The following is a 56,628-nucleotide window of genomic DNA, read 5'->3' on the forward strand; positions in this document are numbered from 1 at the left end:
CGCTGCTTTTTTCGGCGACGCTGCCTGCTCCGATTCAGGGGCTGATTAAGAAGTTCCAGAAGAATCCGGTCATGCTGAAGGCCGCCGGCGCCGGTTCGGCCAGCCTGCAGATCGACCAGAGCTTCTATGTCGTCGGCGAAGAAGAGCGCGATCTGGCCGCTCTGCGTCTTATCGAATCGATGAACCCCGAGAAGTGCATCGTTTTCTGCCGCACGCGCGAAGAAACCGACCGGCTAACCTCAACGCTACTCGGTCGCAGCTTTCCCGCCGCTCCGCTTCATGGCGATATCGATCAGTCCCGACGCGAGAAGACGATCCGTGATTTCCGTCAGGGACGCGTAAAGATTCTCGTCGCCACCGACGTCGCTGCACGCGGCCTTGATGTCGCCGACGTATCGCACGTATTCAACTACCATATTCCCGGTAACTCTGAAAGCTACATTCACCGTATCGGACGAACCGGCCGTGCCGGACGTTCAGGCGAGGCCATCACCTTCGTCGCACCGGGCGAGATGCGCCGTCTTCGCATGCTGAAGCAGGCCGTCGGCGATATCAAACCGGCATCGATTCCCACTCTGCGTGATCTGCGCCGCCGCGAGGTGGAGCGTATGACGGCTCTGGTTAACGAAGCCGAAGGCACCAAAGAGGCGGTGCGTCAGGTCGAGCGTCTGGTCGAGGCCGGATTAACGGCCGAAGAGATCGCCGTCAGAGCTCTCAGCCTTCTCATTCAGAAAGATGCGCCCACGGGCCCCGAGAAGATCGGCTGGGAAGTGGATCGCATCAACGAGTTCCTCTCTCGACCGGCGCCGCGCTCGTCTTCGGGCGGACGTGGGTTCCCGTCACGGGGCGGTTCGCGTGGACCGAGCAGAGGCAGCTATGATCGCGGATCCGGTAAGGGCCGCAAATTTGAATCCGGTGATTCCGGTCGGCGTCGCAGCTGATCCGGGTAACTGCTGAAGGCGATGCGGTTACGCTCGGCGTCAAAGGCGTAGAGCGTAAAACCCGATTCGCCGGCAAGCAACTCTCTCTCTTCTAAAAAGTCTCGCCACGCATCGGCGGCATCGGCGTCGATGGCGAAAGCGAGCAGATGAAAGCCCGCCTCTTTATCGTGAAAGGGGCGGGATTTTTTTTTGCCTGTGTGATCGGCCCGTTCGAGCATGAGTATGGTCGGATGGCAATCCAGCCATACGGAGCGAAGTCCGCTATCGTCATGATGCCTCGATAGTTCCTTAAAGCCAAGCGACGTATAGAACTGCGTTTGCCGCTCTACGTCGTCACAGGCAAGGGCGATATGATGGATCATGGCGCCCTTGCGCAAGCCGGGGCTCTCGTCTTTCATGCTTCTTTCCGTATCGTTAACATATCCAAAGGCCCGAGAGTCCGACTCAATTCAGTCCTTGCAGAAATTCCTGAAAGACGGCGTTATACTGCGCGAAGTTATCATCGATGGACCGGGCATGAACGGCATTCCAGTCGGTTAAAAGCAGGCGACATCGGATGCCGGCCTTGAGCATCGTCGAGGCGATCTCTTCGGAATGTCGCGGAACCGTATACGTATCGGAGAGCGAATGCACGACCATGACGGGCGCCCGGACCTGCGAGGCGTACCTGAGCGACGAAGATTCGTCGGGATCAAAGCCGGCTCGCAGACCGGCCAGGACAAAAGCGCCTCCGGTAAAGAGCAGGCTGCCCTGTGTATAACGCTGCACGGCCTGTTCGGTTACGATCGTGCGCATGGCCGTGTAGGGAGAATCGACAAGCAGAAACCAGAATCGGCGCTTGGAATGACCGGCGGCCTGAAGCGATGTGGCCGCTCCGTAGGATTCGCCGATCAGCGCCGTATGTGCGTCGTCGACGCCTGTCTTCTTCTGTAAGAAATCAACGGCGGCAAGAAGATCGTACTTCTCGTAAAATCCGAAGGTGCCATAATCGCCGTCGCTTTCGCCGTGGCGTCGGGCGTCATAGAGCAGAAGATGGCATCTTTGATCTTTAAGAAGCGGCGTATATTTCAGCATGCCGTAGCGGGTGCCGCTGAAGCCATGATGAAAGACGGCGGCGCAGGGGCGATCGCCGCGAAAGTACCATCCGCGAAGCGTCGTGCCGTCGTCGGGATTCTGGAAAGAAACGGCTTCAGGTTCGGCCAGGCCGAAGTCGGCCACCGAGCCGATCTTTAACCGAATTCGATCGGCTTCAAGGGTCCGGCTGTTAAAGGCGACGACCTGCGAGCTGAAATACCAGCTCACGCCGAAATAGATGCACAGAAGAGCGCCGACGGCCGCCGACCCTCGTTTTATGTTCGCTTTTCGCATATCCCCTCTCTACGTTTCGGATCAGTGTCTGATCCGATCTTTATCTCTTGTTGAAATCGCTTCCGTTGCCTGTTGATACTATCGACATTCGGCGTTAATCGAACCGACGTATTCAGGCGCCAGAGAAAAGGCCGACGGTGCGCCGGCAAACTTCAGATCGTCGCCTTTGATCTTCTTCTCTTTATGCAGTCGTTCCCAGTCCTTAACAAAAGGAGCTGATAGTGGTTTGAAAGACCAGTGCCACGGCTCGAATTCATAGCCTTTCTTGCGGCCTTCTGTATAAACAAGGCAGAAGCCGTACTTCGGAGCATGGACAAGCATCCACTGATAGAGCTTCTTGCCTTCGCCCGAGCGATAGTAGTCGACGGTCAGGCTGTTGATGTCGAAGTCCGTGCCCCAGTGATGTCGCGATGTGCCCGGCATAGAAGAATACGTAAGGATGCGCCGCGCTCGCTCCACCGGATCTTTTACCGTATTGAGGCGGATGCCGCCAACGGCCACGTTGCCGTTCCACTTGGATTCCCAGATGCTTTTCTGGCTGGCGAAGTTGCGTGTTCCGCTCTGCACCCAGAACGGAACGCCGGGAAGGTCTTTTTGAATCTGGGCATACATCTTCTGGATCGCCTCAAGAGCCTCGCGACGCAGATAGATGCCGCGGCCGCGATCGGGAATGCCGTAAGAAGCGGCCGTAGCGAAGGCAGGATGACGATCAGGAGCAAACTGGCCTGTAAGATAGGCCGTCGGATCAATATCACCATACAGATCTGGAGCGCCGGCAGGCTGCGAGCAGAGCGGCAGAATACAGAAGAAAAGCGGGAAAAGAAGAGAGAGACGGCGGGAGAAACGTTTCACGATGATGAACGTATCGCCCGCACGATGAAGTTGTCAATCAAATGTCAGGAGCCATTCCTGGAGAATGGCTGCGACGCTCTCAAGTTAAATCAGTCGTTTCATCTTTTCATCAAGGAAGTGTGCATGGTGTTCGAGATGCCATGTGCAGTAAGATAGTATCGTATGCACGGTCTGCTCGCCGCGCTGCGGATGCAATCCGACTCTGCTAAACTCTTCGCCGGCAAGCGACTTCAGCCAGGAGCCCGTCCAGTTGCGCAGAGAGCGAAGGGCCTGCATCGTTTCGTCAATGGAGGCGCTGCGATAGAGGCCTTTATCGATGAAGTCGTCCTCCTGCCATACGGTGAAGGCCGGACGTTCTTCGGCGACGGCACGACGCATACGGTGCACGAAGGCCATCTCGGCATCGAGCAGATGGCCGAGAAGCATGCGGCAGGACCAGGCCCCGGCAGCACCCTCGAAGGTGCGATCGGCCTTTTCTTCGGTAAGATCGGCGAGGCCAGGATGAATCTTGCTGATTCCGGACGTATAGGCGCCCGTCAGATCGCTGTGCGACAGGGCAAGGAAGGCGGAGATCTCGGGTTTTGCGCTCATAATCCAAAGGTAAATGAAAGACCCTTTTTGCACAGGAAAAAAAGCAGCATTGCAGGAATTGGGCAGTCGGCTGAGCGCACTTTGTGAAGGCAGAAGAATTTAACCGCGAAATACGCGAAAGGCGCGAAAAAGGAAATGGTGAACCACCGTTGAACCCGGAATCCAGGAGCAAGCATGAGAGCAGATAGGGGAAGAGCGAAGAAAGACGATCCCCGGATCAAACCTTTCGCGCTTTTCGCGGTCAATAAATTCTGAGCGCTTCATCCCATCAACGTGCCGGCCTCCGTCGCCGCGCCGTTATCGCAACAACTCTCTAAACACCTCCTCACCCCCCCCACTCTTCCCTCCGCGCCCTCAGCGTCCTCTGCGGTACACCCTTTCTGAATTGCTACCCTCCGCGCCCTCAGTGGTCCACCCTCTTCTGGCTTTCCGGTTAACGCTGCGATAACCGACGCTCGTTCAGTTATCGCTGTTTTCTACTGTTCTATTTTTAATCTATGTTTTTTATTATTTGCAAGGTCTTCTCATGGAAAACGTCTTGCAAATATCACACTGTCGTAATTATGTAACACATCACTGTTCGTGAGGTGCTGATGCATGGAAGTCCGACAGGTCAATCCGGGAACGGAACGCCCGATCGAAAAGCTCTCTTCGACCGATACTGATCTTCTGAAAAAGATGTATCGCGAGATGGTGCTGATCCGGCGCTTTGAAGAAGAGGCGGCGCGAGCCTACGCTATGGGCAAGTTCGGCGGCTTCTGTCACCTCTATATCGGACAGGAGGCCGTCGGCACGGGAGCGATCAACGCCCTCAACGAGCGCGATTACATACTTTCTACTTATAGAGACCACGGACACGCCCTTGCTCGCGGATGCGATCCCGGAGCGCTGATGGCCGAGCTTTTCGGTAAGCGCACCGGTATCGTCAAAGGGAAGGGCGGCTCGATGCACTTCTTTGATCGTCGCCGCAACTTCATGGGAGGCCACGGCATCGTCGGCGGTCACGTCGCCCTTGCAACGGGCATCGGCTGGGCCATTCAGTATCGCAACGAACAGGCCGTGTGCATCTGTTTCTTCGGCGAAGGCGCCGCCAATATCGGAGCCTTTCATGAAGGCCTGAATCTGGCCGCGCTCTGGAAGTTACCCGTCATCTTTATCTGCGAGAATAACCATTACAGCATGGGCACGCCCGAGTATAAGGCGCTGTCCGTTCCGGACGTGAGCATTCGCGCCGTCGCCTATAATATGGATCGCGATCTTTTCGACGGCGACGACGCCCTCTTCGTACAGAAGAAGGTTTCGGAGCATGTGGAGAAGGCGCGCAGAGGCGACGGCCCGTCGCTGCTTGAGATCAGTACGTATCGCTTTCGCGGTCATTCGATGTCTGATCCGGCGAAGTATCGTACAAAAGAAGAGGTGGAGATCTGGAAACAGCGCGACGCCATTCTGCGAGCGCGACGCATGCTTGAGTTCAATGGCGTCGCCGAGAAGGAATTCGCCCGCATCGAGGCCGAGATCAAAGATATCGTCACCGCCTCTTTGAAATTCGCCGAGGAGTCGCCCGAGCCTCCCGTGTCAGATCTGTATGCCGACGTCTATGCCGTTTAACCGAGGATCATCATGGCAGTAATCAGTTATAGAGAAGCCTTACGCCGCGCCCTGGACGAAGAGATGGAGCGCGATAACAACGTCTTTTTGATGGGCGAAGAGGTAGGCGCCTATCAGGGGGCCTATAAGGTCAGCCAGGGCCTGCTTGAAAAATACGGCGAGAAGCGCGTCGTCGATACTCCGATCTCCGAGCAGGGATTTGCCGGGTTAGGCGTCGGAGCGGCGATGTGCGGTCTGCGCCCCGTCATCGAGTTCATGACCTGGAACTTCTCGCTTGTGGCCATCGATCAGATCTACTCGAATGCGGCGAAGCTCTTTTATATGTCGGGCGGGCAGATACCGATTCCGATGGTCTTTCGAGCTCCGGCCGGGGCGGGCGGCATGCTGGCGGCCCAGCATTCGCAGGCCCTTGAGTCGATTTACGTGCATTGTCCGGGATTGATCGTCGTCGCGCCGGCGACGCCCGCCGACGCCTGCGGATTGCTGAAAAGCTCCATACGCGATAATAACCCCGTCATCTTCATCGAAGGAGAGGTGCTATACGGCATGACGGGCGAGGTGCCCGATCAGGAGTTTCTCGTTCCTATCGGCAAGGCTGAAGTGAAGAAAGAAGGTCGGGATTTTACGATCATCACCTGGTCACGCGGGTACTCCTTCGCTATCGAGGCGATGGACGCCATACAGAAGCTCGGCTATGATCCGATGATTCTTGATCTGCGCAGCCTGCGCCCGATGGACGAGCAGGCCGTGATCGAGGCGGCTACGGCGACGGGCCGCGTCTTGATCATCGAAGAGGGCTGGCCGCGCGCCTCGATGGGATCGCATGTGGCCGATTTCATTCAGCGGAACTGCTTCTATGACCTGCATGCTCCGATCCTTCGGGTAACGCAGGAGGACGTTCCGATGCCCTACGCCCGCAATCTTGAAAAGCTCAGCCTTCCCAATCCGGTGAAGATCGTTCAGGCCGTCGAAGAGCTGATGAAATACTGAGAACCTGCCCGAAAGGAGCGCGAACATGGCACGTATTCTTGAACTGATGCAACTCTCGCCGACGATGAAGATCGGCACCTTCGTTAAGTGGACGAAAAAGCCGGGCGATGCCGTCTCGCCCGACGACATCGTCGCCGAGATCGAAACCGATAAGGCGGTGATGGAGATGGCGGCCTTTGATACGGGCGTGCTTCTGGGCACGCTTGTAGAGCAGGGCGATCAGCTTCCGGTCGGAGCTCCGATTGCCATTATCGGCGAGGTGGGCGAAGACATCTCTGATCTGCTTCAGAAGGCGAAGGATCAGCTGCGTTCTCTGCGCGAGCAGGGGGCGGCGCCTGCACCGGCGCGATCCGAAGAGAAGCCGCCGGCGGGGCCGGTGTCGGCGGTCGCCGAGAATCTTATCCCTGATCCTGAGATGCAGCTCCAGGGCGGCGGCGAGCGGCCCGAGGCGAAATCCAGCGCTGCGCCGTCCGTTCGCGAAGATGCGTTAACAGGAGAGCCCTTACGCGCAGCGCATCCGCTGGAGCGCGTCTCGGTCGCCGTCTCGACGATCGATCGGCCGCTACTGGACGAGCCTTCGCTGAACGGCCTTATCGCCCTGCCCGCGCATATAACCCTGGCCCGCTCGTCGTATCGCACACGACATCCGATCAGTCCGCTTGCGCGCAAGATCGCCGAGGCGCACGGCGTCGATATCAGCGTTATCCAACCGGCCGATCGCAAGCGCATCAAGGCCTCCGACGTCGAACAGTTCATCAAGCAGCGCGGCTCATCGCCCGGTCGATCGATTGCCGCCGCCCCCGATCGGCGAATGGAGATCTCGGGCATGCGCCGCGTCATCGCAAGCCGGCTCTCGGATTCAAAGACGCATATTCCGCACTACTATCTGACGGCGGAGTTCGATGCCACCGCCCTGATCGCCCTTCGCGAAGAGATCAATCAGGGGCTTGCCGAAGGCGAGTCGAAGTTTTCGATTAACGACTTCATCGTGCGCGGATGCGCCCTTTCTCTGAAGAGACATCCGGTTGTGAACAGCTCCTGGCGCGGCGATCATATCGTGCAGTACGGTCGGGTCGATGTCGGCATCGCCGTCGCCCTTGATCAAGGCCTGATCACGCCCTACGTGAGAAACGCCGATCAGCTCAGCCTGCGCGAACTGGCGGCGCGCATCCGCGAGCTGGCGAAGCGAGCGAAGGATCGCAAGCTGAAGCCCGAAGAGTATTCCGACGGCACGTTTACCGTTTCAAATCTGGGTATGTTCGGCATCCGCGATTTTGCCGCCATCATCAACGAACCCGAAGCGGCCATTATGGCCGTCGGCGGTATCTTTGACAGAGCCACCGTGAAGGATGGGCAGGTCGTGGCGACGAAGACGGTGACCGTGACCTTGAGCTGCGATCATCGCGTCGTCGACGGAGCGGAAGGGGCGAGCTTCCTTGCGACCTTCAAGCACTTTATGGAGCATCCGCCGCTTCTGCTTGTATAAAGCGACATGACCTTTTTTCAAACGGCAGTGAGCCGCGTATGCGTTTACAGCCTGTTGTTCGGCATGTTCCTGTTAACCATGCCGCTTCAGGCAGAGAAGCGCATCATCGTCTTTGTCGCTCTTGCTGATAATGACTGGCAGGGAATTGTTCTCGTATCACCGCAACTCGGAGACGGAGATAATCCAGAATCTAATCTCTACTGGGGAAGCGCCGCCGATGCCTATGCGAAGAACCAGAGGATCAAGCAGAAAGCGGCTCTCGGAGTTTTTTCGCAATTGTAAGAACGGGACTTTGATAAAAAAAGATATTGCACGGCCGTTTCCCTGCGGCATAATGCACCGTGGATAATCGACGTCAGTTCCCTCGTATCATGGTCTTCAATCTGGGAATCGCATTTCAGTCCGAAGCTGGAGAGCGTTTCGATGTTGTGAATGCAGCCGATGGCGGTCTCTGCCTCAAGCGCCATGGGGCGCCGAAGGTCGCCCCCGGGCATCCTATTGCCGGGAGGCTGAGCTGGCCAGAAAAGAGCATCGAGAAGGACGTCAGAGGTGTGATTTGCTGGTCCCGTTCGGTCGATGATGGAGATATGTTCTATGGAGTTCATGCCGACGTCTCCTGGCTGATGGACACGCTTGGCGATGCGTCCAAGCTCGAAATCGGAGACGGAATACCTTGATCTATTCGGAATCCGCCCTTGCGCGGCGGATCTTTTCACGATTCTTACCCGCCTATGCTTCGAGAGCCGGTTACTTCGAAGGCGTTTCGCCCGAAGGGCTTTTTCCCGAAGGCATCTATCCTATTCCCGTGCATCTGGCGCCGGCGGCAAGCCTCGATGGGATCTGGGTTGATTCGGCGCACGCCCCTGAGAACAGCAGAGAGCTGGCGGCGCTGCTGCAAACTCTCGGCGCCGGTGGCATCGGCGTATTGTTTCTGCGTACAAAGCACTGGAATCGGCGGGCTATTCGCGATTTCTGTCGCGGTGCGGCTATGCAGCTGCTGTTCTTGAGCCCGATTCCCGCGAAAGGGCGCGTGAAGCTAACGCCTGCCGGATTGCCCGTTCCGAAGAGCATTCTGCGTCGTTTCGCTCTGCGTTTCGTCACGTCTTTTTTTCCGTCGTTAGCCGGTCTTTTCGGGCGCGAGCTTTTCGTCATCGTACAGAAAAGCCCCGCACGTCACCGCGAGACGGACGGCATGCGACTCAGCGTTATCATCCCCGCTATTACTCCCGATCGCCTTCATCAGTGGGAGAACTTTATCGCGAAGCATCGCGTGCACGAGATCGAGCTGATTTCGGTCGAAGAGAATGTGATGCCGACATCAAAATCGGGTTCGACGATTCATGTGCAGCATTACAGAGAGGCGGGAAGATCGGCGGCCATTCGCAGCGGGCTGCTGCACAGCCGCGGTAAATCCGTTCTGCTGGATAACGATCAGCGCTGTGCGCCCGCCTATCTATTCGATCTCATGCAGGCGCGCATGCAGGCGAAACAGAGGGTCGACGTCGTCGCCGGTCTCGATGCCGCCGAGCGCCCATGGTGGCCACGTCGATTTCTTAACCGGTGGCTGACGGGATTCGCTGATCCCGAGCCTCTGTATCTTCTTCTTTCAGATAAGGCGATTCGCGATCTCATCGACGTGCATCCCGATCAGTTAAGCGGCTATGCATACGCCACCGGATTGCGCCTGCGCTCCAGACTGCAAATCGAAGAGGTCGATCTTGTAATCGAGCCGCCGCTTCCGCCGCGTAAGATCAAAGCGCCGTCGATCATTTCGTATTTGATTCACAGATTGAGGCGGGGTGCGATCTATCTGCTTTTTCCACTATTATTGCCGGCGCTGCTGCCCGTTCCGGCCGCCTTTCCCGCTTCGCTGCCTGAATGGAGCCACTTGATGCCGGGTGAGGCGATTCGCAAGCAGGCGGCCCGGCCGATCGAGCTTGAGCACTGGACACAGATACCCGATACCGCTTTAACGCTTGGAGCAAACGCCGTTTTGCATGCGGAGAAAGGCCTGGCAATCGTCGTGCATCGGGGGCATGAGGTTGTCGATCGCATGATCCGACCCGAGCTTCAGAAAGAGTTAGCCGCCCGCTTTTTTTTTGTGCTGATTGTGGGGATGCTGATTCACGTCTGGAATGTCGTCTCGGTGTTCGGGCGTCCGTCGGGCTCGCTTCTTCCGTGGATCGTGGCGCAGGCCGAGGCGCTTTTCATTCTATTTCTACTTCTTCGGTTTGAGCCATCCGCTCTACAATGGTCGGCTACAATGCCCGCGGCTTTTATCCCCGTTGTATGCGGCTCACACCTGCTTTTCTTCGGCGTTTACCTCTGGCTTTTTCGCTACCGAACGTGAGCGCAGAAAGGCCGACGCCTCAGAGAGCATAACTCCGAAAAGAATGATGAAGCCGCCGATCCATTCATGGGCGCCGGGCCAGATGCCCGGATACACGATGGCGATAAGTGTGGCGAAAAGCGGTTCCATGGCATAGAGTATCGAGGCGCGCACAGGCGTCGTGGCGCGCTGGTACTTGAGCATGATAAAGACCGTGATCAGGCTGGCAGGAATGGCAAGATACAGAAGCAGGGCGATCGAAGTAGGCGTCCAGACAGGAGCGGGCGCACCATTAAGCAAGGCGAGGGCGAATCCCGCGGCAGAGCAGAGCAGGAACTGCGAAAACAGAATCGAGGCCATGCGCCCCTCGGAATGTGTGCGATCGACGGCGAGAATATAACCGGCAAAGGCGCCGGCCGAGATAAAGGTGATCCAGTCGCCTCGGTTGATCTCGCCGGCGGCAGGCTGTACGAGCACATAGGCCCCCGTCAGAAGAACGGCGGTGCTGATATAGTTCCAGAGAGTCGGAGCACGGCGATCCCATACGGCCTGAAAGACGAGTACATAGATAACGAGCAGATAGGTGATAAAGGCGGACTTCGCCGGCGTCGTATAGGCAAGGCCGAGCGTTTGCAGATAGAAGCCCGAGAAGGTGAGGGCGCCGAGCACGATGCCGTCGCGAAAGCCTGCCTTGAGCTGCGTGAGAAATCCGCCGCTGAAAAGAAAGGGCAGAAGAACGAGCGAGGCGACGGCAAAGCGCAGGGCGACGATATAGCCGGCGTCGGCATAGTGCAAAAAGACGCTGATGGCAGGGAAGGTGCCGCCCCAGATCATCGTAGCGAGGATTAAAAAAAGCTCGGCCCGGAATCGGCGGATCATAAACGTATCCCGATGTTCTCTTTAACGGCTCTGGATTTATCTGTCATCGTCCTCTATTTCGTCCTGGTCATCGGAATCGGCTTCACCATGCGAAAGCGGGCGGCGTCCGGAGTCGACTCCTATTTCCTTGCCGGGCGTTCGCTCGCGTGGTGGTGGCTGGGAACGTCCATCGTCGCCACGACCTTCTCGGCCGATACGCCGCTTGCCGTCGCCGGCATCACAGCGAAGCAGGGGATCTCGGGAAACTGGTTCTGGTGGAGCTGGGTTCTGAGCTACATGGCCGTCACCGTATTTTTCGCGAAACGCTGGCGACGCACCGGAGCGCTGACCGACGTCGAGTTCACCGAGCTGCGCTATGGCGGACGTCCGGCGGCGACGCTTCGGATAACGAAGGCCTTCTATCTCAGCGTCATCATGAACAGCATCATCCTCGGATGGATCTTTCGTTCGCTGAGCAAGATCTTTCTTCCCTATATTCGCTGGAGCGAACTCATCGGGCCGGGCGCCTACGACGCCTTCGTTTCTGTCTGGCCGTCTATGCTGCATCTCGATTCGCCGAACAGCACGCTGACGTTGCTTGTGAGTCTGTCGGTGATCCTGATCTATTCGAGCATGGGCGGCATTCGAAGCGGCGTCATCAACGATCTCATTCAGTTCACGATGGCTATGGGAGGCTCGATCCTTTTCGCCTATCTTGCCGTGCAATCGGCAGGAGGTATGGATCAGGTCGTGCATCGCGTCGAGGCCATCGATCCGGGGCTGCTATCGTTCTTTCCCGACTTCAATCAGATCCCCTGGACGGTCTTCGGCGTGTATTTCGTCGTGCAGTGGTGGGCGCAGTATTTCTCGGACGGAACGGGTTATATCGCACAGCGCATCAACACGGCGCGAAGCGAGCGGGACGCCCAGCTGGGCTCGCTCTGGTTTAACGTGGCTAACTATGCACTGCGTACCTGGCCCTGGGTTATGATCGGCCTTGTCGGCCTTGCTCTGTTTCCGCCCGCTTCCGATGCCTGTGCAAGCCGGGCCGGCGCGATGATCTGCGCCGATCGCGAGATGGCGTATCCGGTTTTAATCCATCACGTGCTCTCGCCGCATCCCGGTCTCGTCGGCTTCCTGCTTGCCGGATTGCTGGCCGCCTTTATGAGCACCGTTGATACGCATATTAACTGGGGGGCGTCGTATCTGGTGAACGATATCTACCTGCGTTTCATGCGTCGCAAAGCGGGACGCCTGGAGCAGATGATCGTCAGCCGACTCTGCGTCATCGGCATCGCCATCGTCGGATTGGTCATCGCCACCTACACGACGTCGATTGAGGCCGCCTGGAAGTTCCTGCTTGCGATGGCGGCCGGGCTCGGTCTGCCGCAGATCCTTCGCTGGATCTGGTGGCGTGCTAACGCCTGGACAGAGGTGTCGGGTATGATCTCGTCCCTTGCTCTCAGCCTGATTCTGTATCCGGCCTTTCCCGACGCGCCTGCCGAGCATCTGCTTTTTGCCGTCGCCGTCGGATCAGCGTCGATCAGTATCGTCGTCACGCTGCTGACTCCGCCCGTTGATGCCGATCATCTGCGCCGTTTCGTCGAGCGAGTCGATCCGCTGGGCGCCTGGTCGGAGTTCCGACCTGCCGGCGCCGAGGGTGCGGGCCGCCGCTTTTTTGCCCATGTCGGATTGTGGCTGCTCTCATGCACGGCCGTTCTCGCCATGATGTTCACGATCGGCTACGCTCTGTTCTCGAACTGGACGGCAGCCCTGATAGCGGCGGTCGTCATGCTGCTTGCCGGCTATCCGGCCGTACAGGGCTTTCGCGGTCACCGGCTGCTCTCCTGATTCAGGGGCGGCCGGTCGATCGGGCAGTCCGACCTCCGCTTTGCCGGATGGCCTGTACAGGATTTTTCTGGTCGCCTGTAAATTCGCGTGCAGGGCATCGGGCGCATGGAATTCAGGTTGAGCCGACACAGTCCGGTAATCCGAAAGCCTCTACTAATAAACGAGGCGGAGAATGTCATGAAGCGTGAGAAAAAGAAATCCATCAGCGAAATATTCGGCAGTCGTGTTTTTAACGACGCTGCCATGAAAGAGCATCTTCCTAAAGAAACCTATAAGGCCATTCGCAAGGTTATCGATAAGGGCGATTCGCTTACCCCCGAGCAGGCGAACATCGTCGCCACAGCCATGAAAGAATGGGCCATCTCGCATGGCGCCACCCACTTTACCCACTGGTTCCAGCCGATGACCGGCTTCACCGCCGAGAAGCATGAGGCCTTCCTGTGGCCGGCTGAAAACGGCAAGGCTCTGATGACCTTCAGCGGAAAAGAGCTGATCAAAGGCGAACCCGACGCCTCTTCGTTCCCTTCGGGCGGTCTGCGCGCCACGTTCGAAGCCCGCGGTTATACAGCATGGGATATCTCTTCGCCGGCCTTCCTGAAAGAGGATGAAGGCGGCCTGACGCTCTGCATTCCGACGGCGTTCTGCTCGTATACGGGTGAGGCTCTTGATAAAAAGACTCCGCTTCTCCTTTCGATGGATGCCCTGTCAAAGCAGGCCGTGCGCGTTCTGCGACTTCTGGGTAACCGCAAGGTGCAGAAGGTCGTCGCCACGCTTGGCGCAGAGCAGGAATACTTCCTCATCGATCGCCGATACTATGAGCAACGTCCCGACCTCATCTATACCGGACGCACGCTGTATGGTGCGAAGCCGGCCAAAGGTCAGGAGATGGAAGACCATTACTTCGGCTCGATCAAGGAGCGCATCTCGGCCTTCATGAGCGAGATCGACGAAGAGCTGTGGAAGCTCGGCGTTTCGGCTCGCACGCGGCATAACGAAGTCGCTCCGGCGCAGCATGAGCTTGCTCCGGTATTCGCGACGGCGAACATCGCCTCGGATCATAACCAGATTATGATGGAGGTTATGAAGAAGGTGGCCATCCGTCACGGTCTCGTCTGCCTGCTGCACGAAAAGCCCTTCGCCGGCGTGAACGGTTCGGGCAAGCATAACAACTGGTCGATGCAGACCGACGACGGGCAGAACCTGCTTGATCCGGGCAATACGCCGCACGACAACGCTCAGTTCCTGCTCATGCTCGCCGCCGTCATCAAGGCCGTCGACGAATACGCCGACCTGCTGCGCGTTTCGGCCGCCAATCCCGGTAACGACCACCGTCTGGGAGCGAACGAGGCTCCTCCGGCGATCATCTCGGTCTATCTTGGCGACCAGTTAACCGACATCCTCGAGCAGATCGAAGCGGGCGAGTCGCGCGGATCGCGCACCGGCGGGTTCATCGACGTCGGAACGTCCGTGCTTCCTCCGCTGCCGCGTGACGCTTCTGACCGTAACCGTACCTCTCCTTTTGCCTTCACCGGCAATAAGTTTGAATTCCGTATGGTTCCTTCTTCTTCGTCCGTTTCGGCTCCGGTGTTCACGCTGAACACGATCGTCGCCGAATCTCTCTCTCAGATCGCCGATCGCCTCGAAAAGGCGACGAACGTTCAGGAAGAGGTGAAGGCCATCATCAAAGACATCATCCACCAGCACAAGCGCATCGTCTTCAACGGCAACGGCTATGCGGCGGATTGGATTGAAGAAGCGGCCCGTCGCGGATTGCCGAACCTGGCGAACACCGTCGATGCGGCGAAGGCCATCGTCGCCGAGAAGAACAAGAAGCTGTATGAGAAGCACAAGGTCTTCAAGGCCGGCGAGCTTGAGGCGCGCTACGAGATTACGCTTGAAACCTACATCAAGACCATCCGCATCGAAGCCGGTGCGATGATTGAGATGGCGGAACGTATGATCATTCCGTCGGTCATCACTTACACGAAGATGCTTGCCGATTCGATCAACGCCGTCGCTGCCACAGGAACGGGTGCCGATACGTCGATCGCTCAGGATCGACTGAAGCAGGTAAGCTCTCTGTTGAAAGACTTCGGATCCGGTATCGCCGCTCTGCGTGCTGCCTTTGACGAAGCCGAAAACGCTCACCATGGCGATACGTATGCAGTGGCTTCACTCTGGAGAGATCGTGTTTTCACGGCGATGGGAACGGCCCGCCAGAGCGCCGATCTTCTCGAAGGTCTGGTCGATCAGGACTTCTGGCCGATGCCGACCTATCAGGATCTGCTGTTCAAGGTTTAACTGTGACGTGCGAGGCGGCTAACGCAAGCTGCCTCGCGTTCCATCTTTTATCCACGAAATACACGAAAAGCACGAAAGTAATCCTTCGCTGTTAAGTGATGTATCTGCTCATTCACTTTGTTGATTTAGAACTTATTGATTGGCCTTTCGGTGTCGGCCTATAAAATCTCTGTGATCGAGTTTCGCGTATTTCGTGATTTTCGTGGACAAGAGGTTCTTATCCTTAGCTGGAAACTCCGCTGGCATATCGTAATATTGATTCGCCGATGAGTGAAATCCTGACAGAAGATCCTCGATTTCTTATTGACTGAACTGCGTTTCTGTATCAAGCCTGTCTTACTATGAAGAGGTCAGGAATCCTCGTTCTGTTTCTGTTAACATGGGGTGAGATTTATTCAGAAACGTGTATACCTGTAGCCGGTCGTCATGTGAACGTTCGTAGTGGACCTGGAATCCAGCATCGTGCCGTTGCATCCATGCCGTATGGTGAATCCACCTGCACGACCAACTACCAGGTTTTCCAGTACAGGGAAGTTTACAGGGTTGATGATATGCACTTTGTAAACCTTTATTCCAATCCTCCCTGTGTTTTTGGTATGAATTTGGGCTGTCTCTGTATTAACCGTGAATAGACGTTGAGAGCGCATCGCTCCGTAGCGAAATGGATTGCTGTCACCATGCCGGGTTGTTATTATTATGGAACAATCAGCGATCATACAGAGGTCCTGAGGTTCTTGTTCGAGCGCGATGAATGCGAGATCTATGAGAGTTATTCTGAATACGAAAGACCGCTCCGTCGATTCAGATCGGTCGAAGCGATTCTGCTGAAATTCGAAGAGCAAGAGAAGCACGGTAAAAAGAATCAGGCAGTTTCGTTGCGGCTCTATGTGAAAAATGCAGGACCAGGGTTTGCGCCGATGCGAGTATCATTGGATCCGGAAAAGTGCGGTGGAGCATCCTATAGATATGCTGCAAGTGGATGGGGTTTAGTCCAGTTCCATCTGTCAGATTCAAAGACTGACCTGGAATCATCGCACACAAACCATAATTCGCTGAACCGAGCAAACAAGTGGAGTCCAACGTATCCGGATCTCGGCTCGCCGTCTGAATGGGACTTTCGCATGATCAATCGCTTTTCTCAGCGCTTGATTCGACAGATAAAGAAGAGAGCCGTAGCCAGTCTGGGATCCAGAGCGGTGCTTTCTGGCGCTCTCAACCTGTGGCAGCATGGTTACAAGCTCTTGCCTTTTGATCCTCAAAACGATAAGATAACCGTCCGCAGAGAGATTGATTGCAGCAGAGACTGATTTTTCCTTCGATTTCTGATTGACTGCATTACAAATCTGTATCGCATTTGATTCATGATCAGCCTGCGTATTCCCGAAGAGATGGAGAAAAGACTACGTTCTATGGCCCGTCTGGAAGGTAAGTCGCGTTCCGAGATCATAAAACAGTCTATTGCGGAGTACCTCACCAGACGCGAGGGTGCTCTGACGCCTTATGAACTCGGTAAGGATTTATTCGGGGCTGCTTCTTCTGATAGAGAGGATCTCTCCGTAAACCGGAAACAATACCTGAAGGAGTCCCTGCAGGCAAAACATGAAAAACGCACAGGCACTAAGAAATCTGATGGCACTATGACCTGGAGGCCAGTCGCAGAAATCGTGTTTTTCATATCATCCATGCCTTAAAAGGCTAAGAATTTTATCCACGAAATACACCAAAAGCACGAAAGAGAACCCTCACTGATAAACACTCTATCTGCTCATTCATTTAGAAAAATCTTTGGATTGGCTCTTTGCGAATGGCTTATGGGATTTCTATATTTGCTGTTCGCGTATTTCGTGTTTTTCGTGGACAAGAGGTTTTTATTCTGAGCTGCAAACTACGAGAGGGTATCGCCGTATCCATTCTCCTGAGAGTGAAGCCTCGTCGCTCAGTTCTTTTCAATCGACAGCGCCGATTGCCGTTGATTTCTGTCCTGCATGCATGACGTCGCCGGCGCTCTGTTCTTCACGACCCTTGCCGGACTATCGACCGGACTGGGCAGCGTGCTTGCCATCGTCGCTCCGCGGTCGAATCGCAGCATTCTCTCGCTTTCGCTTGGATTTTCGGCCGGCGTAATGCTGTATATCTCGTTTATGGAATTGTTACCCGTCGCCCGCGAGGAATTTGATCGTGCCGGAACGGGGAGCGGGATGCTGTATGCGGTGCTTGCCTTCTTTGGCGGCATCATCGTCGTAGCTCTTATCGACCGTCTTGTGCCCGAAAGAGTTAACCCTCATGAAAGCCACGATGCGGCCGCACTTGATCCCGAGCATGATACAAACAGGCCGGCGAATAAGCTATTCCGACTGGGAGTGCTGACCGCCCTTTCTATCGGATTGCATAACTTTCCTGAGGGGGCTGCCGTCTTTTTCAGTAATCTGAGCGGGCAGCAGTTCGGATGGGGGGTAACGCTGGCCGTCGCCCTGCATAACATTCCCGAGGGTCTGGCCGTAGCCCTGCCTGTTTACTTCGCTACAGGAAGTCGGGCAAAGGCGCTTCTGTATTCGTTTGCTTCCGGCCTTGCCGAACCGATCGGAGCCGTTCTGGGTTATACGTTGCTTCTGCCGTTTCTCGGGCCAACGGTGATGGGTATCTCTTTCGCCGCCGTCGCCGGCATCATGGTCTTTCTCTCTCTTGATTCGCTGCTGCCGTCGGCGCTGGCGCATGGCCGACACCATGAGGCCGTGTACAGCGTCATGGCCGGCATGGCGCTGATGGCCGCCTCGCTATTGATGCTGGGCTGAGCCGCGCACCGCATCCCAGCAGGATCGTATCGTCTCTTCAAGCACCTTTCCGCGGATGGGCGTTCCGCGCAGATGCAGGTCGGCCAGCGATATGACCGACCCGTAAAGCAGAGCGAGCGTGATCTCGGAGTTCAGATTGCGGATGGCGCCCGACCGTCTTGCCTCGCGAAGCAACTTTCGTATCGGCTTGTACTCGTCGGTTCCGCGTCGGGTGGTCTCGTTGATGATCGGCGAATCGACATATCGCGTCAGGAAGCGAAACTCGTCGGGGTGTTCTATGAAATGGAAGAAGAGATTCTTCCAGATCAATCGAAAACGTTCCTCATACGGGAGGTCGGCGTCATAGCCGCGCAGCAACGCCGCCCCCATACTGGTTTTCAGTTCCTGATAGAGCGTGTCGATGAGCTGTTCTTTGCTCTGAAAGAACTGGTAGATGGTCCCGGCGGCGACTCCGGCACGGCGGGCAACGTCGGGTACGGACGTGCCATGAATGCCGTGTTCGATGATGAGGCTGAGAGCGCATCGCAGGATGAGTTCTCGTTTTTCTGGACTGTTCATAGAGGAGCCTGCTGAGGATCTTTTTTTTTCGAGAGTTCCATCGGCCTTCTATATGTCAGCGGCGTCAGGATGAGGCCGGAATTCACAGGTATTCAAACGAATTCCGGAGCTCCGTTATTCTTTGCCTGCTTTCAAAACAGGCTCTATGTTTTTTTCCAGACTATCATAGTCCGCATTATCTGGGAATCCGTATTTTTTTTTCTGAGCGTTCAGGATGTTCCATTTTGATTTCAAAGCAATAAGAACGATACCCCTCTGCTCATCTGTCAATTGCTCTGTCTGCAAGATCTTGTACAGGGATTGCACGCGAAAGCGATCGATGCTGCGCGTCGCGCTGAGCTGCTGCCACTGCCCCGATCTCTTGACCACATGCGGAACGGGAATCGGCGGAACCATGCCCATCGGATGTCGCAGGAAATAACGAATCCAGAGGTCGTAGTCCTCGCAGGCGCGCAGGGCCGGATCAAATCCGCCCAGCGCGAAGAAGGTTGAACGTCGGATCATTGCGGAGCTTGCCGATACGAGGCAGTGCTCAAGAGACTCGGCGAAAAGACGACCGGGAGAGGGTTGCAACCGAGCCGGTACCGTGATTGATGTGCCGCCCTTCAGCCATGTCTCGGCGCAATGCGACGCATGCAGGTGCGGACGCTGTGTCATATACGCAAGCTGCTCCTGCAATTTATGCGGCTGCCATAGGTCGTCGGAATCGAGAAAGGCAAGTAGAGAGTGGCGGGCGCGAGCCGCTCCGATATTTCGCGCCAGAGCAGGGCCGCGTCCAGGCCCGTAGAGGATGGTCAACGTTGTGTCGCTACGGCAGAGCGAGCGCATCTCTTCAGCGGCATAGGCATCGGCTTGAAGCTCTTCGCGCGAGCCGTCCAGCACGACGAGGATCTCGTCAGGTAGAACAGTGCCGGCAAGGACCGAGGCGAGCGCCTCTTTGAGCAGCTGCGGCCTTTTGCGAACGGGGATGATTACGGAAACGTCGGGCATATATGGTTGACCCTGCAGTTTTTCAGGGAATTCTGGACGGGTGCAAAAAGTAAAGGCTTATGTGCGGTTGATTCGCGTATATCAATGGACGAAGTCGGGCTTTATTTTCCTGCCCTTTGTCTTTTCTACAAAGGCCATCTCGCTTGTGACCGAGCCTTTTGCCGATTACTCCCTCGTCATCCTTTCTGAAATCGCCTTCGCGTTTTTTGGCTTCTCTTTCATGGCAAGCGCCATCTACGTGCTCAACGACTGGAAGGATCGCGAACTCGACCGGCTTGATCCGAAGAAAAAGAAGCGTCCGCTTGCAAGCGGGACCGTCTCTGCGCTGGAGGGGGCTCTTATCGGAGTGGCTCTTGCCGTTTCTGGATTGTTTCTCGCTTCACAGGCCGGCACGATTACCGCAGGCATCGTTCTCGCTTATGCCGCTATGAACGTCTTTTACACGTATTACGGTAAGAACGTCCTTCTGCTCGATGTCTTTATCATCTCTGTGGGTTTCGTGCTGCGTGTCCTGGCCGGCGCCTATGCCATTGAGGTGGAGGCTTCTCCGTGGCTTCTGAGCTGCACCTTTTTCATCTCGCTTTTCCTTGGATTTTACAAGCGATACTTCGAGATCTCCAATGCTCCAGCCGAACCCATGCTTGGCGGACAGTACCGGCGTGAGTCGCTGAAAAGCTTCATTGATATCTCAGCCGGTCTCGCCATCATGACCTATTCGCTGTACACGATTCAGGGAACGCATGCCGGGTCCATGCTGTATCTTACGATTCCCTTCGTCGTGATGGGAATCTTCAGGTATTACACGCTGCTTGATACGCCGGCAGAGATCGACGGCAATCCGTCTGACGTCTTGCTCGCCGATCTTTTTCTGGCTTTCGTCATCTTCGCCTGGGTGGCCGTCTGCTTCGGGCTGATCTTCTACTTCGAATATCTGCACGCTTAAAATCCGACCCGGCCTCCTGAGTTTCGGGACGGAAAGGGTTCTGAGTGCAGACCTTACGACGCCGGGAGATCCTGGGTGCGCTTGAACTCGCGCAGCAGGGCGTCGTTGATCGATCTCATCGCCTCGACGTCCATCTTGACGATCCTGCGATCATATGTGACGAATCCGTTTACCTCGTCTTCGACGTCCGATACCTGTGTGTACACGAGGGCGGATAACCCTTTCTCTATCTGCGGCTGCACCTGTCTGGAGTAAAGGTCAGTAACGGCCTTTCGATAATCTGCCTGCGACTTGAATACCTTATAGCCGAAGATCCTCTTCGCATCGAATAGATGTCCGTCGACCGGAAGGCTGTATCCGCCGAATTCGGTTAATGCCAGGATGCGCCTTCGGGCGTCTTTTCGCGCAAAGCGGATTTTTGTGAAGTAGATATGCCTGCTGTGATAGTGCCCGACTTTTTGATCGGACCATCCGCTGGCATGATCGATCAGTCTCGTTCTGTCGATGGAGGCGACGGAATCGGCGATGCGCCGGGCGTCAAACTGCCCCCAGGCTTCGTTGAAGGGAACCCACGTGTTGATGCAGACCGTGTTTTTCAGATGTGCGAGCATCTCTGCAAGCTCCACTTCGAACTGCCGACGGCCTTCGGCGTTCTTACGACCGAAAAGACGATAGCGATGATCTTTCAGATGAATACCGGCGATGGCGAGAATTCCATGAAAGAGGATGTCCTTGCGCTCGCTTCCGCTAACCATATCCTGCCAGACAAGCATGCCCAATCGGTCGCAATGATAGTACCACGCAGAGGCTCGATCTTGATATGCTTGCGCAGCATGTTGAATCCCATGCTTTTCATCAGCTCGATATCGTAGATCATCGCTTCGTCGGATGGTGGCGTTAACAGTCCATCCGGATAATATCCCTGATCAAGGACGCCTGTCTGAAAATACGGATTGCCGTTCAGATAGAACTGGGTCCGGCCTTTTGCGTCTTTTCGCATCTCGAAATGGCGCATGCCGAAATAGCTCTGGATAACGTCGTCGCCGCACTGCACGGTCAGATCATAGAGATGCGGCGTCTCGGGCGTCCAGGCGTGTAATTCTTTAAGGGGAAGAACGATCGTATCGCCGTCGGTCCGGGCCGTACCCTGCACGATTCCGTTGAGGCGCGCCTCTACGCTGACGACGCCCGTTCCTGTACGGTCTACTTCTATCTTCAGAGCCTGTTCATGATAGAGCGGCGTCAGTCGCAGGTCTCTGATATGCGTAGAAGGCAGGCTTTCCATCCAGACTGTCTGCCAGATGCCCGATTGCGGCGTGTACCAGATACCTCCTCTCTCGATGCGTTGTTTGCCCGTTTGATGGCATCCGGTATCACTGATGTCGGTGACGACAAGCCTGATGTCGATCTCATCTCCCGTTAAGAAGTCCGTAATGTCGAAACGGAAGGGCGTATATCCACCCGTATGCGTGCCGACCTCGCGATCATTGATGAAAAGCGTCGCCGTTTGATCGACCGCTCCGAAGTGAATCACAAGTCGATCTTTCATGAAGCCGTGAGGCAATGTTATCTTCCTGTGATAGTGGAGGTATTCGCCGGGGCGGACGGAGCGCTGCACGCCGGACAGGACGCTTTCAGGCGAGAAGGGAACGAGGATTTTCCCCTCATAAGAAGAGCAGGTCTCGCTCTCGTTGATCGAGTAAGACCAGTATCCGTTCAGATTCAGATAGCTATCACGCCGCATCTGAGGGCGAGGGTATTCAGCGAGAACGTTATCCGGATCAATCGCATCCGCCCACGGTGTGCGAAGCGTGGTGCCTTCTTGCCGATCGAAGCTCGAATCTCTTACCATCGGTTGCGTACCTTTTCTGCAAATCCGAAGGCCTTTTCGATATTCAACGCCGTCCCGTCGTCGAGAACGACCCTGCCCGTGAATTGCCCGAAGACCTGATGAGCGTCATGCCGTATGAGAAGCAGATTGACGTCTGTGCGATTCTCGAAAACGGGCTCGAAGGTTAACGCAAGACGTCCGTCGTCCGATGTGAAATTCCAGGCGGACATAAAATCGTCGCGGCCGTTTTTTGCGGGAATACCGAAATGAACCTCGCCGAGCTTATGAGCCTGGCCCTTGTAGAAGACCATATTCTCGCTCGCCGCCGACGTATCTCCGAATCCATAACCCAGATTGAAGCCGAACGTGCTGCCATCGGGCAGGTCAACGGATAGAGAACTCCAGTACCAGGTGTTGTCGTAGGTCCATACGCCGCGGCCCCAGTCGAGAACGGCGCGATTGCCGGTGAGATCGACGGACTCATCACCAAGCGTATAACCTCCGCTGGCCTTCATGCAGTTCACCTTTTCGTTATAATAGAAGGCATGCCTTTTCTCGAAAGGCGTGACGATGACCATCGTCTCTTCGGGCATCTCGTTCAGAACAAGCTCGGCATGGAATGGCTTTCTATCTGCGAAGTTGTCGATGTCGATCGTGATTTGCTTCTGTTCCGGGCTCGCCTCCATATCTATGAGCATGCCTCCCTTTTTGAAGAGGGTGCGGCCAGATGAGCTCGTCGGGGGCAGATTCAAGCCACCGAGCGGCAGTATCGAAAACCTCTGACAGTCCTGCTTGTGACGCTTCTCGAAATCAAATACGGTGACGCCTCCGACACCCATATATCCGTTATCGGCGACGACGAAGGATAGCCCTTTCTGTCGATTACCGACGAAATAGTAATCCCATTCTTTGATGCGAAATTTTGATGCGCGGATGCGACTGCGGTCGTAGGTGAGAAGCGGCTTCGTAGCATAGCCGACCTCGATCAAATCCCCGTTTTCGTCGTGCAGGGGATGCTCAGTTGTGATTCTTCTGTTCATGGGCTTTTCCAGGTTGTGCGAGATTTTTGTATCGGTCGCTTTTCATAGCCTTTATGATGATGCCGGCGGGAATAAAGGCAAGCAGGCCGACGAGCGTGCCGCCCAGATAGATCTCAGGAATGGGCGTCGACTGGATAACGCCGAAGGCGTCCGTGTAGGTGGAGTCGCTGCTTTTGATAATGGCCGATCCGATAAAGGGGCCGGCCACCATCGGAATCATAATAAAAAAGAACATACGGATGCCCGAAAACACCCCGATATGCGATACGGGCAGGAGATCCCGTCCCGCCGAGTTGAGCACGACCATCGAGATCAGATACGATCCCATCATGATGATGGCCGCTCCGGCAGTCACCAGCTGCGCCGTCAGGTCGAACGTCTTGAATCCCACACCCGAAAGGTAGATGGCCATCATTCCGGCAAGATAGACGACGATAGAGCCGATGAGCAGGCCTTTTTTATCAAACCTGTCGACAAGGCGTCCTCCAAGGATGCTGATCAGCGAGGCGAAGATGAGGATGGCCGCAAGAAGCAGGGCATAATCCTTGATGCCGAGATAAAACTCAAAGTAGATGATGAAGTAGGGAAGAAATACCTGCTGCGCAATTCCGAGGATGCAGATGCTCATATAAACGGTATAGAGCAGCCAGTGCTGCTTCATCGTCGAGAGTTGAAAGCCGTAGAGAAGATCTTTCATGTAGTGGGTCTGCGCGCGCTGGCGGGGTACATCCTGAACAAGCAAGAAGCCCAGGACGCCGGCGATGATGACGACGATACCGACGATAAAAAAGAAGGCCTTCCAGAGTCTGTCGAAAAACCTATCTCGTTAAGCGCGTGAGCTCCCGGTCGCCCGACCGGGCTCTTGCTCAGATATTGTCAGCCGCAATCGGATTTACCCGGACAAACCCGATCATTCGGGCAAGGTTATGGGCAATGCACCGCTCAGACCATTCAACTTGAACCCTTTCTCTTGTTCGCCGCAAGAACTGCCAGCCATTACGAGCACTTTTCATCACACCAAAGACGCCCTCGACAGATGGAAATCGGCGAGCATAGGTTTTCTTCCCATCTGGAGTTGCCAGCTTCTCTCTCATGAGAAGGGTAAGGGGATTGGAAATAGACCGCATCCCCGTTTTCTTTTTTTGCTTCCATGATGGGGAGGTAAACTACGGACTTGTAAATCGGGAATATGTTTGGTCTGAATCCAGAGCTCTTTGCGCTTGCCTTCCGGGCCAATACATTGCTCTTTCATAGAGCACCGGGAACAGCCATAACGTCGATAGTGCCGGTAGAGGACTCCCTGTAGATTTCTCTCGCGCTGGAAGGTGAGGATTTCGCCGGCCGGACACTGAAAGCAATCGTTGTCTCGGTCGTAGTGGAATTGCAACAAGGCATGGCTGCTCTCAATCAGAGGCGGTTCAGCGGCAGCCTCATTTCTTTCCTCCGGCTTGATCTTACCGCCGGTCTTCTTGTGTGCCAGTTCCCGGTCTGGCATATAGAGGTCATGCCCTGTAAGCTCTTTGAGAATATTCTCGCTCGCATATCCACAATCGAGAACGTATTTGATTTCGTCTGTTTTTTTGGGAAGGAACTCCGCCTTTACGCCCTCAACTCTGTTCACAAGCGAACTGGTGAATGTACTGTCGCTCTGTCCCGTAACAATTTCCTGATAAACAATCATGCCACTCTGGAAATCCACTGCATTCTGGGCCGAATAACCCACGATGAAGCTGTTGGATCCGTCTTTGTGCCAGTCTGCATCTGGATCTGTAAGATGAACTCGCTTTCGGTCAGGTCTGGATTTCAAGAACTCCAGCCCCAGAGACAGCTTCTCTTTCTGGATCTCCAGTTGTTGGATTTTCTTTGCCAGTAATTCCTGTTCTGCATCGTTCTGTGATGCCTCCCATTCATCGTAGCGTTTCTTACAGACAGATTCAAGATGCTCGTAACGCCTTTCAAGTTCCTCGCGAGTGCCTATATCCCGTCTGTTTGCACTGGCCTTGATCTTTGTGCTGTCAATGCTGACGGTATCCAGATCGATGAATCCCGATTCGATACCGAGGAACACTGTCTGCGTGAACAATTCCTGAATTGCTGCCGCATGCCTCAGCCGGAACTTTCCGAGGGTTGAATGATCCATCTCCATCCCACCGGACAGATACATCAAATCTGCACGCTGTCCGAGATCTCGCTCAAGGGCTCGCATGGAAAGGTTTCCATACAACAATGAATAGATGATGATAGCCAGAACTCGGTCGGGCGGCATGGCCGGGCGACCTCCCTGCTTCGAATCATTCCTGTAACTCGCATCAAAGCGGCTGAGATCTAGCCGCCGGACCGTCTCAAGCAGGCGGGAGATGGGATGATCCTCCGGAAACAACTCCGAGAAATTCAAGATAACGATCTGGCTCTGATCAGAGTCAGGCTGTTTGTAGCGTGCCATGCTCCCCGATAATCTACCCGGCCGGTAATTTCCAGGGGAATTCAGAATTGATTCAGGTTTTTCGACAGACTCTCCACTCGCCCCGCTGTGTATAACCATCGAGCGCTCCAAAAACGACGAGCATACCCAGCAGCGGCATCGTCGCAATAAGCCCCTCGGCCTTCCCGCGATTCGTCGGATGCGTGACGTCCGTTACCCAGGCGTTGAAGGCGGCGTCGTTAGCCGTAGAACCGATGAACGTCATGAGGCAGTCGAGTACGATGATCAGCGTCACCGTCGCGGCGACGACCTCGAAACCCGGGAACCAGCTCCCCACCGTCTCTTTGTTGATGAAGCCGAAGCCTATGATCGAAACGCCCCAGATGATATAGCCCGACCACATGAAGATGCGTCGGCGGCCCAGTCGGTCCGAGAGGGCGCCCATCGTCAGCGTCGCTACCGTGGCGACGATGGCGCTCGCAGCGACCATCGCGGCGATGGCATCGGGATCAAACGTCACCGTCTTGTAGAGGTAGACGTTCAGATACATATTCTCGATGGTCCAGGCCACCTGTCCGATCAGCCCGAAAAGTGTGAAGACCGTCCAGATCTTCGCCGGTATGCGTTCGCTCATGACCCTTCCCTCCGCCCGAGGCGGATTCCGAACATTTGTTTTTTAATGTACTGTGACGGGGGACGTAGTTCGGTTACAAGCATTTTTGGGCTCGCCGGATGCGCGGGCGCTGTGGTGCAGCACGATCTTCGATTCTGCTTGACCGGGCACGCTTCGAACCGAGATCTGGCTCATGCCTACCTACACATATCAGTGCCGGGATTGCGGCCATACGTATGATGCGTTCCAGTCCATGAAAGACGATCCGCATACCGAATGCCCCGCCTGTAAGGGGCATGTCGATCGGTTGATCGGAGCCGGTGCCGGAATCGTATTCAAGGGCTCCGGATTTTATGTCACCGACTACAAGAAACCGGGCTCGTCGGGCGGCGATTCTTCGGCCGCTCCGGCATCAAGCGGATCAAGCAGCTCTTCGGATTCCTGAGCTGGAAAGCGAATCCGAAAACTATTTGATCTGTATGCGTCTCGCTTAAAAGTCAGCCCGGATGGGCAGACTGGGGATTATTGCGGGGCGAGGCGAGCTGCCCTGGATTGCAGCGAGAGAGGCGCAAAGACGCGGAGAGGACTTCCGCGTCTTTCTTGTTTCGTCTGATCCGCCGCCCGAGGCGTTCGCCGACGTCAGCGAGCCTGTTCTTCTTACCAGGTTTTATACGTCCGTTCTCGCCGCTCTTCAGCGCGAAAAGATCGGGCGTCTGCTTCTGCTCGGTAAGTCGACGCGAGACGTGCTTTACGACCGCCCCTCCTTTGATCTGCGCACGCTCTGGATGCTTGCGCGCATGCCCAACCGCAATGATTATACGATCTTTCAGACCATCGAGCGAGCCCTTGCAAAGAGGAGGATTCGCGTGATCCCACAGACCGACTATCTATCCGATTGCTTTCTTGAAGAAGGCCGTTACGGAAAGCGGCTCAGCTCCAGAGAACTTGAAGACATCCCCTACGGTATGCTCTATGCTATGGAAGTGAACCGCCTCGACATCGGGCAATGCGTCGTCGTAGGCGATCGCACCGTCTTTGCCGTCGAATGTGCTGAAGGCACCGATCGCTGTATCGAACGCGGCGGCGAACTCTTTCATAAAAAAGGGGCTGTCGTCTGCAAGGTCTCGAAGCGAAACCATGATCCGCGCTTCGATCTGCCGACGGCAGGTACACAGACGCTTGAAACGATGAAGCGCGCCGGATGCCGCGTTCTCGCCATCGAATCGAACTCCACCATCGTCGTGCAGAAGAAGGAATTCTTGAAAAAGGCGAAGGAGCTTGGTATCACCATCGTATCTCTGAAAGGAGATTTAACCGACGTGAAAAAGCTGCGTCGTATGAATCGTCCGTTTACGGCAAAATCATGACAGCAAAAAAAAAGGCGGCAGCCAGAAAATCCGCACAAGCGAAATCCGACCCGAAGAAGTCGGCCTCAAAAAAGTCAGCCTCGAAGAAACCTCCGTCGAAGAAATCCGCTTCGAAGCTACTCGCCTCGAAAACATCTGCATCGAAGAAGCCTGTTTCAAAGAAGGCTGTTCAACAGGCTAAACCGTCAGCGAAAAAGCCAGCCCATTCCGCAGTGCGCGGGCTGCATCTACGCGCTCCGATGCTGATCGTTGCCGGTGAACATTCCGGCGATCGTCTTGGCGGCGATCTGATCCATGAACTCAAGCAGCAGGGATTTCGCTCCTTCTTTGGAACGGGCGGAGAGCGTATGCAGGCCGAGGGCATGCAGCTTGTCGAGCATGTCGATACGATGGCCGTGATCGGCTTCGTCGAAGTTCTGCGCGCCTACAGTCGCTTGAAGGCCCTGGCGCAGCGGTTAACTGCCATGGCCATCGAGAAAAAGGTGAAGACGGTCGTATTGATCGATTATCCGGGCTTCAACCTTCGCATCGCCGCCATGCTCAAAGAGGCCGATCCCGATATCTTCATCGTCTATCTTGTCAGTCCGCAGATCTGGGCCTGGAAGTACGGTCGCATTCATACGATTCGCAAGCATGTCGATCTGATGCTGACTCTCTTTGAATTCGAGAAAGAGATCTACGATAGCGAAGGCGTGCCGGCTGAGTGGATCGGGCATCCGATGGTGAACCGCATCCCCGAGGAACTGAAGCGTCAGTCTCCCGTTACCGCTCACCGTGGAACGTCGCTCGGCCTGCTGCCGGGAAGTCGGCGAAGCGAGATCCGCCTGCTGCTGCCGGCCTTTCTCGAAGCGGCACGCATCTTAAAAGAAAGACATCCGCATCTTCATATTCGGCTGCCCTTTGTAGATGAGCGTCTGCGTGAGTTTGCCGCGCCCTTTCTCGAAGGCAGTGAAGCCCTGGGCCTTGAGATTTCGGTGGGCAACTCCCTGGCCGTTATGGAGGCCTCTGACATAATATTTATCGCATCGGGTACGGCGACGCTTGAAGCGGCTTTTTTCAAGAAGCCGATGGTTATCTGTTACAGATCGCACTGGCTGAACGTTTTTATCGCCTCGCTCGTTATGCGAACGAGGTTTATCGGTCTGCCGAATCTTCTGGCGGGCGAGCAGGTCGCCCTCGAGCTTCTACAGAATGAGGTCACGCCCGCTGCGATCGCCGAAGAGGGGGAACGCCTGCTCAAAAAGAAATCGGAACGTGAGCGAATCATCCGTCGCTTGAGTGAAATCCCCTTTGCTCCGAAGAAGAAACGGCCGGCCCGTCTCGCCGTCGAATACATCGAACGTTACCTGACCCGACCGGATCTGACCCGGGCAGAGAAGTCTGTTTCAACGAGCAGAGTGGGATCGTCGAAAAAGAAGGTAGCCTCTGAGACTGTTAAATAAATTTACAAATCCTGGTCCTGGCAAAAAGATGGGCCTTTTCACGCGGTAAAAACGATGCGGCATCTGATCAACCTGTTAAACCTGAATGAAGACGAGTTCTTCGGCATACTGAAACGAGGAAGGGAACATGCGGCGAACCGGCGCCTGAATCCCGACGTGCTGCGTGATAAGATCATTGCGCTTATCTTCGAGAAGTCGTCGACGCGCACGCGTATCTCGTTTTCCGTCGCCATCCGTGAACTCGGAGGAAGCGATCTTGAGATGCAGGCAGGCTCGCTTCAGCTCGGTCGCGGCGAGACCATTGAAGACACGACGATGGTTCTCGGCCGTTACGTGCATGGCGTGATGATCCGTACTGATAGCCATCGCAAGCTCGAACTCATGGCCGGCCTGGATCAGGTGCCCATCATCAACGGTCTGTCCGATCGCCATCATCCCTGTCAGGCGCTTGCCGATTTTATGACGATTACCGAGACCGGGCGCGACCTTTCAAAAACGCGTATCGCCTTTATCGGCGAACCGAATAACGTCTTCAACTCGCTGGCGCTCGGAACGCTGCATTCCGGTTCGTCGCTTTGCGTGGCCAGTCCCGAAGGCTATGAGATTCGCCCGGGCATTCAAGAGCTGCTTCGTAAACGGAATAAAACCATCGATGTCTATCGCGACCCAGTCGAGGCCGTACGTCAGGCCGACGTCATCTATACCGATGTGTGGATTTCAATGGGGCAGGAAGGGGAGGCCGAGATCCGCAAGAAGGATTTTGCTCCCTATTCGGTGAACGAGGCTTTGATGAAGCACGCTCCGGCCGATGCCATCGTTATGCACTGCCTGCCCGCTCATCGCGGCGAAGAGATTTCCGGCGATGTGATGGATCGTCATGCGGCGACCATTTTCAGACAGGCCGAGAACCGACTGCACGTGCAGAAGGCGCTGCTTGAATGGATCTACGAAGCGATCTGATCGTACGCCGGGCTTTCAATCTGCAGTAGTGGGAACAGGCTCGGGATAAAGCTGTCTGTTCTGGAAGCGTATCTCGAATTTCAGAGGAACCGATCGGGCCGTTTCAGGAATGGTCAGATCAAGCGTCGCCGGTTTCTTAGCTTCGATAAGCAGAGGCTCGAACTGCGGCGCTTCTCGTAATATCAGGATCTGGTCCCCTCGATCAAGCTCCCAGCGAATTTCAGATAGCACGGCCGTATTGCGCTCCCTATCTTTTTCAACGGAGGCCTTACCGTCGACAAGCAAGATGTCGCGCATATCGCTTTTCACATGAAGCCTGACCTGTTTCTCGTCGAGACGTTCATACTGCACTTTTAAAACGCCCTCTCCCGTCTTTACGAGATCGGCATAACCGCTCTTGTAAAGAAGCGTACCTGCGATCAGAATGATTACGACATCGGCTACGAGCAGAAAGAATGTCCGGTTAAACATCGGATTCTTCAGCTTCTCGGTCGACTTCCCGAATTTTTCACGCACTTCTTCGGGACTTCTGTAATGATACTTCATGCGAGGATCTCCTGTATAAACTTCAGCTGCTGCTCGGGGTGCATGCTACTTTCGGCCGACCGACGTTGTAACGCCACACAGGCAGAGACGATATCACAGATGGGTCGATCGGCTTCATGGCCGCATGCAGCACGCAGAAGCAGACCTCCGAAAAGGTCTCCACTACCGGCCACGGCAAGAGAAGGCAACGGAGCGTTATACACTGCGATTTGATCGGGAGCGAAAAGAAACGAAACGGGCCCTTTGAGGTAGGCATGAATGCGTCCGCTGAAGGCCCGGGCCGCTTCAAGATCGTCGACGCAGCTTACGGCCGGGCCGCCCAGCGACTTCCATTCGGCGACATGCGGCGTGATGAGGCATTGTACGGAAGGGAAGCGATCGTCAAATGCCAGAGAGCACGCCGCCGCATCGAGAATGACGGTCAGCCTTTGCTGGCGCCGGCTCAGTATCGTCAGTCCTTCGATCAGTGCTTCGCGCAAAGAGTCAACCGTGTCGGAGCGCATGCCCGGGCCGATGAGGATGCTTCGTGGCGGTTTCTGCACTTCACAGGCTTTTACAAAGTCCGTGGCATCATGATAGATGGCCGAAGGCAGGATCGAAAGATAGCGTTCTCGCGACTGCGGCGACGGGTGGAAATGTCTGACGTAGCCTCCTCCTGACCCCAGAAAGGCTTGCAGAGCCAGAAGGGCGGCTCCTTCCATATCATGTTCCCCGGCGACCATCCACGCATGGCCGGCGCTGTATTTATGGTCGGCATCGTTACGACGAAAAAAATGCAAGGCGTCAGATGGTTCGCTGCGGTACAGCGCCGTCGATGCGGCAAAGACGGCCTCTTCGTTCTGTGATTCAAATCCGCAGGGGATGCGGCGGACCCGTAGACCTGGAATCAAGGCGGTGACCGCCTTCTCGCTTCCGAACGTGTACACACAGTCGGGCGTCGGAGCGCTATCGGCGAGACCCGATTCGGTTAATCCGGCCGGAACATCAAGCGCCACCAGCTTCGCCCTGCCTGCATTGCGAATTGTATCGATAGCCTGTAGCGCCGTGGCGATATCGCCGGCCGGAAGGCGAGACTGCCCCGTCCCGAGCAGAGCCTCGACGATGGTTAATTCATTGTGCTTGACCATTTCTGCAACGTCTTCGCTTAGCTTTTGCAGCGGCCGGATCGTTACGCCCTGTCGGCGCAGCTTTGCTTCATAGAACTGCGAGGCGGCGCTTTTTGGAGGAAGGGCATAGACGCTCATGCGTTTGTTGATATCGGCGTCCGGGTAACGATCAGGATCGGCGCACAGAAGGCCGGCAAGGGCGAGACCGTCGCCTCCGTTGTTACCGCTACCGCAGACGATGACCAATTGAAGGCCTTCGCTGTTCCAGAACCGGGTGAGATATTCCTGTTTCAGATGATGCAGGGCGCCGGCTGCGGCCAGGCCCATAAGCAGGGTTTCGTCGTTCCCCTGCTGGATGGTTAGCGTGTCGATGGATCGGGCGTCGTCATACCTGACCAGAGCATGCCCTTTATTTCCATTCGATAACTTCATACACTCCGCGCATCAATCTGATAGAGAAGAGGCGGTCCTCCGCATTGAAGAAGGTATCCTGATAGGATTCGCGCAAACCTTCATACCGGATCCGGTTGTTATTCTCATAGTCACCGTCGGGCCCGAAAATCTTGAGAAGCATGGCCGTGCCGTCTTCGTCATGGGCAAGAAGAAAGCCTCCGTTCTCACGGCTCCAGATCGGCAGATCCTCTTTCTCGTCGTATCGATAGATCTCTTCGGGATCGGCATTCGGACGCAGTCGGTACAGAGCTCTTTCTGCCGGTTCAAAGCTGTTCTTCTTGCGTAAAACAAGGCTGGCCAGGGCTTCGTTCTTTCCTCTGTATGGCAGGATGGCCTCAAGCTCCACGCTCAGATCCTTTGCTACAAAGAGCGAATCGGGCACGCTCAGAACATTCTGCAATTGAAGCTCATGATAGACGTTCAGAACGGGGCGCCCGCCCTTCGGCGAATGCAGCACGTAAAGAAGATCGTTTTCTCCGGCGAGGATCTGCCAGACCTGCGTGAACGAGGTGCTGCCGGTTTCGTCGGCCAGCAGCTTCAGAGGCTTAGCATCTTCTGCGGGCAGGGCGATGAGTTCTGAGCCCATCTGTTCCATGGATTCCGGAAAGAGAATCGCCGGCATGCGATGTTCGGGCTCGATCTCTTCGGCCTTCTTGCCGGCAGCCGTCCCATACAGTTGAATGATCGTTGCCTCCTCAAGAGGAACGGCCTGTCCGACCTGACCGGCGGGAAGGCGAGTCGCCTTGATCTTTGCATCTCTGTAGGGTGCTGCAGGCGTGCTATTCTCAGGCAGATAGATCCGCTCCGGCGTGGCATTGCCCTCAGAGAATTCGACGACCAGGTTCTTCTCTGGAAGCGGTAGTAGAATACGGTTCTCAAAAACCCCGGGTCTGGCGGGCAGATCGTACAGCGCTCCTTCTTGAACGGAGACAAGAAGATGGTCAGCCTTTGCCTGATATGGATTATTATGCAGAGGAAGGGCAAGCAGAACGGATGGCTGTAAATCGTTGATCTTAAACCTTGCACATCCGGATGCAAAAGTGAGGGCCAAAAGGAAAGCGGTAGAGAAACGAAGCATTGGTTTCGAAACAGCATTCCTGCAACCTGTGTAAACCAGAATTCAGATCCCGGCCGCTCCCCTCCTCACCCCGCGGGTGGCACCTTTGTTGCGTGGTTGAGCACCAGGCCTGGTTCGAACGGGGTCGACTGGACCGGAGTGAAACAGTTGGTTTTTGACTCGCCTGTAGTACTCCTCTCGCCGCAAGGCCGGCCCGCCCGCTCCCCCTGTGTAGCGAAGCAGGAGTGCGAAGCGGGCGGCGATTGGCGCAGCCTGGGCCCTGTGGGTCGATCGCGCCACCTCGCCGCACACAGGGGGTGCGGGCGGGCAATAGTGCCAGGCGGGGTTCGGATGGGACCAGCCGGGATGGAATTGAGGCAACTGATCGGGGGCGCCTGGACCGGAGTGAAACAGTCGGCTCTGAGCTCGCCTGTAGAATTCCTCTCGCCGCAAGGCCGGCCTGCCCGCTCCCCCTGTGTAGCGAAGCAGGAGTGCAAAGCGTGCGGCGATTGGCGCAGCCTGGGCCCTGTGGGTCGATCGCGCCACCTCGCCGCACACAGGGGGTGCGGGTGGGCAATCGCGCCATCGTCGGGTGAGGACGAGAGTGGTGGGGCTTTCGGTTGACAGAGAGCGGATGCAGGGTTTTATGACATGGGAAAGTGGGGTTGACCCGCTTTTTTTTTTCGTTTCGTATCAGTTGCAGTAATGGAATTTGCTCTTTTAAAAGACATCGCACGCCGGGCCCTCAGTGCCGATGCAGACCTCTTTGATCTGCATTTAAAGCGTGTCAGGAACGGCTATCATATTCAGATCGAGCTTGATGGGCTGAAAGATCCATCGGGTTCTGTCAGTCTGGACGAATGCGAGCGGTTCAGTAAGGCTTTCATAGAGCTTCTGGATCAGGCAATTGGACAGGAAGGCCTGCCCGACGATCTGGATGCAGAGAATTACAGCCTTGAGGTATCGTCGGCCGGCGCTGAAAGAGAACTGCGTATTCCGGCTGAGTTTGAGCGGTTTCGCGGACGTCCGTTGAAAATTCGATATCGAACGGACGAGGATAAGATCCATGTAGGGCACGGCATTTTTGACGGAGTGGATGGAACGAAGATACGATTCCTCGGTTTTGTTCCGCGTGCTCCGAAAAAAGGCCGGGTCCGCGCTCCAGAGCCTTTTGTGCTGGAGCTGGATCGAATTGAAAAAGTGAATCTATATCTGGACGTGTAATTATGGCAGTTAAGAAAAGCGCAAAACAGCAGGGCCCTGATCTGGCAGCCTTCTTCGAATCGCTTCGCGAACTGGCTCAGATGCGGAATCTGAGTTATGATCAGGTCATCGAGATCTTTCGCGGGACTGTCCTCTCCGCCTGCCAGAAGAAGTTCGGGCTTGATGCCGACCTTGATGTCATTCTCGAACCGAAGGTGCCCGAGGTCTCCGTCGTCGCACGCTACACCGTTGTCGAAAAGGTCGAGAACGCCGATCGCGAGTTGACAGAGGCCGATGCGAAAACCACGCATCCCGATGCCGCCGTCGGCCAGACGATCGAGCGCAAGGAGTACCTGACCGACTTCTCTCGCATCGGAACGACGAATATTCGCAATATTTTCTCTCAACGCATCAAAGAGCTCGAACGAGAGCTGGTTTTCAACGACTATAAGGACCGTGTCGGCGAGCTGACGAACGGACAATTCCTGCGCTGGCGTGATAAAGAGATCGTCTATGTTGATCTTGGCAAGGCAGAGGGAATACTTCCCCGTAAAGAGCAGATTCCAGGCGATCGTTTTCACCCGGGATCTCGCATCAAGGCCGTGATCAAGGCGGTGGAGCTGAAAAAGGATAAGTCTCGAGATCCGGGGCCGTATATCCTGCTTTCGAGGGCTTCCGGTGATTTCGTAAAGCGGCTCTTCGAGCAGGAGATCCCCGAAGTCTATGACGGTATCGTCGAGATCCTGAACGTCGCCCGCGAGGCCGGATTCCGGACAAAACTGCTTGTGCGGTCAAACCGCATGGACGTCGATCCCGTCGGAGCTTGCGTCGGAATTAAAGGGGTGCGTATTCAGTCCATCGTAAGAGAACTGCAAAACGAGCGCATCGATATCATCTCGTACAAAGAAGATCCGGCGTTTTTGATTGCCGAGGCACTATCGCCGGCTCGCGTTCAAGAGGTCCGCGTTGATACAGGTGCGCGTGAAGCGCTTGTCGTCGTTCCGGATGATTCCTACAGTGCCGCCATCGGAATGGCGGGGAAAAACGTCCGTCTTGCTTCTCAGTTGACCGGATACAGGCTTATCGTAAAATCGCAATCGCAGTACGAACAGGAATACTCGTCACCGGAAGCACGTGCCCGTCTGGAAGAATTGTTCAGCGATCGTAAGGAAGAAGCGACATCTGATCAGGCATTGGACGATGATTCAACGCCGCTTTCTGAATTGCCTGGCCTGACACGCCGGGTTATCGAAATCCTGAACTCTGCTGGAATCAACAGTGTAGAAGAACTCGTCGAAACAGACGAGTCCGAACTCGAAAAGATTGACGGAATTGGAAAAACCACCGCTCAGCTGATTATGAAAATCATCAGGGAGAACATCGAGTTCGAAGAAGTATAGCGTTTCATTATGACTGAAGAGAATAAGAACCAGAAAACCGGCAAGCCGAAGCTCAAGCTCAAGATCAAGAAGGGGAATGAAGCCCTTCCCTCAGATATATCCGAGGTGATCGAGGGGCAGCCAGGTCTGAGCCCCGCGAAGCCAGCCGACCGTCCGGCGGCAAAACAGCCCACACCGGGGCCGGCAAAGCCTGCTGCGCCCAGAGAACAGGCGCGACCGGAGCCCGAAAGGCCACAGGGACAGGATCGTCCACAGCAGGGCGGTCAGGGTTCTTATCAGGGTGGCCAGGGCCAGCGTTCCTATCAGGGCGGCCAGGGTCAGCGTAGCTACCAGGGTGGTCAGGGGCCAGGGCCAGCGTTCTTATCAGGGCGGCCAGGGCGGTCAGGGCCAGCGTTCTTATCAGGGTGGCCAGGGTGGTCAGGGCCAGCGTCCTCAGCAGGGCGGACAGGGCTTTCGTCCCAGACCGCCGCTCGGTGGTGCCACTCCGTTTGATGATCTGGTTCGCAAATCCGAAGCGAAACCTGAAGGCGTTCCCGGAGCTGCTACGGGCAAAGACCGTGGCAAGATCATTCACAAGAAATCCGATGAGCTGAATCAATCGAAGAAACCCGGTCCGCGTAAAGACGGGGAGCGCGACGTACTGCGTCGGTTCGAACGATCCGTTAAGAAGCGCCGTAAAGCTCCGTCGGGAACGACGGTTCCCACATCTATTGACATACTTGAAAGCATCCAGGTTGGCGAGCTCGCTAAGAAGCTGAACCTCAAACCCGGTGATGTAATCGGTCGCCTCATGAAGATGGGCGAAATGGTCACCATCAACAAGGTGATCGACGCCGAAACCGCCGCTCTTGTGGCGACGGAGTTCGGTTGTGAGGTCCGCGTCGTCAGCCTTTACGACGAAACGATTATCAAAGAAGAAGAGGATCTTGCCGAGGCGATGGTCCGTCGTCCGCCCGTCGTCACGATTATGGGCCACGTCGACCACGGTAAGACGAGACTGCTTGATACCATTCGTTCTACAAACGTCATCGATACCGAAGCCGGCGCCATTACGCAGCATATCGGCGCCTATCAGGTGGAAACGCCGCAGGGCAGGATCACCTTCCTCGATACGCCCGGTCACGAAGCCTTTACGGCCATGCGTGCTCGCGGTGCGTCGGTGACCGATATCGTTATCCTTGTCGTTGCCGCCGACGACGGCGTGAAAGAACAGACCGTCGAGGCGATCACGCATGCAAAAGAGGCGAACGTTCCGATCATCGTCGCCGTTAACAAGATCGATCTACCCAATGCTAACCCCGATAAGGTGAAGCAGGCGCTCGTGCCTCATGGTCTTCAGCCCGAAGACTGGGGAGGCACGACCGTATTCTGCGAAATTTCAGCGAAAAATAATATCGGCATCGAGCATCTGCTTGAGATGGTTCTGCTTCAGGCCGAACTGCTTGATCTGAAGGCGAACCCGACGGTGAAGGCCGTGGGACGCGTCGTCGAAGCTCGCGTCGACCCGGGCAAAGGTCCGGTTGCGACGGTGCTTGTGCAGAAAGGAACGCTGCGTGAAGGCGATCCCTTCGTCGTCGGCGTGTATTCCGGTCGAGTGCGAGCCATGTTCGACGATTTCAATCATCGTCTTAAAGAAGCGGGCCCGGCGACTCCGGTCGAGATCACGGGTCTGGACGGAGTTCCGGGATCGGGCGATCCGTTCCATGTTCTTGAAACCGAGAAAGAGGCCCGTGAATTCGCCTCTGTGCGTCAGCATTACAAGCAGATTACCGAGGCATCGCAGAGGGCGCAGCCTTCGCTCCGCACTCTGGATAACTGGATGGCCTCTCATAAAGAGATCAAGCTTATCGTTAAAGGCGACGTACACGGCTCGGTTGAAGCGATTCGCGACGGCCTGCTGAAGCTCTCTGATGACGAAGTGAAGGTTCGCGTGATCTATGCCGCCACGGGCGGTATTACGGAATCCGACGTGACGCTTGCCGCCGCTTCAGAGGCGCTGATCCTCGGCTTTCAGGTGCGTGCCTCCGTTTCGGCCACTGATCTGGCCGAGAAAAACGGCGTAGACATCCGCTACTACAGCATCATCTATGCGCTTCTTGAAGACATTAAGAAGGCGATGACCGGTATGCTTGAGCCGACCTATGAAGAGGAACGCACAGGCGATATCGAGATCCGTCAGGTATTCAAGATCTCCAAGATTGGCAACGTCGCCGGATGTATGGTCAAGCGCGGCAAGGTGCATCGCTCGAACAAGATCCGCCTTGTCCGCAACGGCGTCGTTATCCACGAAGGGGAACTGTCTGCGCTGAAGCGCTTTAAAGACGACGTCGCCGAAGTGGCCGAAGGCTACGAATGCGGTCTGAGCATCAAAGGCTTCAACGACATTCAGGAAGGCGACATCGTCGAGGCCTACAAGATTGTCGAAGTCAGCCGGCAGTCATAAGGGGATTCCGTGAACGAGATTCGCCGCCTGCGGCTTGAAAAGATGATCGTGCGTGAAATCGCCGAACGACTGCATCGACGGAAAACGAAGGACGATCGTATCGGCTTCGTTTCCGTCGTGCGCTGCGACCTGCTGCCCGACCTTTCTGAAGCGCACGTTTTCTTCTCCCTGTTCGGATCAGACGAAGAGAACGACGCCACCTGGCGCGCCGTAACGATGGCACGGCGTGAATTGCAGTCCGGCATCGGTCGTGATCTACGCCTGCGCCAGACTCCGCATTTTATCTTTAGCAAAGACGACAGCATTCGCGAAGGGGATCGCATCCTCGAACGTATGGATGAAGAAGAGCGTCGGGCGACACGACCTGCTGCGACCCAGACAACTGAAACCGATGGCGATTCGGCGGGTAGCGATCCGGAAGCGGAATGATCGACGGACTTGTTCTCGCCGATAAGCCGACTGAGATGGGGTCGGCCGCCCTTGTCACACGCCTGAAGAAGGCCAGCGGCATGCGAGCCGGTCATACGGGCACGCTCGATCGATTTGCAAGCGGCCTGATGATTCTACTGATCGGTCGAGCGACGGCCTTTTCTGATTTCTTCCTCAAGCTCGATAAAACCTACGAGGCGACGTTCCAGCTCGGATGCTCCACCAATACGCTTGATCCGCACGGAGAGATCGTCGAGCAGTGGGATGCTAATCGTATCGAACGCTCTGTCGCCGATAACGCAGCGCAGATCGAAAAATCCATAGCAGACCGGGTTTTCCAGACCGAGCAGATTCCGCCCGAGTACTCGGCCATCAAACAGCAGGGCATGCGACTGTCAGATCGCACCCGTCTGGGGCTCAGGTCGGAACTCCGACCGAGGGCTGTGCGTTTTTACGAGGCCCGATGCCTGTCGGTTTCCGCCTCGGGCGAGGTGAAGGCCTTCTTCTCGGTATCATCGGGCACTTATATTCGCTCTGTGGCCCGTGATATCGGCGAAGAGCTGGGCGTTCCGGTGCATCTTTCGGCTCTGCGTCGTCTGTCGGTGGGGCCCTATTCGCTCATGCATCCGCTTGTCTGGAGCAATCTGGATGAGGCCCCTGTGCCGATCGGATTGCTGGCTGCCTTTCCCGACTGGCCCCGCCGCATCGTCGCCGAGGCCGACCGTGCCCGCGTGCGTAACGGAGCAAGGCTGCCGTTTGGTACGGATCGTCCGCATGACGGCGATTTCTTTCTGCTCGATGAGCAGGGAGAGCTGCTTGCCTGGGCTGAGCAGGCCGGCTTCACCTACACCTACAAAAAGGTATTTACATGACGGGGCATGGCAGGATTCTGTACAATTCCTGAAAGTATCGTTGTAATAAGTAAATTGAGGATCGGAAATGTTGACCAGAGACGATAAATCCGCTGTACTGAAGCAGCATCAAAAACACGCCAAAGATACGGGCTCCACAGAAGTGCAGATCGCCCTCATCACCGCACGCATTCGTGACCTGACCGAGCACTTCAAAGCGCATAAAACCGACCATCATTCCCGTCGCGGCCTGCTGAAACTCGTCGGCCGTCGCCGCCGACTGATTGACTACCTCAAATCCCGCAATCCGGAGCAGTATAAAAAACTGATCGAAGAGCTCGGACTGAGGAAGTGAAGATGCAGGAATCTATCTCCTGGAACGGAGAAGAGCTGTCCATCGAAACAGGCAACTGGGCAAAGCAGGCGCACGGGTCCGTCGTTTACCGTCACGGTAAACTCGTGCTGCTCGCCACCGTCTGTGCTGAGAAAGAGGCCCGCGAAGGACAGGAATTCTTCCCGCTCACGGTTGATTACCGTGAGAAAACCTACGCCGTCGGTAAATTCCCGGGCGGCTACATCAAGCGCGAGAATCGTCCGGCTGAGCATGAAACGCTCATCTCCAGACTGATCGACCGTCCTATTCGTCCGCTTTTCCCTGAAGGCTACTTCTGCGAGGTGCAGCTGCTTGTCACCGTTCTCTCCGCCGATCCGGAGAAGACGATGGAAGGCCATGCGATTACGGCCGCCTCGGCCGCCCTTGCCGCCTCTGATATTCCGTTTCTCGGTCCTGTCGCCGGCGTTGTCGTCGGCCGCAAGGACGGTGCCTTTGTCGCCGATCCCGATACCTCTGTCATCGAAGAAGGCGAGCTCGAGCTCGTCGTTGCCGGTACAAAAGACGCCGTAATGATGATTGAAGGCGCGGCGAAAGAGGTGTCTCCGGAATACTTTATCGAGGCCATCGATTTTGCTCATCAGAAGATCAAAGAAAAGATCGTAGCTCAGGAACGCCTTGCTGCGAAGCTCAATCTGAAGAAGCGCGAGGTTCACCTGCGCAAGCCCGATGAAGAGCTTCGAGCTGCCGTGCGTGAGTTTGCCCTTGAGAAGCTGCGTCAGGCGAACCGTACTCCGAACAAACAGGAGCGCGGAGATGCCATCGATCAGGTGAACAAGGCAGCCCTTGACTTTGTTCGTGAGAAGCTGGCGAACGATACGAGTCGTGATCTTGACGCTTCTCTGCGAGAGATTAAAGGCTATCTGCACGAGCTGGAATACATTGTCGTACGTGATCTGATCTTCGGCGAAGGCGTACGTGCCGACGGCCGCAAGACCGACGAGATCCGCGATATCTCGACCGAGCTCGACGTGCTTCCGGCCGCTCATGGCTCGGCCGTTTTTACCCGCGGTCAAACGCAATCGCTTGGCGTCGTCACGCTTGGAACGGGCGACGACTATCAGCGCATTGAATTCCTATCAGGGGAACATCAAAAGAACTTTATGCTTCACTATAACTTCCCGCCGTTCTCGACGGGCGAGGTGAAGCGTATGATGGGCCCGGGCCGTCGTGAGATCGGTCATGGTAACCTTGCCGAGCGTGCTCTGCGCGCCGTCGTGCCCTCGAAGGTCGACTTTCCTTATGTGATCCGCATCGTATCTGAGATCCTTGAGTCGAACGGATCGTCGTCGATGGCCTCGGTCTGCTCTGGATCGATGGCGATGATGGCGGCCGGCGTGCCCGTAAAAGGTCAGGTGGCCGGTATCGCCATGGGCCTTATCATGGGCGACAACGGCAAATACGTCATCCTCTCTGATATCGCCGGTCTCGAAGACCACTTCGGCGATATGGACTTCAAAGTCGCCGGAACGGAAAGAGGCATCACCGCCTTCCAGCTCGACATCAAGGTGGCCGGCTTATCCGTCGCCATTCTGCGCGACGCCCTTGCTCAGGCCGACCGCGGACGTATGCACATCCTCGGCAAGATGAATGAGGCGATCAGTGCGGCTCGTCCGGCTGTGCCCGAGAATGCTCCGCTTGTGATGACGATGCAGATCAGCCCCGATCGTATCGGCGAACTGATCGGCCCCGGCGGCAAGATCATCCGCTCCATCATCGAACGCTCGAAGGCCGAGCTGAACGTCGAAGACGACGGCACGGTTACGATTGCGGCGATAAACAAGGATCGCGCCGAGCATGCAAAGCGTCTGATCGAGGAGCTCTTTCGCGAGGTGGAGGTCGGTCAGACCTACACGGGCGTCGTGAAGCGTATCACCGATTTCGGCGCCTTCGTCGAACTCTTCCCCGGCAAAGACGGTCTTCTTCATATCTCGAAGATGTCGAAGAACCGCATCCAGTCGGTGAAAGAGGTCATGGATATCGGTACCGAGGTAACGGTGGCCGTGCTGGGCGTGGATTCGCTCGGTCGTGTGAACCTGATCCTCAAGGATCTGGCCGATTCGATGCCTCCGGGATCGTTTGACGGCGGCCGTGAAGAGCGCGGCGGCGATCGTGAACATCGCGGCGGTCGCGGTGGTGGCCGTGGCGGCGATCGTGGCAGACGCCATTGATCGAACGATGTATAAATCAAAGAAGGGGACTGCGGTCCCTTTTTTTGTGCCCCGGGTAAGCGGCGATGGCGATGGGGTGAGTAAAGCACAGTTTATGAACATCCGTATTCGAAGAGTCCGACAGGAAGATATCGGTTTCATCTATGAGATGGTCTGCGACCTCGAGCACCAGAGGCTGAACAGGCGCGAGTTCAACGCCGTATTTCGAGCGAATCTGAATAACCCTGACGTCCACTATCTCATAGCGTTTAATAACGACGCGCCCGTCGGATTCGGCAGCCTTCATATTCAGCGTTTACTGCATCATACGGGGGCTGTGGGCGAAGTGCAGGAGTTATACACATCGCCCGATGTGAGAGGCCTGGGCATTGGAAAGCAGCTGCTGGCAGCCCTGCGTCGAATCGCCGTGAAGAAGAAATGTAAGAATCTCGAGGTGACCTCGAATAGAAGGCGTGAGGCGGCGCATCGCTTTTACGTGCGGGAAGGAATGCAGCAATCACATTTCAAGTTTGTCGAAGAACTCTCAGGTGATGCCGATGAATGACGAGTACAATCCGTACCGACCGTCGCTGGCGCCCGTTGAAACGACGAGCTACGGCTGGTGGCGCTTCGTTTTCAGGATGGCATGCGTGACTCAGGCTCTGGAGCATCTGTTTGTCTATCTGACTTTTAGCGACCGTCTTGTAATGTCCTCCACGGTGAACGGCGGGTTTGAGCCGGTACGACTCATCGTCCAGGTTGCAATGGCCGGCGTGCTTTTGCGCGCTACGGGTCTGCGTGTCTTTCTTTTTCTGATTCTGTCGCACATTGTTTACAGAAGCATGTCGATGCTTACGTACAGTGCTCTGTTATCGTATGCTCTGCCGCTACATCTCGCGTTCTATACTCAGATCTGTCTCTTGAGCTATGCCATCTGGAGAATTCCAGCCGAGTACAGCGGGCAGACGATTCGGCAGCTTTTCTCTGTTTCTCTTGTTATTTGGCTTGGCCTGTCTCTGCTTTCCCCTTCATACAATAGTATAATGCGTCAGGTCGCCAATCTTGTTCTTATTGCATGCAATCTTCTCACCTTTGCCTCCTTCTGGAACTTCGATTTCGAGAAAAAGGGAGAGATTCGGTTTAACACCTGAAACATCGGTTTCGGGCATATCTCTCCCGCTGTTTGAAATGGCGAAAAAACCGCGCTTGACACCCCTTTATTGTACTGAATAGTCAGTACAATAAAGGGGTGGTATAAGAGCTAATGAAGAAGATCACGCGAAAACAATTCCTCGGCTCGCTCATTCTGGGCGGCACGAGTCTTGTCATCTGGAAGTCTCTGCCGCTTGGCGACATAAAGGGATACTATCTGACTCTATCGAGGTGGAACCTCGATACATTAAAAAAGATGGCCGATGCCGTGCTGCCCCGGGGGGACGGCTTTCCATCGGCCGAGCAGGCGCAGCTTTTCAGGCGTCTCGACGAAGAACTGTATTTCTGCACGGGGTCGATTTCATCAGAGATGCGAGACGCCCTTTTACTGGCCGAATGGTATCCGTTTTTTTGCGGATACTTTTCCAGGTTCTCGAGGCTGAGTACCGAGGATGCGGCCCGTGTCATCGACACAGGAATGAAAAGCGAGAACGATCTGGTACGAGTCGTTTTCAGCAATCTGCGCATGGTCATCTTTATGATCTACTACGGCCATGAAAGTACGTACGCAAAGATCGGCTACGACGGTCCTTTCGGCGGATTCGGCGAGATACTCTCAGAGCAGCGGAAATATTATGCGGAGCAAACACGATGAGCGGCAAGATCTACGAATGGAAAGACATCACCGAGAGTCGCAAGATCAAAACGCGGGTTTGCATTATCGGAACCGGATGTGGCGGAGCGACGCTGGCCTCTGAGCTGACGAAGCTTGGCGTCGACGTCGTCATGCTGGAGCAGGGCGGGTATTATCCCACGTATACGTTTGATAACCATGAGCTGAACATGGCAGGCAAGGTAAGCGCCGAGCGCAATCTGCAGACGACGGCCGACGGAGCGATCAATCTTGTTTACGGAAACAACGTCGGCGGCGCATCCGTGCATTACTGGGCCGACAGCTATCGCACGCCCGCCGATCGCCTTGAGATGTGGCAGAGCGAATATGGCATCGAGCATCATACGGAAAAAGATCTGATCCCCGCATGGGACGAGCTTGATAAACGGTTAAACGTGCATCCGGCCACGGACGAGTATCTCAATCCCATGAACAGGCTTGTGGAGAAGGGAGCGAAGAAGCTCGGATGGAGCGGCCACCGCGTGCCGCAGGCGCGCAAGCACTGTCAGAAGTCGGGGCACTGTATGCAGGGATGCGCCTTTGCGGCAAAGCAGTCGCAGCTCGTTACGCATATCGACGATGTGGTGAAGCGAGGGGGTACGATCTACTCCGATGCCCGCGCCGAGCGTCTGAAGATGGATGGTGGAAAGGTGCGATCGCTTCTGGCCCGCGTCATCGATCGTCCGAGCGGGAAGGACGGACCACATACGATCGAGATCGAGGCCGATGCCTTTGTCGTCGCGGCCGGCGGTTTTGGCAGCTCCACCTTTCTCTTGAAGAATGATCTCAAGAAAAAGCTGCCTGTGCTGGGTGAGTTTCTCGGGATGAATCCGTCGCCGTTTGTGCATGCGCTGTATGCGCATGACGTCATTCAATGGAGGAACATCCCGGCCGGTTTCGGCGTCGATCATTTTCGCAAGCCCGTCTACGATGTGAAAGGCAATTACGTCGAAGGCGGTTATCTTCTCATGCCGAATCAGCTGCATCCTGGAACGCTTGCCGCTATGATTCCGGGTATGGGCAAAGAGCATCAGCAGTGGATGAGCGCTCTGCCTCGTATCGGTGGTACGATCGGCTGGATCGACGATGTGCCGACGGAGCTGGGCCGCATCGAGATGGACGGCGATGTGCGAAAGGTTCATTACAGTTTCGGTCGAGTAGGGGCGATGATGATTCGCGATCTTTTGAAAAAGCAGGTTTTGATCAACTTTGCAGCAGGGGCTGAGAAGGTGCTGATTCCTGACAACAGGGCGACGCTGTTAACCTCACCCGATCAGATAGGCGTCATAGACGGTATCAGTCTTCGTCCGGGCACTCTATTGATGGCGGCGCCGCATCCGAGCGGAGGCTGTCGTATGGGCGCCGATGCAAAGACATCGGTCGTGAATAGCGAGCACCGGGTGCATGGCTTTGATAACCTTTATGTCGCCGACTCAAGCGTCTTCCCGACAGGCGTTTCGGTTGATCCGAGTTATACGATTATGGCCTTCAGCTATGTAGCGGCAAGGTCGATTTCCGGAGCCCTTTAAATGGCGAAAGCGATTCAAAAGCGCAAGAACGGCGAAGAGACGAAGATCCGCATTCTAAAAGAATGCCTGCAACTCATCGCCGAACAGGGGCCGCTGAGTTTTACGCTCGACGAGCTGTCGGATCGCGCCGGCGTCGCCAAGACCAGCATCCTCTGGCATTTTGGAAGCAAAGAGGATCTGATCCTCGAGGCCGTCGGTGCGCTGTTCGACGACTTTGAGGTCAGACTGAAATCGTTTGGCATCGTAGACCCGACGCCCGAGAGGCTGCTGGCCGAACTTTTCGCCAGGGTTTCGGAGTGGTTCGAATCGGCGCCTGAGCTGAACGCCGTCTTCTTTCAGTTCATGTTTCAAAGAGGCGTGCATCCCGACATCACGGCCAGGCTGCGAGAGATGTACAGGGAGTTTCGTCGACGGCTTAAAGAGGCTCTGAATAACCCGGCGCTCACGCCGAAGGAGAATGAGGCCGTCGCTATCGCCGTGCTTGCGCTCATCGACGGCGTCTTTGTGCAGTTCTATCTGGAACCGGAGGCGGTCAGCATGAAGAAGACGTTTGCAACGCTAACGAAGATGGTTGCCGCCGATCGACTGAAGCTCGGGCATTGAGATCGCAGGCCGGCTCCGTCGGCGGCTTCGCCTCTGCCCGCTAAATTCGGTGTGTGCGGAAGCTTCTACGATTGCATCGGCGGTTGCTTCCGCTATTGCGTCAGCGGTTCTTTTCACTCGAAAACTAATTGACTTAGTTTTTGGAAATCTGTACCTTGTTCGTATGCAAGAAACACTGACAGAGGCGATTGCCTCGGCGGGCAATCCGGTTCGAGCGGAAAGAGTAACGGCACTCGGCGGTAAGATCGCCCTTCTCAAGGCAGGCAGGGGAACGACGTCCGTGATTCTGCTGCCGGGAATCGGTGATACAAAAGAGAGCTACGCAGCGCTTCTTCCGATGCTTGCAGGCGAGGCGACTCTGTACGTTCCCGATAGCCGCGGCTTCGGAGAAAGCTCCGTTGCCTTTGATTCGTTTAGCGTGACCGATGTGGCCACCGACACCGTGCGTTTGATCGAAGAGACAGATCTAAAAGACGTAATTATCGTCGGCAACTCCGGGATGGCGGCAAGCGCCGTGTACACTGCGGCGGAGCTGCCCGGCCGTATCAGAGGAATCGTCCTCACCGGACCGTTTCTTCGCGATCAGCCGACTGGCTGGTTCATCACCTTTCTCATGAAGCAGCTGTTTCGCAGGCCGTGGGGGCCTGTGCTCTGGGCCGCCTACTATAAATCGCTGCATAAATCCGTATTGCCCGATGACTTATCCGGCCATGCCGCCTTATTAAAGAAGACGCTGAAGTCGAAGGCTCGCCTGACAGCGCTCGGGCAGATGCTCTTCTCATCGAAAGAAGCCTGTGAGCTGCGAATCCCTGAAGTAAAGGCTCGCGTCGCCGTCGTAATGGGAACGGCCGATCCCGATTTCAAAGATCCGATTGCCGAGGCCCGATGGGCTGCAGAAGTGCTCAAAGGCGAACTCTATCTTATGGATGGAGTCGGTCATTATCCGCACAGAGAAAGACCCGAAGAGATGGCCGGAATCATCAGGGCAATGCTGTGAGACCGAAGGGAGCGACGTTAGACCGGGAGGCCGTCATCAGCGAGGCGATGAGCCTTACGCTTCAAAAGGGATACAGAGGCTATCAGTGGAAGGATCTTGCCGCCGCATTGAACATTAAACCGCCGTCCCTGTATAACCACGTCAGAGATCTGGAAGAGGTGCAGATCGAAGTGACCTATCGATGTCTTGACCGGCTTGCTCAGTATCTTGAGGTGCATCTGAGCAGAGCGCTACCCGAGCACCGATTCGAGACCATGCTGACGGCCTTTCGAGGCTTTGTGCGAAAGTATCCCCATTTCTATGATGCGACCGTGCAGAGTCATTACGACAGCCGTTCGTATCGAGAGAAATCGTCGAAGGTTCTTGAGATCATCCTGTCGGCCATGGGCTTAGTCGATAACGAATCGTCCGTTCACAGGGTTCGACTTGTGCGATCTCTGCTGCACGGCTTTATCGAGCTTGAGCGACGGGGTGGCTTCGGGAGGCCCGAAGAAATCCAGAAAACGTTTCGCCTCCTGATTCAGGCGGCAGAGATGATTCTTGAGATGGATGCGCGCTGATCAGACATTGATGAACTGAAGAACGGTGGCAACTCCGGATATCAAGCAGACAAGGTTGACGAACGAGAGAAATGCAAGGATAACGGGCCGGTGAGATGGACGATGATATTCGATGAGGTATAACGCAGCAAAACTCAGGCAGATCGTGATGATGCCTGCAATCCAGAGATATTGACCGATAAACATGAATTGGAGCATTACCAGTAAACTGAAGCCTTCGTGTATTGACTGAACGGATTCAGGATAATTCTGGCATCCACCTCGGTGAATGCTGCAATGCATCAAATGATCGAGACCCTCTGCAAGAAAGGGCAGAGAGGTGAAAAGGCCCGCAATCATGGCCGATGCTGTTGTACAGAATTCTCTCATGGCATTCTCTAATCTCAATCCTTACAATCCCTTTCCTTGCCTGGCGGGAGCTTTCGCCGGGCCTGGTAACACAAACCCCGCAGGCGGTGTGGGAGTGGATCTGTGCGAAAGGGTCGATTCAGGATTACTGATGTGAACGGCAAGCGTGTCGTTGCCGCTACCGCCCCAGAAGAACTGCGTCGTATCGACGATCAAAGCACCGTCCTGTGACGATCTGAAAAAAGCGCTACTCGAAGAATCGAAGGCCGTAAAGGGAATTTACGTCGGGTTGATGATGCCGTACAACAGCTTTGATTGCGGATCGTGTGGAAACCACCTACCGCTTTTCGCGTCATAGATCTCGATGATGGCATGCGGCGTCGGCGGATCGAAACCGGTGTTAAGCCCGTAAACGAATCGAACAGGTACGCCAAGCGCTCTGATAAAGCCGACGGCGATGGCCGAATAATAGCCGCAATCGCCCTGACCGCTCTGGAACATGTCATAGATGTTACCTTCGGCGATACGTGAATCATAACGAAAGTTAGAGCGCAGGTGATTCATGGCCAGCTTTACCTTCTCTCCCGGATTCGAGCCCTGAGATGTGACCGAACGAATCATCTGCGTGAATTCAGGATTGTCGAGCGCGTTGTAACCTCCCTGGTTATCTGAAGCGTAGGCGAAGAGATCCGTTCCGGGGGCGGCGATTGCAAGAGAGGAAGGCGACATCGATTTCATGTTCTGTTGCACCGTTAGCTCCAGTCGCATGGTTTCGGGCCAGCCGGACTGAGGCCTTTCGATCTCAATCAACCTGTTGCCCATCTCGTTTATCTGTCGGCCTTGAATCGGCGAGATCCTGAATGCGGTGATCTTTTGATAGGGGCGATCGAGCGGCAACGTTAGCCGAATCTTTGTTTCGGCATCCAGCCTCCAATCTCTGAGGGCTCGGCCCAGTCGTATGTTCCACTCAAGACGCACCGTACGAGGTTGAAGATATTCATGGACCCATCCGGTCGATGAGGCGGCAAGGGCACGGTCTGTGTCGCCGAGATGAAAATAATTGTAGGCGAGTAGCTCGACTATCCAGGGATCAATACCTTTGCCGCCTGCACGCATCAGGCGCTGTGCCTTCAGGTTCCAGCGAATGGCGCTGCTTGCGTCTTCGAGCTCGCTAAAGGCGACAGCAAGTTCGAGCGAGGGCAGATGATCGGTATCGGTGCAGAGTTGCTCGGCCCTTTGTAGAAAGGGAATGGCACGGCCGGGATTTTTCTGGTAAGCACGGTCAATGAAACCGATCATGAAATGCGCCTGCCATCGGCTGTCGTCCGTCCTGGAGGCCTTTTCAAAAAAGCTGCGAGCCTCTTCGGCCCGGTTAAGCGTATACAGCGAATGAATGCCGCTGTTGTAAAGCTCGTCATAGCTGGCGGCACTCTGTGACGAGGCGCTTCCTCCCGCGCAGAACAGGATGAACGCTGTTACAGCGATCAAAAGGCGAGCGTTCCAGAGGCGTCTGCTCTGCGGAGCGCGGTGCTCTTTATTGTCTGAAGATCTGAACATACTCTTCTCCTTTAAAAGCTAAAGAAAGAACCATAGAAAGAACCGGGAAATGACTTCAGGCGATTGCCGGTTGCTGCGACATTGGACGCACAGCGGGCGAAATAACCTCGAAACAGGTTACAGATACAGGGCATAGATTCGGCCCTCGTTTTCTTCCTTCCCGGCGTGATTGGAGATCGCTCTACCGCTCAGCGAAAGGATCGCATCACCGCCGGCCGTCATATTCCAGAGCCTTCCACGGAAGAAGACGTTCACGGCGCCCCTGACCTTCGTGGATTTGAGTCTTCCGGTGATGGAGTACTTTTCCCACGCCGCCCGTTCGGTTATCCGCTCGATATCGTGCGTGTCAACATCTGCGGGGTTTGCATATCCGCTGTATCCCTTCCACTTCTGTGTCCAGGCGTCGTCCGGCGTTACCATCGACGGAACGGCCAGCAGTTCCGCTCCGGATCTGTTCAGCTCGGAGTAGGAGTCGGGGAACCACGAATCGGCGCAGATCATCGTATACAGCCTGCCGATCGGCGTGTCGATGGAAGCGTTCTCGTTTATCTTCGCCTCTTTCAGGAATGCCTTCTCTTCGGCGATAGGAAACCCTTTGCGAATAATGCGATCATCGACGCTGCCATCCGATTTGAAATAAAAGCTTACATTCTCAAGCGGACCATCTGTGATAACGATCCTTCCCTGCTTTACTTCGGGATGAGGAAGGACGATAGAGCCGGCAACGATAGAAACACGGTACTCTTTTGCAAGACGCGAGAAGACAGACTGATAGCGTTCAGCCATCGATTCGGCCTTCATGCGAAAGAGCGTTTCTTTCAGAGCATCCGGGGAATATGAGGTCGCAAATAGATAGTGTCGCACGAAGCTTCCGGCATTCCGTATGACGAGGCTTTGCATGGCTTCATCAATGGTCTCGGCCTCAAAGATTGATCGATCTTCGCCTGTGGCGACAAGCCATGTGCCGATATATTCGGGCAACACGACTACGGAGCGATCTGCGAAAAGAGTATCGTTATCCTGTGCATGGCGGAAGTAAGGATCAAGCGCCTGATAAAGATTCTCTTCGGTGGCGTAGCTATATTTTGAAAGAACCGGCTCCATACCGATAAGTGTGCCGCGACTTCCCGTCCCGTCTTTTTGAAGATAGATGCTATGCTGCGGACGATATGCCTCAAGTTCAACGTTTGAAAGGGGATCGCTGCATTGAACGAAACCGACACCCGACAGGCTGAGCAGAAAAAGCAGATAGTAGCGGCGCATGATACACGGTTGCGCCGGATCACCATTTCAGGCAAGGCGAAATTGAACGGCCCGATTTATGAAGAGTTCGTTTCTTTCCCGTTTTGAAAAGAGAAAATATCGACCGATTCACAGAAGCGCCTTGATAGCTTCGAGCAATTTTCTTCTGGTCAGAGGTTTGCTGATGAAAGCGTCGAAGGGAAAGGGTATATCTGTAAATTCAGCACTGGTCGCGATCAGGATTGCATGATTCTGCCGTGCTCTCATAAGTCGTGCTACGAGCTCGCCGCGTATATCCGGTAATCGAAGGTTTATCAGGACGATATCGTAGGAGTTGTCTCTGGTATTCTCCAGCGCTTCCCTGCCCGAGGAAGCAAAATCAATAACGCCGATTGCATGAAGCGCTTCTTCAATATAGATGCGCGTAATCACTCCCGGCTCGACTGCCAGCACAGTGCACTGCTTTGCGGTTTTTTTCTGACATGGCGCTGACATGGCTTTTTTCATCGACATTCACTGTGTATTGAAATCGGGCTATCCTATATAGAGGTGCCGCCTTTCGCTGATTCTTGCAAAAAAAAGCCGACTTTCATAATTGATGAGGAGTCGGAGCGGCAGGTTCAGTCGTCGATCGAACTGTAAAAAACTTGAATAAACAGACGATCCTGGAGAAACATGTCTTGTATGAACCCTGAATTCCAGGAGATTCTGGCGGGCTGCAAGTCTGGTGATCCAGCATCCATGCGGGCTCTGATGGCGGAGTACTATGGTACCGTTATCAGGGCGGCGCGCAAAAGGGTCGACGATGAAGAAATAGCAAAAGACCTTGCTCAGGGTTTTTTTCTTCACCTCCTTGAAACCCGCCTTTTTTTCAAGTTTCGTGGAGACGGAGTCGCCCAGTTTCGAAGTTTCTTGCTCGCCTGTTTCCGAAATTTTGTTGAATCGGAGCGACGAAAGAACGGTCGATTCATTATTCATTCAGAGGTCAATCCTGACTCTCTTGAGTCGCATCATCCAGGCGTCGAGACGCAATTTGACCGGAATAGCATTCGCGAATTGATTGCACAGATCGACTGGCGTTACAGACAGGTGCTGGATCTGGAGCTGGAGTCGTTCCGTCAGCGGGAAATTGCGGAAATACTGAACCTGCCGCCGGGCACGGTCGCGTCGTATTCGCATAGAGCCAGGATTGAGCTCGCGCGATTGCTTCGATTGCACGGTTTTTTTGCTCTTCCGCTTTTCCTGTCCATCCTGATTCATTTTTCCCGGGTCGCATGAGCAAGCATATTCAAGAGAGTCGACTCCTGGCCTACATTCGCAGGGAGTTGGATCTGGCCGAGCTTCGGAAGGTCGAACAGCATCTGGCCGCCTGTAAGGAATGCTACGAGGAGTACGTTTCTTTGCGCGCCTTCGAGTATGAGCGTAAAGAGAGGCCCACAGAAGATTTTCTATCAGCGGTTATCGATCGATTGAAGGGAGCATCGAACTATCGGCCGGTAAGAAGTCTCACAATAAGGAATACGAAAGGAAGACTGCGTATTTTTGACGATGCGGAACAGACGGTGATGGAAAGCGTCGGGGATACCGGCAATGCTCTGATTGATCTGGATCTGGAATCGATCAAATGGCGGCTACAGATCGAATTAGCCGGGAATGGTCGCTTTGTCGTCTCGATTGAACCCGCTGAATCAGCGGAAGTAAATGGTATAACGATCTACTACGGCGAATCTGTCGCCGATACGCGCATGCGTCGCACGGCGGCGATATTTCGGACCACCATGAATTCCGCATCATACGTCCTATCGTTTCGGAGAAGGGGAGCGGAATTCACCAGGCTGTTGCTGACGTTCCGTGATGATACGATGTGACGATCCTTGTTTACCCGGACTTTTCTCCTCTCGTTCTCTTGAGTTCCCAGCAAAAAGCCCCGGAAGTCTACCTGATGGAAGCCCTCCGGGGATAACATATGCGAGAAACCAATTGAATGCCATTCTCCGCTTCCGGAGAACCGGGTAACAGAGCCCGCTCTCCGTGCTGTTCGATGGATCCTTTGAGGTTCTTAACAGGAAAGAAGGATTCTGCCTTCTGGATTCTTGCAAAAAAAAAACCGATCATTCCGGGTCCCTCGTCCTCGATTCTTTTTCGAGAACGTCGAGAGGGATGGCGGTAGCGTGTATCCCTGTATTCTTGAGGGAATAGGCGAAAAAACGCAACCGTTAATTTTTTTAGCAAGAATTTGCTACTCTTAGACCCTCTTCTCTGTCGGCTGCCTCACAGAATCTCTTCATGTCCTTTCGCGGTGATGCGGACCATTCTACGACTCTGAGTCGATTTATTTGTCTGGAGTCTTAGAGGAGTGTGTGGAATGCAGACGATCACGTTTTTTTTCTTCCGCCTTTTAAGGAATCTACTCTGTCGTCTGCCGATCGGGCTTCTTCTATGCGCTTCATTTCTTGTTTTAAATCTCTGCTCCCCAGGCAAAAGCGGCGACGGCGCCGGTTTGCTTGCCTTGCTTTCGGGCGACGCGGCTACGAGCAGAGGTGGCGGCTCCAATACGGGAGGGATTGGAGCAGATGAAGAAGAAACGGGTCAGATCGCCGCTCCGACATTTACGCCCGCGGCAGGAGGCTTTGATAGCGATCAGAATGTGATCATCCAGACCTCGACCATCGGCGCTACGATTCATTATACGACCGACGGTACAGAACCGACGATTTCCAGCCCTGTGTTCCTGTCGGCTATTCCCGTCAGCGGGCATGGAACGACGAAAGAGATCCGGGCAAAAGCGGTAAAGGACGGTCTGATGGATAGTATGGTCGTAAGCGGAATCTTTTCGATCGACTATGTCCGCGTGGTGGCCCCGCATTTCTCAACAGTTCCTGGGCAATATTCTTCAGACCAGAGCATCGGTCTCAGCACGACCACTCCCGAGGCGATCATCCACTATACGATCGACGGAAGCTCGCCGACGACGTCAAGCCCCGTATATGCAGCGCCGATTCCAGTCAACGGCAGTGGAACTACGCGCATCATCAGGGCGTTTGCCGTAAAGAATGGTATGCTCGATAGCACGGAGGTTGCAGGAGAGTTCTCGGTATCGTACGTCGCACGCGTCGTAACATTTGTCCAGGGGATGAACACAGCGGTGACTCCTTCGCTTCTGGCTGAGGCTTACAACGGAAGTACCTATACGACCATTCCAACGACCGGAACGACGTTTGCGTGGAGCGATTCTACGACTCTGAACATCTTCCTGAGCTGGAAGCAGTTCCCCGCAAACACTCGACTTCGCTTAACTGTATCGGGGTTACAGAACGCTGCCGGCACACCTTTACCGAATCGCGTCGAGGAGTTCGAGACGGGACTTACCGAAGAGAGTCTGACCGTGGCCGATACGGGGCAGACGGCATGTTTCTTTTTTAACGGTTCTGCGTGGACGAGTGACCCCTCTTGCACGCAAACATACGTCGTCGGAGACGCTGACCGTCCGTACGGTCAGGATGCCCATTATGTCGACAGCCCTTCGGCACGGAGCATCAGTGGACCTTCGGTTCACGAAGTTTATACCGCTGATTTTATCACAGTCGATCACAGAACGGGGCTTGTCTGGAAAGCCTGCTCTGAGGGACAGAACGGCTCTTCGTGCGCAGGCAATCGCACGTCACTGACCTGGTATAACGCTCTAAACGCCTGTGCGGGGCTGAATACGGCGAACAGTGGAGAGGGTTATGCGGCTCGCACTGACTGGCGTCTGCCCGCAGAATGGGAGCTGGCCAGCCTGCTTGATTTCGGTCGCTCCGCACCGGCGATGGACGGTGCTCTGTTCCCCGGATCCCTCTCGGGGCCTTATTGGAGCAGTACTGCGAGTTCCTCTACGGCTGAAGGGGCGCAATCCGTCGATTTTACCGACGGTATCACGGGTGGAGGGGCGAGAACAAATCCCCTCTATGTTCGCTGCGTATCTTCGGGCTCGAAGCCCCTGACTCTTCCCTCTTTTTCGGCATCAGGAGGTATGGTCACGGACCATGTCACGGGTCTTGTATGGCAGAGATGCTCTGCGGGGCAGACCGGTGATGCTACATGCAGTGGAACGGCTGTGCGCTATGGCTGGGCCGCCGCTCTGAGCTATTGCGAAGGATTGACTCTCAACGGTCGATCGTGGCGATTGCCTGCGATCAGCGAGCTACGGAGTCTTGTCTTCGAGGGACAGGCGGTTCCGAAAATATCACAGGAGCATTTTCCAGGAACACGGACCAGCGGTTACTGGACGAGCACGACGTATGCGACCTCGCCTGTCAATGCATGGCGCATCGGCTTCGGTTTTGGAGAATCTGCTTACGGAAGCAAAGCTACCGGCACGAACTACGTTCGCTGCGTTTCCGGGCCTTAAGACGAACAGGAAGTGACAGGAATACTATGCGCAAAGGCTTTCCATCGTTAACCGTAAGGCGATGAAGAAATATCGTACGGACCTGTGAATGCTCCGGAGTCACGCCTGGGTTTTGAACTCTATTCGAAAAAATTTCGAATGGAGTAGCACGGCCTTGTTCACTCCTCCTTTTCCGGTCGCCCGCTCACCACGGCCGGGAAAAACGGGCCGGGGAACCATATGAGCGAAATGCGTGTAAAGATCCATGCGATGCGAGGGGCACAGCTGCCCGATAAGGCCTCAGAGGGGGCGGCCGGTTACGATGTGCGCGCCCTTCTGCCGCCCGATACCGAGATCGTGCTGGAGCCCGGCGACCGCTTCGCCGTTCCGACGGGCCTCTATTTCTCGATACCGAAAGGCTACTTTATTACCGTCCGTCCGAGATCGGGCCTGGCGATCCGGGACGGGGTGACGCTTGTGAACTCGCCCGGCACCATCGACAGCGATTATCGAGGCGAGCTGAAGGTGCTGGTGATCAACCTCGGACAGAAGGCCGTAACGATCCGGTCGCAGGATCGTATTGCGCAGCTTCTTCTTGAGCGTGAGACTCCTTTTCAGTGGGAAGAGACGCCGCTTGAAAATCTGGACCCGACGCAGCGCGGAGCCGGGGGCTTCGGTTCTACAGGGTTAGCCTGAAATTCCGCTTCCTGCGCCGGGTGCATACGAAAACTCTGGCTCTTTCCGTCTAACACGTCGCTTTTAATCAAATCGTCGAAAAGCGAAAGCGGTTAGGTCTTTCTGGTTTTTTATCGGAGGCAGATGTATGTTTTTCAAGGCAGATCGGAAGGTGTCGTCTATCTCTGACGACCTCATGACCGAGGTCATGGTCCGCAATAATCGTCGGCTCTTCTATTCGTTTCTCTCCATACTGGTGCTGGCGAACGTCGCCACCCTGGCCATTAAGATCGCCGGTAAAGGATCCGCTCATCTAACCTATGAGGCGATCCTGATTGAGTTTGTCTTCGCCGCCTCGGCGCTTTTCATCGGATTTGCCATATCGACGAAGCTGAAGGGACATCCGGCTTCGAGCTACGTTTCGATTACCGGGGTGATTCTCTGTCTGATCGCCTTTCAGTATGTGATCTTCGGCGCCACCGAGATCTTCGCTACATTCTATATCTCGTTCGTTTTAAGCGTTCTCTATTTTAACCGAAACGCTTCTCTGTATAACTTCATCCTCATCCTGGGGGCTCAGATCGCTCTCTTTATCCTGCGTCCGGAGTTGAAGCCGGTCGGCCCTCCGAGTAATCTTCTCGTTCGCTTTCTTGTATTCGTCTGGGTCGGAGTCGGAGCGACGGCCGGCGCCGCGGCGACAAAAGGTCTGCTCACGCTGGCCATCGAAAAGCAATCCGAGGCCCGTGAGACGCTTGCGAATC

The 56,628-nt window shown here is 55.3% G+C and carries 56 protein-coding genes and 1 pseudogene (2 of these 57 only partly in view); 36 read left to right on the forward strand and 21 right to left on the reverse strand.

Features of this window, described 5'->3' with window-relative positions:
• Positions 1-941: the 3' portion of a DEAD/DEAH box helicase gene (locus LEPIL_RS19695; RefSeq protein WP_002775328.1), read on the forward strand. 553 nt of this gene lie to the left of the window's left edge; the window shows 941 of its 1,494 coding nt (coding positions 554-1,494); its start codon lies off the left edge, out of view; its stop codon occupies positions 939-941.
• Here the strand turns inward: LEPIL_RS19695 and LEPIL_RS19700 are convergent.
• The 4 genes from LEPIL_RS19700 to LEPIL_RS19715 all read right to left on the reverse strand — a co-directional run bounded on the left by LEPIL_RS19700 (position 875) and on the right by LEPIL_RS19715 (position 3,752).
• On the reverse strand, positions 875-1,339 hold the full coding sequence (locus LEPIL_RS19700; RefSeq protein ID WP_002775329.1) for a VOC family protein: 465 nt from the start codon (positions 1,337-1,339) through the stop codon (positions 875-877). The genes LEPIL_RS19695 and LEPIL_RS19700 overlap by 67 nt on opposite strands.
• A 46-nt stretch (positions 1,340-1,385) precedes the next feature.
• Positions 1,386-2,309: an alpha/beta hydrolase gene (locus LEPIL_RS19705; RefSeq protein ID WP_002775331.1), complete on the reverse strand. Its 924-nt coding sequence runs from the start codon at positions 2,307-2,309 to the stop codon at positions 1,386-1,388.
• 78 nt (positions 2,310-2,387) lie between these two features.
• A complete protein-coding gene (locus LEPIL_RS19710; protein WP_002775333.1) occupies positions 2,388-3,161 on the reverse strand; it encodes a M15 family metallopeptidase in 774 nt (257 codons plus the stop codon).
• A gap of 84 nt (positions 3,162-3,245) precedes the next feature.
• Entirely contained in the window at positions 3,246-3,752 is a 507-nt protein-coding gene (locus LEPIL_RS19715; RefSeq protein WP_002775334.1) for a DinB family protein, read from the reverse strand.
• A 678-nt stretch (positions 3,753-4,430) separates the two neighbouring features.
• Here LEPIL_RS19715 and pdhA point away from each other — a divergent pair.
• The 6 genes from pdhA to LEPIL_RS19745 are packed head-to-tail and all read left to right on the forward strand — an operon-like array spanning position 4,431 to position 10,186.
• Positions 4,431-5,360 (forward strand): pyruvate dehydrogenase (acetyl-transferring) E1 component subunit alpha, encoded by a 930-nt coding sequence (gene pdhA / locus LEPIL_RS19720; RefSeq protein ID WP_052608542.1) that lies wholly within the window; start codon positions 4,431-4,433, stop codon positions 5,358-5,360.
• Between the two features lie 12 nt (positions 5,361-5,372).
• Complete coding sequence (locus tag LEPIL_RS19725; protein WP_002775339.1) at positions 5,373-6,350, forward strand: pyruvate dehydrogenase complex E1 component subunit beta; 978 nt, start codon at positions 5,373-5,375, stop codon at positions 6,348-6,350.
• Between the two features lie 25 nt (positions 6,351-6,375).
• Entirely contained in the window at positions 6,376-7,836 is a 1,461-nt protein-coding gene (locus LEPIL_RS19730) for a dihydrolipoamide acetyltransferase family protein (RefSeq protein WP_002775349.1), read from the forward strand.
• A gap of 27 nt (positions 7,837-7,863) precedes the next feature.
• Positions 7,864-8,118: a hypothetical protein gene (locus tag LEPIL_RS19735; RefSeq protein WP_157135121.1), complete on the forward strand. Its 255-nt coding sequence runs from the start codon at positions 7,864-7,866 to the stop codon at positions 8,116-8,118.
• 59 nt (positions 8,119-8,177) lie between these two features.
• Positions 8,178-8,513 (forward strand): PilZ domain-containing protein, encoded by a 336-nt coding sequence (locus tag LEPIL_RS19740; RefSeq protein WP_040919162.1) that lies wholly within the window; start codon positions 8,178-8,180, stop codon positions 8,511-8,513.
• Complete coding sequence (locus tag LEPIL_RS19745) at positions 8,510-10,186, forward strand: hypothetical protein (RefSeq protein ID WP_002775353.1); 1,677 nt, start codon at positions 8,510-8,512, stop codon at positions 10,184-10,186. Before LEPIL_RS19740 ends, LEPIL_RS19745 begins: the two co-directional genes overlap by 4 nt.
• On the opposite strand, the gene LEPIL_RS19750 is transcribed toward LEPIL_RS19745, so the two are convergent.
• A complete protein-coding gene (locus LEPIL_RS19750) occupies positions 10,133-11,044 on the reverse strand; it encodes a DMT family transporter (RefSeq protein WP_002775355.1) in 912 nt (303 codons plus the stop codon). The two genes, LEPIL_RS19745 and LEPIL_RS19750, sit on opposite strands and share 54 nt — an antisense overlap.
• A 12-nt stretch (positions 11,045-11,056) precedes the next feature.
• Here LEPIL_RS19750 and LEPIL_RS19755 point away from each other — a divergent pair, with 12 nt between their 5' ends.
• The 4 genes and pseudogenes from LEPIL_RS19755 (at position 11,057) to zupT (ending at position 17,967) form a co-directional block, all read left to right on the forward strand.
• Complete coding sequence (locus LEPIL_RS19755) at positions 11,057-12,874, forward strand: sodium:solute symporter family protein (RefSeq protein ID WP_002775357.1); 1,818 nt, start codon at positions 11,057-11,059, stop codon at positions 12,872-12,874.
• Between the two features lie 177 nt (positions 12,875-13,051).
• On the forward strand, positions 13,052-15,175 hold the full coding sequence (locus LEPIL_RS19760; RefSeq protein ID WP_002775359.1) for a glutamine synthetase III family protein: 2,124 nt from the start codon (positions 13,052-13,054) through the stop codon (positions 15,173-15,175).
• 1,361 nt (positions 15,176-16,536) lie between these two features.
• Positions 16,537-16,788, forward strand: a pseudogene (locus LEPIL_RS19770) (ribbon-helix-helix protein, CopG family); the annotation flags it as partial.
• A 372-nt stretch (positions 16,789-17,160) separates the two neighbouring features.
• Positions 17,161-17,967, forward strand: coding sequence for a zinc transporter ZupT (zupT, locus tag LEPIL_RS19775; protein ID WP_002775367.1), 807 nt, complete (start codon positions 17,161-17,163; stop codon positions 17,965-17,967).
• Here zupT and LEPIL_RS19780 read toward each other — a convergent pair.
• Together LEPIL_RS19780 and LEPIL_RS19785 are read right to left on the reverse strand one after the other, a co-directional pair.
• Positions 17,950-18,525 carry a TetR/AcrR family transcriptional regulator gene (locus LEPIL_RS19780; RefSeq protein WP_002775375.1) on the reverse strand — a complete coding sequence of 192 codons (576 nt, stop codon included), beginning with the start codon at positions 18,523-18,525 and terminating at the stop codon, positions 17,950-17,952. The genes zupT and LEPIL_RS19780 overlap by 18 nt on opposite strands.
• 114 nt (positions 18,526-18,639) lie before the next feature.
• Positions 18,640-19,515: a glycosyltransferase family 2 protein gene (locus LEPIL_RS19785; RefSeq protein ID WP_002775377.1), complete on the reverse strand. Its 876-nt coding sequence runs from the start codon at positions 19,513-19,515 to the stop codon at positions 18,640-18,642.
• Between the two features lie 40 nt (positions 19,516-19,555).
• Between LEPIL_RS19785 and LEPIL_RS19790 the strand changes: the two genes are divergently transcribed.
• Positions 19,556-20,458, forward strand: a complete 903-nt coding sequence (locus LEPIL_RS19790) for a UbiA prenyltransferase family protein (protein WP_002775379.1) — start codon at positions 19,556-19,558, stop codon at positions 20,456-20,458.
• A 53-nt stretch (positions 20,459-20,511) separates the two neighbouring features.
• Here the strand turns inward: LEPIL_RS19790 and LEPIL_RS23825 are convergent, their stop codons facing one another.
• Genes LEPIL_RS23825 through LEPIL_RS19805 form a run of 4 tightly spaced genes read right to left on the reverse strand, consistent with a single transcriptional unit; the run spans position 20,512 to position 24,071 of the window.
• Positions 20,512-21,213 (reverse strand): hypothetical protein, encoded by a 702-nt coding sequence (locus LEPIL_RS23825; protein ID WP_211208658.1) that lies wholly within the window; start codon positions 21,211-21,213, stop codon positions 20,512-20,514.
• Positions 21,144-22,310: a glycoside hydrolase family 2 protein gene (locus tag LEPIL_RS23830; RefSeq protein WP_211208659.1), complete on the reverse strand. Its 1,167-nt coding sequence runs from the start codon at positions 22,308-22,310 to the stop codon at positions 21,144-21,146. Before LEPIL_RS23830 ends, LEPIL_RS23825 begins: the two co-directional genes overlap by 70 nt.
• On the reverse strand, positions 22,304-23,329 hold the full coding sequence (locus LEPIL_RS19800; protein WP_002775383.1) for a DUF2804 domain-containing protein: 1,026 nt from the start codon (positions 23,327-23,329) through the stop codon (positions 22,304-22,306). Before LEPIL_RS19800 ends, LEPIL_RS23830 begins: the two co-directional genes overlap by 7 nt.
• Positions 23,307-24,071: an MFS transporter gene (locus LEPIL_RS19805; protein ID WP_245826837.1), complete on the reverse strand. Its 765-nt coding sequence runs from the start codon at positions 24,069-24,071 to the stop codon at positions 23,307-23,309. The genes LEPIL_RS19800 and LEPIL_RS19805 overlap by 23 nt, the downstream gene beginning before the upstream one ends.
• On the opposite strand from LEPIL_RS19805, the gene LEPIL_RS23980 reads away from it, so the two are divergent.
• Positions 24,030-24,167 (forward strand): hypothetical protein, encoded by a 138-nt coding sequence (locus LEPIL_RS23980; protein WP_245826838.1) that lies wholly within the window; start codon positions 24,030-24,032, stop codon positions 24,165-24,167. The genes LEPIL_RS19805 and LEPIL_RS23980 overlap by 42 nt on opposite strands.
• A 28-nt stretch (positions 24,168-24,195) precedes the next feature.
• Here the strand turns inward: LEPIL_RS23980 and LEPIL_RS23985 are convergent, their stop codons facing one another.
• From LEPIL_RS23985 to LEPIL_RS19815, 3 genes are read right to left on the reverse strand one after another with little or no spacing between them, the layout of a single operon-like run.
• On the reverse strand, positions 24,196-24,456 hold the full coding sequence (locus LEPIL_RS23985; RefSeq protein ID WP_343287598.1) for a transposase: 261 nt from the start codon (positions 24,454-24,456) through the stop codon (positions 24,196-24,198).
• Positions 24,420-25,772, reverse strand: coding sequence for a transposase (locus LEPIL_RS19810; protein ID WP_052608285.1), 1,353 nt, complete (start codon positions 25,770-25,772; stop codon positions 24,420-24,422). The genes LEPIL_RS23985 and LEPIL_RS19810 overlap by 37 nt, the downstream gene beginning before the upstream one ends.
• Positions 25,773-25,824: 52 nt before the next feature.
• Positions 25,825-26,385 (reverse strand): MFS transporter, encoded by a 561-nt coding sequence (locus tag LEPIL_RS19815; RefSeq protein ID WP_052608462.1) that lies wholly within the window; start codon positions 26,383-26,385, stop codon positions 25,825-25,827.
• A 172-nt stretch (positions 26,386-26,557) separates the two neighbouring features.
• Between LEPIL_RS19815 and LEPIL_RS19820 the strand changes: the two genes are divergently transcribed.
• The 4 genes from LEPIL_RS19820 (at position 26,558) to argF (ending at position 30,133) form a co-directional block, all read left to right on the forward strand.
• Positions 26,558-26,809 (forward strand): FmdB family zinc ribbon protein, encoded by a 252-nt coding sequence (locus LEPIL_RS19820; RefSeq protein ID WP_002775385.1) that lies wholly within the window; start codon positions 26,558-26,560, stop codon positions 26,807-26,809.
• A gap of 61 nt (positions 26,810-26,870) precedes the next feature.
• Complete coding sequence (locus LEPIL_RS19825; protein ID WP_002775388.1) at positions 26,871-27,731, forward strand: LpxI family protein; 861 nt, start codon at positions 26,871-26,873, stop codon at positions 27,729-27,731.
• Positions 27,728-29,173, forward strand: a complete 1,446-nt coding sequence (gene lpxB, locus LEPIL_RS19830) for a lipid-A-disaccharide synthase (protein ID WP_002775389.1) — start codon at positions 27,728-27,730, stop codon at positions 29,171-29,173. The genes LEPIL_RS19825 and lpxB overlap by 4 nt, the downstream gene beginning before the upstream one ends.
• 54 nt (positions 29,174-29,227) lie before the next feature.
• Positions 29,228-30,133 (forward strand): ornithine carbamoyltransferase, encoded by a 906-nt coding sequence (gene argF, locus LEPIL_RS19835; RefSeq protein WP_002775390.1) that lies wholly within the window; start codon positions 29,228-29,230, stop codon positions 30,131-30,133.
• 15 nt (positions 30,134-30,148) lie between these two features.
• On the opposite strand, the gene LEPIL_RS19840 is transcribed toward argF, so the two are convergent.
• Genes LEPIL_RS19840 through LEPIL_RS19850 form a run of 3 tightly spaced genes read right to left on the reverse strand, consistent with a single transcriptional unit; the run spans position 30,149 to position 33,289 of the window.
• The gene (locus tag LEPIL_RS19840; protein ID WP_002775391.1) at positions 30,149-30,679 is read right to left on the reverse strand and encodes a hypothetical protein; all 531 of its coding nucleotides are present in this window, start codon (positions 30,677-30,679) and stop codon (positions 30,149-30,151) included.
• Positions 30,676-32,217, reverse strand: coding sequence for an NAD(P)H-hydrate epimerase (locus LEPIL_RS19845; RefSeq protein ID WP_002775392.1), 1,542 nt, complete (start codon positions 32,215-32,217; stop codon positions 30,676-30,678). The genes LEPIL_RS19840 and LEPIL_RS19845 overlap by 4 nt, the downstream gene beginning before the upstream one ends.
• Positions 32,195-33,289 carry an LIC_12708 family protein gene (locus LEPIL_RS19850; protein ID WP_143464734.1) on the reverse strand — a complete coding sequence of 365 codons (1,095 nt, stop codon included), beginning with the start codon at positions 33,287-33,289 and terminating at the stop codon, positions 32,195-32,197. The genes LEPIL_RS19845 and LEPIL_RS19850 overlap by 23 nt, the downstream gene beginning before the upstream one ends.
• A 711-nt stretch (positions 33,290-34,000) precedes the next feature.
• On the opposite strand from LEPIL_RS19850, the gene LEPIL_RS19855 reads away from it, so the two are divergent.
• The 14 genes from LEPIL_RS19855 to LEPIL_RS19920 all read left to right on the forward strand — a co-directional run bounded on the left by LEPIL_RS19855 (position 34,001) and on the right by LEPIL_RS19920 (position 47,676).
• Positions 34,001-34,519, forward strand: a complete 519-nt coding sequence (locus LEPIL_RS19855) for a ribosome assembly cofactor RimP (RefSeq protein ID WP_002775398.1) — start codon at positions 34,001-34,003, stop codon at positions 34,517-34,519.
• Positions 34,520-34,521: 2 nt separating this feature from the next.
• Complete coding sequence (gene nusA / locus LEPIL_RS19860; RefSeq protein ID WP_002775399.1) at positions 34,522-35,898, forward strand: transcription termination factor NusA; 1,377 nt, start codon at positions 34,522-34,524, stop codon at positions 35,896-35,898.
• Positions 35,899-36,178: 280 nt separating this feature from the next.
• The gene (gene infB, locus LEPIL_RS19865) at positions 36,179-38,341 is read left to right on the forward strand and encodes a translation initiation factor IF-2 (protein WP_002775402.1); all 2,163 of its coding nucleotides are present in this window, start codon (positions 36,179-36,181) and stop codon (positions 38,339-38,341) included.
• A 9-nt stretch (positions 38,342-38,350) separates the two neighbouring features.
• Positions 38,351-38,770 carry a 30S ribosome-binding factor RbfA gene (rbfA, locus tag LEPIL_RS19870; protein WP_002775403.1) on the forward strand — a complete coding sequence of 140 codons (420 nt, stop codon included), beginning with the start codon at positions 38,351-38,353 and terminating at the stop codon, positions 38,768-38,770.
• Positions 38,767-39,642 (forward strand): tRNA pseudouridine(55) synthase TruB, encoded by an 876-nt coding sequence (gene truB / locus LEPIL_RS19875; protein WP_002775405.1) that lies wholly within the window; start codon positions 38,767-38,769, stop codon positions 39,640-39,642. Before rbfA ends, truB begins: the two co-directional genes overlap by 4 nt.
• Before the next feature lie 67 nt (positions 39,643-39,709).
• Positions 39,710-39,976: a 30S ribosomal protein S15 gene (gene rpsO / locus LEPIL_RS19880; RefSeq protein WP_002775407.1), complete on the forward strand. Its 267-nt coding sequence runs from the start codon at positions 39,710-39,712 to the stop codon at positions 39,974-39,976.
• Between the two features lie 2 nt (positions 39,977-39,978).
• Positions 39,979-42,183 (forward strand): polyribonucleotide nucleotidyltransferase, encoded by a 2,205-nt coding sequence (gene pnp / locus LEPIL_RS19885; protein ID WP_002775409.1) that lies wholly within the window; start codon positions 39,979-39,981, stop codon positions 42,181-42,183.
• Positions 42,125-42,727: a GNAT family N-acetyltransferase gene (locus LEPIL_RS19890; RefSeq protein ID WP_002775411.1), complete on the forward strand. Its 603-nt coding sequence runs from the start codon at positions 42,125-42,127 to the stop codon at positions 42,725-42,727. The genes pnp and LEPIL_RS19890 overlap by 59 nt, the downstream gene beginning before the upstream one ends.
• A complete protein-coding gene (locus tag LEPIL_RS19895) occupies positions 42,720-43,313 on the forward strand; it encodes a hypothetical protein (RefSeq protein ID WP_002775413.1) in 594 nt (197 codons plus the stop codon). Before LEPIL_RS19890 ends, LEPIL_RS19895 begins: the two co-directional genes overlap by 8 nt.
• 113 nt (positions 43,314-43,426) lie before the next feature.
• Positions 43,427-43,969: a hypothetical protein gene (locus tag LEPIL_RS19900; RefSeq protein ID WP_002775414.1), complete on the forward strand. Its 543-nt coding sequence runs from the start codon at positions 43,427-43,429 to the stop codon at positions 43,967-43,969.
• On the forward strand, positions 43,966-45,516 hold the full coding sequence (locus tag LEPIL_RS19905) for an FAD-dependent oxidoreductase (protein ID WP_002775416.1): 1,551 nt from the start codon (positions 43,966-43,968) through the stop codon (positions 45,514-45,516). The genes LEPIL_RS19900 and LEPIL_RS19905 overlap by 4 nt, the downstream gene beginning before the upstream one ends.
• Complete coding sequence (locus LEPIL_RS22655; RefSeq protein ID WP_002775419.1) at positions 45,517-46,119, forward strand: TetR/AcrR family transcriptional regulator; 603 nt, start codon at positions 45,517-45,519, stop codon at positions 46,117-46,119. It begins immediately after the preceding gene.
• A 163-nt stretch (positions 46,120-46,282) separates the two neighbouring features.
• On the forward strand, positions 46,283-47,116 hold the full coding sequence (locus LEPIL_RS19915; RefSeq protein WP_002775420.1) for an alpha/beta fold hydrolase: 834 nt from the start codon (positions 46,283-46,285) through the stop codon (positions 47,114-47,116).
• Positions 47,113-47,676, forward strand: coding sequence for a TetR/AcrR family transcriptional regulator (locus tag LEPIL_RS19920; RefSeq protein WP_002775422.1), 564 nt, complete (start codon positions 47,113-47,115; stop codon positions 47,674-47,676). The genes LEPIL_RS19915 and LEPIL_RS19920 overlap by 4 nt, the downstream gene beginning before the upstream one ends.
• Here the strand turns inward: LEPIL_RS19920 and LEPIL_RS19925 are convergent, their stop codons facing one another.
• The 4 genes from LEPIL_RS19925 to LEPIL_RS19940 form a co-directional block, all read right to left on the reverse strand.
• Positions 47,677-48,015, reverse strand: a complete 339-nt coding sequence (locus LEPIL_RS19925) for a hypothetical protein (RefSeq protein ID WP_002775424.1) — start codon at positions 48,013-48,015, stop codon at positions 47,677-47,679.
• 288 nt (positions 48,016-48,303) lie between these two features.
• Positions 48,304-49,581 (reverse strand): transglutaminase domain-containing protein, encoded by a 1,278-nt coding sequence (locus LEPIL_RS19930; RefSeq protein ID WP_002775426.1) that lies wholly within the window; start codon positions 49,579-49,581, stop codon positions 48,304-48,306.
• Between the two features lie 117 nt (positions 49,582-49,698).
• Entirely contained in the window at positions 49,699-50,844 is a 1,146-nt protein-coding gene (locus LEPIL_RS19935) for a nitrilase-related carbon-nitrogen hydrolase (RefSeq protein ID WP_002775428.1), read from the reverse strand.
• A gap of 108 nt (positions 50,845-50,952) precedes the next feature.
• Positions 50,953-51,330, reverse strand: a complete 378-nt coding sequence (locus LEPIL_RS19940; protein ID WP_002775430.1) for a response regulator — start codon at positions 51,328-51,330, stop codon at positions 50,953-50,955.
• Positions 51,331-51,507: 177 nt separating this feature from the next.
• On the opposite strand from LEPIL_RS19940, the gene LEPIL_RS19945 reads away from it, so the two are divergent.
• The 5 genes from LEPIL_RS19945 to LEPIL_RS19965 form a co-directional block, all read left to right on the forward strand.
• Positions 51,508-52,101, forward strand: coding sequence for an RNA polymerase sigma factor (locus LEPIL_RS19945; protein WP_040919170.1), 594 nt, complete (start codon positions 51,508-51,510; stop codon positions 52,099-52,101).
• A complete protein-coding gene (locus tag LEPIL_RS19950; RefSeq protein ID WP_002775434.1) occupies positions 52,098-52,691 on the forward strand; it encodes an anti-sigma factor family protein in 594 nt (197 codons plus the stop codon). The genes LEPIL_RS19945 and LEPIL_RS19950 overlap by 4 nt, the downstream gene beginning before the upstream one ends.
• Before the next feature lie 497 nt (positions 52,692-53,188).
• The gene (locus tag LEPIL_RS22660; RefSeq protein WP_002775438.1) at positions 53,189-55,213 is read left to right on the forward strand and encodes an Lcl domain-containing protein; all 2,025 of its coding nucleotides are present in this window, start codon (positions 53,189-53,191) and stop codon (positions 55,211-55,213) included.
• A gap of 219 nt (positions 55,214-55,432) precedes the next feature.
• The gene (gene dut / locus LEPIL_RS19960) at positions 55,433-55,888 is read left to right on the forward strand and encodes a dUTP diphosphatase (RefSeq protein WP_002775440.1); all 456 of its coding nucleotides are present in this window, start codon (positions 55,433-55,435) and stop codon (positions 55,886-55,888) included.
• Positions 55,889-56,015: 127 nt separating this feature from the next.
• Positions 56,016-56,628 carry the 5' portion of a methyl-accepting chemotaxis protein gene (locus LEPIL_RS19965; protein ID WP_002775442.1) on the forward strand. The gene runs 935 nt beyond the window's last position, so only the first 613 of its 1,548 coding nucleotides appear in the window; the start codon lies at positions 56,016-56,018; its stop codon lies off the right edge, out of view.

Origin of the sequence: Leptonema illini DSM 21528 (assembly GCF_000243335.1) — a bacterium.
GTDB lineage: Bacteria > Spirochaetota > Leptospiria > Leptospirales > Leptonemataceae > Leptonema > Leptonema illini.

Coding starts and splice junctions, on each gene's coding strand:
- LEPIL_RS19700 (WP_002775329.1), bottom strand. CDS start 1,339: ATGAAAGACGAGAGCCCCGGCTTGCGCAAGGGCGCCATGATCCATCAT.
- LEPIL_RS19705 (WP_002775331.1), bottom strand. CDS start 2,309: ATGCGAAAAGCGAACATAAAACGAGGGTCGGCGGCCGTCGGCGCTCTT.
- LEPIL_RS19715 (WP_002775334.1), bottom strand. CDS start 3,752: ATGAGCGCAAAACCCGAGATCTCCGCCTTCCTTGCCCTGTCGCACAGC.
- pdhA (WP_052608542.1), top strand. CDS start 4,431: ATGTATCGCGAGATGGTGCTGATCCGGCGCTTTGAAGAAGAGGCGGCG.
- LEPIL_RS19725 (WP_002775339.1), top strand. CDS start 5,373: ATGGCAGTAATCAGTTATAGAGAAGCCTTACGCCGCGCCCTGGACGAA.
- LEPIL_RS19730 (WP_002775349.1), top strand. CDS start 6,376: ATGGCACGTATTCTTGAACTGATGCAACTCTCGCCGACGATGAAGATC.
- LEPIL_RS19750 (WP_002775355.1), bottom strand. CDS start 11,044: ATGATCCGCCGATTCCGGGCCGAGCTTTTTTTAATCCTCGCTACGATG.
- LEPIL_RS19755 (WP_002775357.1), top strand. CDS start 11,057: ATGTTCTCTTTAACGGCTCTGGATTTATCTGTCATCGTCCTCTATTTC.
- LEPIL_RS19760 (WP_002775359.1), top strand. CDS start 13,052: ATGAAGCGTGAGAAAAAGAAATCCATCAGCGAAATATTCGGCAGTCGT.
- zupT (WP_002775367.1), top strand. CDS start 17,161: ATGCATGACGTCGCCGGCGCTCTGTTCTTCACGACCCTTGCCGGACTA.
- LEPIL_RS19780 (WP_002775375.1), bottom strand. CDS start 18,525: ATGAACAGTCCAGAAAAACGAGAACTCATCCTGCGATGCGCTCTCAGC.
- LEPIL_RS19785 (WP_002775377.1), bottom strand. CDS start 19,515: ATGCCCGACGTTTCCGTAATCATCCCCGTTCGCAAAAGGCCGCAGCTG.
- LEPIL_RS23825 (WP_211208658.1), bottom strand. CDS start 21,213: ATGGTTAGCGGAAGCGAGCGCAAGGACATCCTCTTTCATGGAATTCTC.
- LEPIL_RS23830 (WP_211208659.1), bottom strand. CDS start 22,310: ATGGTAAGAGATTCGAGCTTCGATCGGCAAGAAGGCACCACGCTTCGC.
- LEPIL_RS19800 (WP_002775383.1), bottom strand. CDS start 23,329: ATGAACAGAAGAATCACAACTGAGCATCCCCTGCACGACGAAAACGGG.
- LEPIL_RS23985 (WP_343287598.1), bottom strand. CDS start 24,456: ATGCGGTCTATTTCCAATCCCCTTACCCTTCTCATGAGAGAGAAGCTG.
- LEPIL_RS19810 (WP_052608285.1), bottom strand. CDS start 25,772: ATGGCACGCTACAAACAGCCTGACTCTGATCAGAGCCAGATCGTTATC.
- LEPIL_RS19815 (WP_052608462.1), bottom strand. CDS start 26,385: ATGAGCGAACGCATACCGGCGAAGATCTGGACGGTCTTCACACTTTTC.
- LEPIL_RS19820 (WP_002775385.1), top strand. CDS start 26,558: ATGCCTACCTACACATATCAGTGCCGGGATTGCGGCCATACGTATGAT.
- LEPIL_RS19825 (WP_002775388.1), top strand. CDS start 26,871: ATGGGCAGACTGGGGATTATTGCGGGGCGAGGCGAGCTGCCCTGGATT.
- lpxB (WP_002775389.1), top strand. CDS start 27,728: ATGACAGCAAAAAAAAAGGCGGCAGCCAGAAAATCCGCACAAGCGAAA.
- argF (WP_002775390.1), top strand. CDS start 29,228: ATGCGGCATCTGATCAACCTGTTAAACCTGAATGAAGACGAGTTCTTC.
- LEPIL_RS19840 (WP_002775391.1), bottom strand. CDS start 30,679: ATGAAGTATCATTACAGAAGTCCCGAAGAAGTGCGTGAAAAATTCGGG.
- LEPIL_RS19845 (WP_002775392.1), bottom strand. CDS start 32,217: ATGAAGTTATCGAATGGAAATAAAGGGCATGCTCTGGTCAGGTATGAC.
- LEPIL_RS19855 (WP_002775398.1), top strand. CDS start 34,001: ATGGAATTTGCTCTTTTAAAAGACATCGCACGCCGGGCCCTCAGTGCC.
- nusA (WP_002775399.1), top strand. CDS start 34,522: ATGGCAGTTAAGAAAAGCGCAAAACAGCAGGGCCCTGATCTGGCAGCC.
- truB (WP_002775405.1), top strand. CDS start 38,767: ATGATCGACGGACTTGTTCTCGCCGATAAGCCGACTGAGATGGGGTCG.
- rpsO (WP_002775407.1), top strand. CDS start 39,710: ATGTTGACCAGAGACGATAAATCCGCTGTACTGAAGCAGCATCAAAAA.
- pnp (WP_002775409.1), top strand. CDS start 39,979: ATGCAGGAATCTATCTCCTGGAACGGAGAAGAGCTGTCCATCGAAACA.
- LEPIL_RS19895 (WP_002775413.1), top strand. CDS start 42,720: ATGAATGACGAGTACAATCCGTACCGACCGTCGCTGGCGCCCGTTGAA.
- LEPIL_RS19900 (WP_002775414.1), top strand. CDS start 43,427: ATGAAGAAGATCACGCGAAAACAATTCCTCGGCTCGCTCATTCTGGGC.
- LEPIL_RS19905 (WP_002775416.1), top strand. CDS start 43,966: ATGAGCGGCAAGATCTACGAATGGAAAGACATCACCGAGAGTCGCAAG.
- LEPIL_RS22655 (WP_002775419.1), top strand. CDS start 45,517: ATGGCGAAAGCGATTCAAAAGCGCAAGAACGGCGAAGAGACGAAGATC.
- LEPIL_RS19915 (WP_002775420.1), top strand. CDS start 46,283: ATGCAAGAAACACTGACAGAGGCGATTGCCTCGGCGGGCAATCCGGTT.
- LEPIL_RS19925 (WP_002775424.1), bottom strand. CDS start 48,015: ATGATTGCGGGCCTTTTCACCTCTCTGCCCTTTCTTGCAGAGGGTCTC.
- LEPIL_RS19930 (WP_002775426.1), bottom strand. CDS start 49,581: ATGTTCAGATCTTCAGACAATAAAGAGCACCGCGCTCCGCAGAGCAGA.
- LEPIL_RS19935 (WP_002775428.1), bottom strand. CDS start 50,844: ATGCGCCGCTACTATCTGCTTTTTCTGCTCAGCCTGTCGGGTGTCGGT.
- LEPIL_RS19940 (WP_002775430.1), bottom strand. CDS start 51,330: ATGAAAAAAGCCATGTCAGCGCCATGTCAGAAAAAAACCGCAAAGCAG.
- LEPIL_RS19945 (WP_040919170.1), top strand. CDS start 51,508: ATGAACCCTGAATTCCAGGAGATTCTGGCGGGCTGCAAGTCTGGTGAT.
- LEPIL_RS19950 (WP_002775434.1), top strand. CDS start 52,098: ATGAGCAAGCATATTCAAGAGAGTCGACTCCTGGCCTACATTCGCAGG.
- LEPIL_RS22660 (WP_002775438.1), top strand. CDS start 53,189: ATGCAGACGATCACGTTTTTTTTCTTCCGCCTTTTAAGGAATCTACTC.
- dut (WP_002775440.1), top strand. CDS start 55,433: ATGAGCGAAATGCGTGTAAAGATCCATGCGATGCGAGGGGCACAGCTG.